The sequence below is a fragment of the Nonomuraea sp. NPDC003754 genome (assembly GCF_053605785.1).
In genome coordinates this window covers 110,106-164,997 of record NZ_JBSGJX010000004.1, presented here as the reverse complement: position 1 = coordinate 164,997, position 54,892 = coordinate 110,106, and the positions used below count along the sequence as shown (strand labels likewise).

The window sequence follows — 54,892 nt, the reverse complement described above, 5'->3', positions numbered from 1 at the left end:
ACCAACGCCTGGGGGCACTACCTGGGCGTCCTGATGTCGCTCGGTTCGTTCGTCGTCGCGGTGCTCGCCTTCATGGAGCTCGATGGTGGTCGTTACAGCGTCCACCTGTACGACTTCATTCCCGGAATGGCGGACATCAGCCTGCTGATCGACCCGCTGTCGATCAGTTTCTGTCTGCTGATCACGGGTGTGGGTTCGCTGATCCACATCTACTCGATCGGCTACATGTCGCACGATCCCGACCGGCGCAGGTTCTTCTCCTACCTGAACCTGTTCGTCGCGGCGATGCTGCTGCTGGTGCTGTCGGCCAACTACGTCGGCCTGTTCATCGGCTGGGAGGGCGTCGGTCTCGCCTCCTACCTGCTGATCGGCTTCTGGCAGTTCAAGCCGACGGCGGCGGTCGCGGCCAAGAAGGCGTTCATCGTCAACCGCGTCGGTGACTTCGGCCTGCTGATCGCGATGTTCACGATGTGGACGACGTTCGGCTCGCTGGCCTTCAGCGACATCTCCGCCAAGGTCGGCCAGGCCTCGGAGGGCACGCTCACCGCCATCGGCCTGCTGCTCCTGCTCGGCGCCTGCGGTAAGTCGGCCCAGCTGCCGCTGCAGTCCTGGCTTCTCGACGCGATGGAGGGCCCGACCCCGGTCTCGGCCCTCATCCACGCCGCGACCATGGTCACCGCCGGCGTCTACCTGGTGGTCCGCTCCGGCTTCGTCTTCGAGGCCGCGCCCACCGCGCAGCTGGTCGTCACCATCGTCGGCGTGGCCACGCTGCTGGCCGGTGCCATCATCGGTTGCGCGAAGGACGACATCAAGAAGGGCCTGGCCGGTTCGACGATGTCGCAGATCGGCTACATGATGCTCGGCGCGGGCCTCGGCCCGGCCGGCTACGCCTTCGCGATCGGCCACCTGATCACGCACGGCTTCTTCAAGGCCGACCTGTTCCTCGGCGCCGGATCGGTCATGCACGGCATGAACGACGAGGTCGACATGAGGAAGTACGGCGGCCTGCGCAAGTACATGCCGCTGACCTTCGCGACGTTCTTCGTCGGCTACCTGGCGATCATCGGTTTCCCGCTGCTGTCCGGCTACTTCACCAAGGACGGCATCATCGAGACCGCGATGGAGCACAACCAGATCCTCGGCTGGCTGGCCGTGATCGGCGCCGGCATCACCGGCTTCTACATGTCGCGGATGGTCTTCATGACCTTCTTCGGCGAGAAGCGCTGGGCCGACGACGCGCACCCGCACGAGTCGCCCAAGGTCATGACGATCCCGCTGGTCATCCTGTCGATCGGCTCGATCTTCCTCGGCGGCTACCTGGTGCTGAGCAACCGGCTGATGCTCTTCCTCGCCCCGGCCGTCGGCCGTCCGGAGGAGCTGCCCACCTTCCACTGGAACAGCGTCGCGGGTCTCGCCACGCTCGCCCTGGTGGCGGTCGGCGCCGGGTTCGCCTGGATGAAGTACGGCAAGGCGCCGGTCCCCGAGACGGCCCCGCGCGGCTCGTTCCTCACCACCTTCGCCAGGCGTGACCTCTACGGCGACGCCCTCAACGAGACACTGCTCATGCGTCCGGGACAGTGGCTCACCCGCATCGCGGTGTTCTTCGACAACCGCGGCATCGACGGCCTGGTCAACGGGCTGGCGGCGGCCGTCGGCGGCACCTCCGGCCGGATGCGCCGGCTCCAGACGGGCTTCGCGCGGACGTACGCGCTGTCCATCCTCTTCGGCGCCGCGGTCCTGGCCGGCGCTCTGCTCCTTGTAGGGAACCTGTGATGCCCTGGCTTACGATCCTGATGGCAGTGCCCGTGGTGGGCGCTGTCCTGGTGGCCCTCACGCCGAAGGGCAGCGGCAAGCTGGCCAAGCAGCTCGCGCTGGCCGTCTCCGTCGTCGTGCTGGGGCTCACCATCGCGATGGCGGCGCAGTTCAGCCCGAAGGGCCCGCGCTTCCAGTTCGTCGAGACCTACGACTGGATCCCGCGCTTCGGCGTGCACTACGGCGTCGGTGTCGACGGCATCGCGCTGGTGCTGATCGCGCTGTCGGCGGTGCTGGTGCCGATCGTGGTGCTGGCCTCCTGGAACGACGCCGACGCCCCGCACGCCAAGTACTCGGTGAAGACGTACTTCGCGCTCCTGCTGGTGCTCGAGGCCATGATGATCGGCGTCTTCGCGGCGACCGACATCTTCCTGTTCTACGTCTTCTTCGAAGCCATGCTGATCCCGATGTACTTCATGATCGGGTCGTACGGCGGCGCGCAGCGGTCCTACGCGGCCGTCAAGTTCCTGCTCTACTCGCTGTTCGGCGGCCTGCTCATGCTGGTCGCGGTCATCGGCCTCTACGTCATCGCGGGCAAGAACACCTTCCTGTTCCCCGAGCTGATCGGGGCCATCCAGGACCCGACCACGCAGAAGTGGCTGTTCGCCGGCTTCTTCTTCGCCTTCGCGGTGAAGGCGCCGCTGTGGCCGTTCCACACGTGGCTGCCCGACGCGGCGGCGCAGGCTCCGGCCGGCGCGGCGGTGCTCCTGGTCGGCGTCCTGGACAAGGTCGGCACGTACGGCATGCTCCGCTTCTGCCTGGAGCTGTTCCCGGACGCGTCGAAGTTCTTCACCCCGCTGGTGATCGTGCTGTCGGTGGTCGGCATCATCTACGGCGCCATCGTGGCCATCGGCCAGACGAACATGAAGCGCCTGATCGCCTACACCTCGATCTCGCACTTCGGCTTCATCGCCCTCGGCGTGTTCGCGATGACGGCGAACGCGGGCGCCGGCGCCACGCTCTACATGGTCAACCACGGCTTCTCGACCGGCGCGCTGTTCCTGATCGCCGGGTTCCTCATCGCGCGGCGGGGCTCGCCGTACATCGAGGACTACGGCGGCGTGCAGAAGGTCACGCCGAAGCTGGCCGGCGTGTTCCTGATCGCGGGCCTATCCGGTCTGTCGCTGCCCGGCCTGTCGTCCTTCGTCAGCGAGTTCATGGTGCTGATCGGCACCTACGAGCGCTACCTGGTCCCCGCGATCATCTCGGCGACCGGCGTCATCCTGGCGGCCATCTACATCCTGTGGATGTACCAGCGGGTCGCGGGCGGGCCGACGGCCGAGCCGGTCAAGGAGTTCAAGGACCTCAACGGCCGCGAGCTGTGGGTGGTCGCCCCGCTGATCGCTCTGATCATCGGACTGGGCTTCTTCCCCAAGCCGCTGCTTGACGTGATCAACCCGGCGGTGGACCACACCCTGTCCAACGTCCAGGTGGAGAAGTTCACCCCGGCGATTGCCGAGAAGGGGGCCGGACAGTGAACGGCACCATCCAAGCGCCGACGATCGAGTACGGCCTGCTGGCGCCGATGCTGGTGATCTTCGGCGCGGCGGTCATCGGCGTGCTGGTGGAGGCGTTCGCGCCTCGCTACCTGCGCAAGTCGATCCAAGTGCCGGTGACGCTGCTCAGCATGGCCGGGGCCTTCGTCCTGGTCGTCTTCCAGGTGATGAGCGGACTGCCGACCGCGCCCGCGGCCATGGGCGCCGTCGCGGTCGACGGTCCCGCCCTGTTCTTCTGGGGCGTCATCCTCGTCCTGGCCTTCGTCAGCACGCTGCTGGTGCTCGACGACGACACCTTCGTGGCCTCGGCCGCCGCCGTACCTGGTAGCGCGGCCGAGGAGGAGGCGGAGATCACCGGTGGCGCGCACACCGAGATCTACCCGCTGATCCTGTTCGCGGTGGGCGGCATGCTGCTGTTCTCGTCCGCGAACGACCTGCTGGTGATGTTCGTCGGCCTCGAGGTCATGTCGCTGCCGCTGTACCTGCTGTGTGGCCTGGCGCGCCGACGCCGCCTGCTGTCGCAGGAGGCGTCGATGAAGTACTTCCTGCTCGGCGCGTTCTCCTCGGCCTTCTTCCTGTACGGCATGGCCTTCGTGTACGGCTTCGCCGGCTCGGTCGACCTGGTCAAGATCAGCGAGGCGCTCGGCAAGGTGGGCGGCCTGGACACGGTGCTCCTCATCGGTCTGGCGCTTCTCGGCGTCGGCCTGATGTTCAAGATCGGCGCCGCGCCCTTCCAGGCGTGGAAGCCTGACGTCTACCAGGGCGCCCCGACCCCCGTCACCGCGCTCATGGCCTCCGGCACGCTCGTCGCGGCCTTCGGCGCGGTCCTGAGGGTCTTCTGGGTGGCTCTGGGCAACCTCGACTGGGACTGGCGTCCGGTCCTGTGGGGCGTGGCCATTCTCACGATGATCGTCGGCGCGATCCTCGCGATCACCCAGACGGACATCAAGCGCATGCTGGCCTACTCCTCGATCGCGCACGCGGGCTTCCTGCTCATCGGTGTGATCGCGACCAGCACGCAGGCGCAGGGCAACGCCGACACCCTGTCGGCGATCATGTTCTACCTGCTCGTCTACGGCATCACGACGGTCGGCGCGTTCGCCGTCGTCACGATGGTGCGCGACGCGGGCGGCGAGGCCAACCACCTGTCGCGCTGGGCGGGTCTGGGCAAGCGGTCGCCGATGCTGGCGGGCGTGTTCGCGTTCTTCCTGCTGGCCTTCGCCGGCATCCCGCTCACCAGCGGGTTCTTCGGTAAGTACGCGGTCTTCGCCGCCGCGGTGGCCAACGGCGCGACGCCGCTGGTCATCGTCGGTGTGGTCACCTCCGCGATCGCCGCGTTCTTCTACGTCCGCGTGATCGTGCTGATGTTCTTCAGCGAGCCCGCCGCCGACGGCCCGACCATCGCGGTGCCCTCTGCGGCCACCGCGGCTGTTATCACTCTCGCGGCAGCGGTTACGGTAGTGCTGGGGGTTTTCCCGCAGCCTGTCCTGGATCTCGCTGACAAGGCTGCATCTGCCTTGTTCATCCGCTAAGGGGAATATATGTCTGCGCCACCGGTTGTTGATCTTCCCATCGACGATGAGCGGTTGGCGCAAGACCTTGCCAGCGGTCTCGCCTCCGTCGAGAAACTGCTGCGCACGTCGGTCGAGAGCGAGGACGCCTTCGTCACGGAGGCGTCCAAGCACCTCATCGAGGCCGGCGGCAAGCGTTTCCGCACGATGATGGTGTTGCTGGCCGCGCAGTTCGGTGATCCCTCCGCGCCGGGCGTCGTGCCCGCCGCGGTGGTGATCGAACTCACCCACCTGGCCACGCTGTACCACGACGACGTCATGGACGAGGCCCCCGTCCGCCGTGGCTCTCCCTCCGCCAACGCCCGCTGGGACAACACGGTGGCCATCCTCACCGGCGACTACCTGTTCGCGCAGGCGTCGGAGATCCTCGCCGACCTCGGCGCCGAGGCGATCAAGATCCAGGCGCAGACGTTCTCCCGCCTGGTGCGCGGGCAGATCCGCGAGACGATCGGGCCCGCCGAGGGCGTCGACCCGATCCACCACTACATCAGGGTGCTGGCCGACAAGACCGGCTCCCTCATCGCCACCTCGGGACGCTTCGGCGGCCTGCTGTCCGGCGCCCCCACCGACGTGGTCGAACGGCTGTCCAGCGCGTGCGAGGCCATCGGCGTGGCCTGGCAGCTCGGCGACGACCTGCTGGACGTGGCGTCGGAGTCCGCCGAGTCCGGCAAGACGCCCGGCACGGACCTGCGCGAAGGGATCAGGACACTGCCCGTCCTCTACGCGCTGGAGTCGTCGCCGTCGGCCCGGTTGCGGGAACTGCTCCAGGGGCCGGTGGCCGAGGAGGACGTCGCCGAGGCCCTGCGGCTGCTGCGGGCCGACCAGGGGATGGCGCGGGCCCGGCAGGAGCTGGAGACGTGGGTGAACAGGGCGCGGGCCGACCTGGAGGCGCTGCCGGACATCCCGGCGCGGGCGGCGTTCCTGGCGCTGTGCGACTACGTGGTGGAGCGGTCGGGCTGACTGGCCGCTCGGGCCGTCCTGGAGGCGCTGCCGGACATCCCGGCGCGGGCGGCGTTCCTGGCGCTGCCGGGCTGAGGGTTCGCTCAGCCGTCCGTCGGAGGTCGGACGTCGGATGTCGGGCTGGCCGGCTCACGGCGTGGCGCTTGGCCGCCGCCTTGAGGAGGCGGCACCTCTCGCCCCTGCGACCGGCGCGCTCGGTCGGCGTGTGGCGGCCGAGGACGGCGTCGCCACTGCCGTCGCCCGCATCGTCGACCGTGCGGGATTCCCGCCTGACGGACTCATCCTGGGGTGATGCGTGGTCGGCGCACCGGTTCGTCCACCTGCCGGGCTTGCCTACGCGCTGGACTTCAGGGGGGGCCGTGACGGCGGGGGCCGAAGTCCTGCTGGGCGGGGTTTCAGGGGCGCCGTGACGCCGGGGGTCCTGCTGGGCGGGGTTCAGGGGCGCCGTGACGGCGGGGACCGAAGTCCTGCTGGGCGGGGCGCCTGCGGCGGGCGGTCAGCGGTGATCGGCGGGGGCGCCGGACCGGCTTGCCGTACCGGAGAGAACGGGTTCGGGTTCCGCGCGGCGGGACCGCCGCGCCGCCCTGAGGCTGTCGTAGGTGAAGATCACCAGCGCCAGCCACACGATCGCGAAGCCCGCCCACCGGCTGGCGGGCATCGTCTCCTTCGCGATGAGCACGCCCACCAGGAACTGCAGGATCGGCGCGATGTACTGCAGCAGCCCGATCGTGGTCAGCGGCACCCTGATCGCGCTGGCCGTGAAGAACAGCAGCGGCACCGCCGTCACCAGGCCGCCGCCGGCCAGCAGCAGCGCGTGCCACGGCCCGTGGTCACCGAACGTCGCGCCGCCCGACTGCTCCAGGTACACCAGGTAGGCCAGCGCCGGCCCCAGCAGCACCAGCGTCTCGACCGTGAGGCTCTCCGCGGCGCCGACGTTCGCCTTCTTCTTCACCAGGCCGTAGATGCCGAAGCTGACCGCGAGCGTGAGCGCGATCCACGGCAGCCGGCCGTAGTCCAGGGCCAGCACGAGGACCGCCAGCGCGCCGAACCCCACCGCCGCCCACTGCAGCGGCCGCAGCCGCTCCTTCAGCAGGATCACCCCGAACAGCACGCTCACCAGCGGGTTGATGAAGTAGCCGAGCGCCGACTCCACCACGTGGCCCGAGTTGACGCCGTAGATGTAGGTGCCCCAGTTGGCCGTGATGAGCAACGCCGCCAGCCCCAGCAGCCCGAACTGCCTCGGCTCCAGGTGCCTGAACCACGACCAGTGCCTGCGTACGGCCAGGATCGCCACCACCGCCACCAGCGACCACGCCATGCGGTGCGCCAGGATCTCGATCGGTCCGGACGGCTTCAGCAGCGGCCAGTAGAGCGGGAAGAGGCCCCACAGGGAGTAGGCGGCGACACCATAGAGCACACCACGGCGTTGGTCAGGCATGTAACCCATCTTCGCCCCTTACTTCATTAAATACAAATGCGTATTGCTATCTGGGATGATGTAGGGACTCTTAAGTGTTTCGACATAGGGTTGATGGAGGAGGAGGTACAAAGATGGGCTGGCTGTTCGGCTCGCACAAGACATCGATGGTGAACCCCTCGGACGCCCTACCCGGACGTTCGACACCGATACCCGTCCCCGCCCGCCACGCCGTCCTCGACGCTCCGCTCGTCGGCGCGCAGGGCGAGATCGCGGACTTCGGGCTCGGCTGCTTCTGGGGCGCCGAGCGGAAGTTCTGGCAGACCCCGGGCGTGATCTCCACGGCAGTCGGGTACCAGGGCGGCTACACGCCCAACCCCACGTACGAGGAGGTGTGTTCCGGCCTCACCGGACATGCCGAGGTCGTGAGGGTCTGGTACGACCCCGCGAAGGTGTCGTACGCCGACCTGCTCAAGGTGTTCTGGGAAGCGCACGACCCCACCCAGGGCATGCGCCAGGGCAACGACATGGGCACGCAGTACCGGTCGGCGGCGTACTTCCATTCGCCCGAGCAGGAGAAGGCGGCGCTGGCGTCCCGGGACGCCTACCAGCAGATGCTGAGGTCGGCGGGCTACGGCGACATCACGACCGAGATCGCCCCGGCCGGCGAGTTCTACTACGCCGAGGAGTATCACCAGCAGTACCTTCACCGCAACAAAAACGGCTACTGCGGGATTGGAGGGACCGGGGTCGCCTGCCCGGTGGGCGTCGCGCCTGCCGGCGAGTGAACCGGGAGATCTTCAACGAGGTCGCGGTCCTGTGGGCGGAGCACTCGGGGCTGCCGTTCCCCGATGATCTGCGAGGCGCTGTCGGGTTGCGGTCGCGGCCTGAGAGGGCGCGGGGCCATGGCCGTCTCCTGCAGGACTCCCACAAGGACGGCGCGGCCTTGGCGGCACGGGCGTCTCCTGCCCGATGGGCGTCGCTCCGCCGGAGTGTGGGACAGAAAGTGCCCACGCTCCGATCGCGGTTCTGTATAGAAAGCTGTACAGTTGATGTATGACTGTTCTGCATGACGCTACTGAGTTGAGCGTCACCGAGGCGGCCCAGCGAGGGGTTGCCCGCCTGGTGGCAGAGGCGGAGCAGGGGGCCGACCTGGTGGTTACCCGTCGACACCAACCGGTGGCGGCCGTGGTGAGCATTCGCCGACTCAACGAGTTGGAGGAGGCGGCGGCTGACCTGCGGGATCTGGCGCTTGTGCTCGCTCGGTCGGTCACGGACACGGGGGAGCGGGTCTCGCTCGATGAGGTGCTGGCCGCTTTCGGGCACACTCGCGAGTCGCTGACGGCCATCCCGGACGACGAGTAGACATGTCCGACGTCGTCTTTACGGCACCAGCGGTCGATGACCTCCGACGCATTGGCCCAGACGCGGTGCCCAAGGTGCTCAAGAAGATCCTTCTCCTGTTGGACAACCCTGAAGCTGGTTACCCGCTCGGTGGGGAACTGACCGGTTTTCGGAAGCTTGTGGTCGGTCGCAACACCTGGCGTGTCGTCTACCGCATCGCCGACGACAAGTCGGTGGAGATCTGCGAGGTGTGGGCTGTCGGTGAACGGGCCGACGCGGAAGTCTACGCAGAGGCGACGGTGAGGGTTCGCGAGGCGGGTACCGGCCGTCCGGAGATTGTCCAGCTCGGCCAGGTGATCGAGCGTCTTGGCGCGCTGGCCGATCACATTCGGGTGGAGAAAGCGCCCCCTCGGGAACCGGTTCCAGATTGGCTCGCGGACCGGTTGATCTACACGGTGGGGATGGCTCGCGAGGACGTTGCCGCTCTTGATCTTCAAGAGGCTGTCGACTTGTGGGCTGAGTACCGGTCGAAGGTCCGTTAGGTTATGCATCCATTGCCTGAGGCGAAGCACTGCCATCAGCAGCACCTGGAGAAGAAGCCCGGCGACTACTGCGGGATCGGTGGGACCGGGGTCTCCTGCCCTGTGGGCGTCGCGCCTGGGGCGAGTGAACCTGGAGATCTTCAACGAGGTCTCGGTGCTGTGGGCGCAGCACGTCGGTCGACCGTACCCGAGCATGGGAGAGGTCTTCCCGGACTTCGTGCTGGCCGAGTCTTCTATGGCAGGCATCGCGACCTCGTACGTCGGCTCCCGACGGGGTGAGATCGATGCGGAGCAGCGGCGCGTCCTGAGCTCGTGCGCCCGTGATCTGCGCTGGGTGCTGAAGCGCGTTCGTGGCCGCGAGGCCCGTGTATATGTGGCCCGGTCCGTCAGGATCACGGACCTGATCCTCGGCCGGGTTGCGCCGGCCGATCGTCACAGTCAGTAACACTTCTCTCCAGGGTCACGGCCGGCCGCCTGCGGTTGCTCGCCGTGCTGCGGATCTCCGGTCGGTCGCGGTCGGCACCGCCAACGTGCTCCTGGTGGTACGGCGGGCCGCTACGACGGAAGACGCAGGGTGAACGTGGTGCGGACACCTGGCACGCTGGCGACCGTGGCTGTGCCGCCGTGCGCCTCGGCCAGGTTGCGCACGATGGCGAGCCCGAGCCCGCTGCCGCCGGTCTGGCGGTTGCGGGACTTCTCCGCCCGCCAGAACCGGTCGAAGACGTGCGGGAGGTACTCGGCGCGGATCCCGATCCCCGTGTCGGTCACCTCGACGACGACCTGGTCGCCATCCTGGTGAGCGCCCAGCGTGATGTGCCCGCCGCGTGGCGTGTAGCGCAGGGAGTTGGTCACCAGGTTGCCGATGGCCTGGCGGAGCCGTACCGGATCCGCGGTCAGCGAGGGGTCGTCGGTGACCACGGTGGTCAGCGTGAGCCCTGCGGCTTCGGCGCGGCCTCGGTGAGCGATGCTTACCTGGTCGAGGAGGTCGCCGAGATGGACGGGTTCGACGTGCAGACGGAGCTTGCCCGCGTCGGCGAGGGCGAGCTCCTGAAGGTCGTCGACGATGTGCTGCAGCAGCAGGATCTCCTCGACCAGCGAGGCGATCAGCGCGGGGTCCAACTCGGCGACGCCGTCCTGGGCGGCCTCCAGCCAGCCCCTGAGGTTGCTCAGCGGTGTGCGCAGCTCGTGGGAGACGTCGCTGACCATGGCCTTGCGCTGCTCCTCCATGCGCTGGAGGTGTTCCGACATCTCGTTGAACGCCGTGGCGAGCTCGCTGATCTCGCCGGTGGTCCTGACCGTGACGCGGGCGGAGCTGTCCCCGTCGCGCATCCGCTGCGCGGCGTGGGTGAGCGCGTTGACGGGCCTGACCAGGCGCCTGGCCGCCATGACGCTCACGCCCACGGTCAGCACGAGCACGAGGAGAGCGGCGCCGGCGATCGAGGGCAGCGGTATGAGCTGGCCGGTGGCCTCGACGGGGGAGCCGATGTACAGGTACGCCGCGGGGGCGACGTAGGGATCGAGTTGTTCCTTGCGGCCCGTGACGATGCAGGAGGAGATCACCTGATCGGGTTCGGCGGCCGGCGGCATCGGCTGTCTTTCCTTGGACACCCAGGCGAAGTCGAGACCGACCGAGCCTCTTCCCGCGCCCTTGCCCTTGAGGCACCTGCTGACCAGGAGGTTGAGTTGTTTCAACGCGGCTTTCTCGGTGCGTGTCGGCGTGCTGAAGGTGGTGGCGTCGCAGCCGCTCATCACGACGGGGGCCGCAGTCGGCACCGGCATCGGCATCGGACTTTGCGCTGGTCTCGACTGCTGACCGACCCCCTGGTTGAGGGGCGTGACGAGGGGTCTGCCGGTGTTCGAGACGGTCACCTGTACGGCCTGCCCGGTGCGGGCCGTACAGGCGGCGTAGGCGTCGGCGGCCTTCCTCAACCGCGCGCGGTCGCGGGCGGACAGCAGGAAAGGGCCCACCGCGCGTGGATCGATACGGTCCCTGGCCGCTCCCGGCACCAGGGTCACGTCCACGGCCAGCGGGTCGACGACGGCCGACACCTTGGCGGGCAGTGGGGTCCCGGCGGTCGCCGAGTCCGCGATGAGGGTGCCGCTCTCGGTGGCCAGCGCGATGCGGCGGCTGTTCCGGGTTGCGAGGTCACGCAGGGTGGGGGCGACGTCCGACCAGTTCGAGTGGCGGGACGCGTAGCCGAGCAGGCTGTTGTTGATCCGGGCGTCGCTGGCCAGCGTCTGTCCCTGCTCGCGCTGGATGGCGCCGGAGGTGCTGCTGGCAGCCAGCCACGCGGTCGCCGAGATCGAGCAGACCGCCACGACAGCCGAACTCGTGAGCAACCTGACGAACAACGACCTCATGCGTGGGTCAGTTTGTAGCCGACGCCGTACACGGTCAGCAGCCGGACCGGGCGGCGCGGATCAGGCTCGATCTTCTTGCGCAGGTTCATCACGTGCACGTCGACCGTGCGTTCGGTGATGAACCTGTCGAACCCGTGGATGCGCTCCAGCAACTGCTTCCTGGTGAACACCCGCTCCGGCTCGGCGGCCAGCGTCTCGATGATCCGGAACTCCGCGAGCGTGCAGTCCACCACCGTGTCCGCCGCGGTGACGGTGTGCCTGACCGGGTCCACGAGGAGATCGCCCGCCTGGAACACCCGCCGATCGGTGCCCTGGGACTTCCCGGTACGGCGCAGCAGGGTCCGCACGCGGGCCATCAGCTCACGCGGGCTGTACGGCTTGGCGACGTAGTCGTCAGCACCGAGGTCGAGCCCCAACAGCAGGTCATCCTCGGTGGACCTGGCGGTCAGCATCAGGATCGGCAGGTCGGACTCGGCACGCAACGCCCGGCAGACGTCCAACCCGTCGACCTTCGGCATCATGACGTCGAGCACCATGAGGTCGGGGTCCGCTCGCCGCGCCTCGTCGATCGCGGAACGCCCGTCGTGCACGACGTGGACCTCATGGCCCTCCCGCTCCAGGTACCGCCTGAGCAGTTCGGCCTGCTTGGGGTCGTCCTCGGCGACCAGTACGTACGCGCACATGAGCCGAGGCTATGCCCATGTCAGGGATGCACATGGGATTCGCATGACAACCAAACAGGTTTCACACATTCTGTCGCCAGGCTGCGGCAGGTGAGAACCAACCTGCTTCGTACGGCTGCTGCGGCGACACTCGCCTTCCTGCTGACCGGCTGTGTGAGCAGCGCGGACAGCGCTGTACGGCGCGAGCCGGCGGCCGGCGCCGGTTCCGCGAGCAGCGCCGTACGGCCCGAGCCGGCGACCGGCGCCAGCTCGAAGATCGCGACCGTCAAGAGATCTCGGATCACGGTCTACAAGAACAAGGAGGGGGTGACCCAGAGGACGATCACGAGTCCCAACGACTACGGCGCGGCGCGTGTCTTCCTGGTGGAACGCGACGAGGGCGAATGGCTCCAGGTGCTGCTGCCGGTCCGGCCGAACGGCAGCAAGGGCTGGATCAAGGCCGCCGACGTGACGCTTGCGGAGACCTCCTACCGGGTGGAGATCGATCGCGGGGCGTTCAGGTTCACGGTCTATGACGGCGACAGGCCGGTCAGGACGGGCAGGGTCGCGACGGGCGAAGCGGGCACACCGACACCTCCAGGTCGTTACTTCTTCACCGAGCTGGTGAAGCCCGCCGACCCGGGCGGGGCGTACGGCGCCTACGCCTTCGGGCTGAGCGGCTTCTCGCCGGTGCTGAAGAGCTTCGCCGGCGGCCCAGGCCAGCTGGCGATCCACGGGACGAACAAGCCCTCCGCCATCGGCACGCGGGCCAGCCACGGCTGCGTCCGGATCAGCAACGACGACATCACCTGGATGGCGAACAACCTGGCGATCGGTACTCCGGTCGTCGTCCAGGGCTGAGGCCCAACGCGAATGAACAGGGGAATCCTATGAAGATCAAAGCCACGCTCATCGGCATCGGCGCGGTCCTGGCGGTGACCGCGGGCCTCGCAGGCTTCTCGGGCACGGCCACGGCCGATCCCACGAAGCCGGCTGCCTCGCCCGTCTCGCCCGCCCCGGCGCCGGCCGACCAGCGGCCAGTGGTCAAGACGACGGGGGGCCCGGAGCCCGTCGTCGCCAGGCCGGCCTACACCGGCTGATCGTGGTGCGACGCCGTAGCCCTCGGGTCTGCGGCGCTGCACCTTGGCACCCGCTCCTGCCCGCGGTCGCATCAGCGACCAGGCCATCGCGGGCGGGAGCAGGACCCGGTGCGTCAACACCGCGTGCCAGAACATGAAGAGACACCGCCTTCCCGGATCGACTAGTCGACGCCGGTGGGGAGCGAGAGGCCGGCGTAGACCTGGTTGAGGACGGTGGGCAGCAGGGCCTGGGCCGTGGTCCTGCCGCCGGGCGACAAAGTAAGGTTCGTCCAGATCACCAGCGTGACCTCGTTGTCCGTATCGTGGCCGATGAAGGAATTGAAGCCGGGCAGCTCACCGCCGTGGTAGTACATCGAGGCGTTCGGACCGAAGCGCTGGTAGGCGATGCCGTACCCGTACTTCTTCCCGTCGGGTGGCGCGGCCGGGTCCTCGGCTTGCGGGCTGTGGAGCCACTGCCGCTGGAACGCCGGGTTGAGGACCTTGCCCGTCACCAGGGCCTGGATCCAGGTGGCCAGGTCGTCCGCGGTGGAGATGACGCCTCCGGCGGCGGCCGCGTAGGAGGGGTTCTGATGGGTGTAGTCCACCGGCCGGAGCTTTCCTGACCGGGCCGCCGCCTGCACGTCGGCGGGGTAGGGCCGGTCGACCAGCGCGTAGGCCGTTCCGCCGTACATGTAGCCGTGCGAAGAGGGCATGGGGAGCGACAGGTCGTCGGCGGCGGGCAGCGAGGTTCCCGCCAGCCCGAGCGGGACGAACAGCCGGTCCAGGAACTGCTGGGCCAGCGGCCGGCCGCCCGCCTTCTCGGCGACGAGACCCAGCAGCACGTAGTTGGTGTTGTTGTACTCGAAGGACGTGCCGGGTGCGAAGGTCGGCGGGCGGCGGAACGCGATGTCCAGCATCGCCTGTGGCGTCTGGGCCTTGCCCGGGTCGGCGTCCATGGTCGCCGCCAGTTCGGGGGCGTTGGTGTAGTTGTAGAGTCCGCTGCGCATCTTCAGCAGCTCGGCGATGGTGATGTGCCCGCCGTTGGGCACTCCGGGAACGTAGGCGGACACCGGGTCGCTCAGCCGGAGCTTGCCGTCCTGGGCCAGGAGGATGATCAGCGCTGAGGTCATGGTTTTGGTGTTGGAGGCGATCCGGAAGTGGTCGCGCGTGGTGGGCGGTCTGGCGGTGCCCAGCTCGGTCGTGCCGACGGTTGCCCGGAAGGTTCCCTGTGGGGTGCGGAGCAGGACCACCGCGCCGGGAACCATGAGCTTCTTCGCCGCACGTTCGACGGCGGACTGGAACACGGCCGGATCGATCGGCTTCAGTGCCGGCTGAGTGGGGGCGCTCGCCGTGGCAGTAGGTGTGGGCGACGCGTTGGAGAAAGCCGGGAAACTCGCCGCTGCGGGAAGGGCGTAGCCGGCGATCAGCAGGGCAGCGCTCGGTGCCAGCAGAGCCAGGCGGGCGGTACGCGACAGCCCGGGAGCGGCTCCCCTGTGACGCGTACGGTTCGGCGCGCCGTCGTCAGCTCGGGAATTCCTCATGCCGGCATCACAGCCCCCGCGCTCGGCGGTTCAATACCGTGGCCAAGGTGATGCGAAAAGGGGCGCGGCATGACCGCAGAGGCCAAAAGGAATAAGGTCCGTAATTTTATCATCTTTTCGGCACGTCTAATCGGCTATTGACGTGCCGGCCAAAACGCTACCGCCGGCAGTACTTGGAGAAGAATCCCGGCTACTGCGGCATCGGCGACACTGGGGTCTCCTGCCCAGACTGAAAAGCATGGGCCTCAGCCTCACACCCCGCGTCTTGACCGCTTGGCTCTCCTGGGCCCTGCCTGGGCAGCGGTGTGGACTGTATGGGCTCGGCGGGCGTGTTCGGCGATGACGGCTCCGTATCAGCTTTTGATCAGCCGCATCGGTGGTCGATCGCTGACATCAGAACGTGTTCTGACATAAACTCGTCGAGTGAGCACCAGCCATGCCGACGCAGTGACCTTCTCTGATCTGTCGAGAAACCCGCGAGCGGTCGCCGAGCGCGCGGCACGCCTGGGACGTGTGCGCGTCACACATCGGGATGCTCCAGACTTCTACCTGACCGCGGCGGACCGTGAAGAGGAGCGCGAACGGACCCTGGCCACCGCGTCCCGGCTGTTCCTTGCCTTGATCAAGCACGATCCCACCGCGCGTGCGCTGGTCCTGGCCATGCCAGATGTCTTCCCTTGGGTTCGCCACCTGTCGTCGGACGAACTGCGTGCCTTCACTCTGGAACTGGTCGAAGCGCTCTCCGACGCGGCCGAGCTGGATGTCGATGCCACCACCCAGGAAGTCATCGCGGGGTGGCGGGCCACTGCCAGAATCAAGGCCGACCCCGCGCGCTACGCCGAGGCTCGCAAGCCCACGAGCGGCGACTTCGGGCCGGTGCAGGTTTCGGCGTGAGCCCGAAGCGGGGAGATCGAGTGACGGTGCCACCGCCGGATGACGAGTGGGATGTCCGCTTCGGTGCCAGTGACGCGGTCAGGGGCTGGGAGGAGCTGTGTCGTCATGCCCTGGCCAATACGCGCCGATGCCTCGAGGCGCTGCGGGCTGATCCCCGTTCAAGCTTCAGCCATGATCGGCAACATCGCCTACGCGGCGATCTCGCGACTCACCGTCACAACGGCAAGGATTTGGAGCAGTGGGAATTCGAGGTCACCAGTGGTGGGCGGGTGCGCTATGCGGTCGATGACGTCGCCCGTACCGTCTGGGTGATCTACGCGTCTCCTCGACACCCCAAGGACACCGAGTAGCCGAACGGCTACTGCGGCATCGGCGATACCAGCGCGCGTGCCCGGCGTCTGAGGCGCGAGGACCGTAGGCATGGGCCCGGCGGCCAATCTCTATCCGGCGAGCCGGTCTTCGTTCGCGCGTCCTTCGGATGGGTCACGTGTCTTCTGGAGGCGGTGTATTTGCGCGAGGCACTCCATCAGTTCGTGAACCTGCTGCCGGACGAGCAGGTCGCCCCTGTGCTTCGCCTTGCTGGGGAAGCAACGCTCGAGTTCGATCTCATCACTCAGGCCAGGACGGCGGCGGCCTGGTAAAAGCGTTCCCGGCCCCCGGCCTGCGCGGTCAGTCGCAGTACTTCCAGGTGCCTTCCGGGGTGCCTCCGTGGACGGCGGGCTGGGAGCCGATGCGGATCGTTCCGTGGAACTGGACGCACAGCTGGTCGGCGTAGGCGTAGACCGGGCCCGCGAACCACTTGTAGCGCGTGCTGCCGTCGGCCACCCCGATGTCAGGGCTGTCGTACTTCTTGTTCCTGTTCTTGTCCGCGAGGAGCACGACGTAGAGATAGCTCGTCCGTCCGACGTAGGGGCTCGCCACCCGGGCTATGGCGCACTTCCTGCGCGTGAGGCGGCTGTGGTAGAGCGAGACGGTGCCGTAGACCTCCCCGTCCTTCGCTCCTACCGTGATGGGATAGCTGGCTACCTTGCGGAACGAGTTCCCTCGGCAGGTGCCCTGGGGGTAGGCCTGCGCGGGAGTGGCGGACACCAGGGTGAGGGCGGCCGCGGCGGTCAGGGCCGTGCCGCTCGCGATCCAACGTGTGATCTTCAAGGGGCCCTCGCGTGACTGCGCAGAAGATGGCTGTCGACCATCTCTGACAAGGGGATGCGGAGAAGATCACGCTAGCACGACCATCTTGGGCCGCTCCTGTCAGAACTCCACTCTGAGATAGAGGGGCCTGTGGTCGGACATGGAGGTGGGCGGAGGGACGTGACACTGACGGGTGCCGCCTTTGGTGACGAACAGGTAGTCGAGCTTCTTGCGTCTCTCGCCGGCGCTGTGTGTCCAGCGCCCGGTACGGCTGCTCCCGCGCTGGTCGCACTCGCGGTAGGCCTGGTAGGCGGGCACGATGGCACGCCGGCCGGCGGCGCTGCCGTTCGTGCTGTCCGGAGGGGCGACGTTGAGGTCGCCGCCGAAGACGCTGTGGTAGCCGGGCTTGGCGGCGTAGGCCATCAGTTCCTTGATCTGCCTGGTGCGGTACGGCGCGCCGGGCTGCCGGTCATCGTAAGCCGTGCCCACTGACAGGTGCGTGCCGCACGCGTGGACGCGCTTGGCGGGGATGGTGGCGCAGAGCACCGCCCGCTTCACGTACCAAGGCGGTGTGGTCAGCGGAAGGCTCTGGAAGGTCGCCGTGTCGGCGGCGACGGCGACCGTGATGCTCTGGGTGCCTCGCGGGCGGCCGAGCTTGTCGGGGTGGCAGGCGTACGGGGCCCCGGTGCTCGAGGTGAGGGCGAACGAGCGGACGGTCCACTTGCGGCCGGTGCGCTGCCGCAGTCCCAGTTCCAGGGCACTGTCGGCCCCGGTGCAGAATTCCTGCAAGAAGATCACGTCGGGTCTGATGGGCTGGTTCACGGCATATTCGCCGATCGCCTGCACCAGCTGAGGGGCGTCGGCACGGTAGAGGCCGCAGGCGGGGTTCGTCCCCGTGCAGACGTTCCACGTCATCACGGCCAGCGCCGTCCGCGTTTCGGCCACGGCGGCAGGCGGCAGCAACGCCAGGACGGCGACTGCCGCCGCTATCGCCCGCGCCTTCATGATCGGCTATTGAACCAAAATCATGGTTGTCGCGCCCCACGAACCGGTATCTCCTCATGCGGGCTGTTCCAGGGGTACGTATGCCGGTTTCTCGTTCCGGGCGTCGTGGCAGGTGAGGTCTCCTGCGTGCTGGGCAAGATCGGCGGAGCAAGGGGAGACTGGTTACCTACGCGTCTCTGACGCCCGGGGTCTTCCACGATGGCTTTCCGCCCGGCGGGCCTCGCTTCTCCTGGAACCAGGCGGTCTTCAACGAGGTCTCGGTGCTGCCCCAGGGTTGGTCGCCGCAGCGGGTAGGGGCCGGCTGGTCGGCTGCGGCGCGGGCGTCGGTCAGGGGGCGAGGATGCGGATGCCGTCCCCGAGCAGCTTCACGCCGAGGACGGCGAACAGGACGGCCATGATGGCGGTGTTGTGCCGGGCGGCCCAGCCCCTCCAGTTGTCGAGCATGCTCTTGGCGCGTTCTCCCATGAGGAGGAAGACCGACAGGGGCGCCAGAAGTCCCAGGGAGGCGATGATCACGAACACGGCCAGTACCGTGATCTGCTGCCCGGGTGGAATCGCGGCCGCGCTGATCGAGGCGCCTGCGGCGATGGTGAGCGGGGCGTTCTTGAGGTTGGCCGCCGACAGCACGATGCCGAGCCCGAAGACCTTGGCCGGTGAGAAGCGGTCGATCGCGGACATCCATTTGGGGAGCTCCGCCTCCGCGCCCGCGGGAGGTCGCCGGTGCCACTGCCGCCCGCCGAGCACGACGAGCAGCACGCCCAGGGCGAGCTTGAGGTCGCCCACCCAGGCGGCGGGCTTCGACGGGGTCGCGCCGGCGGCCGGCCCGCCGATCGCCAGCATCACCGCGCCCAGGACGAAGAGCCCGATGACCCATCCCAGGGTGAACAGCAGCCCGTTGAGACGTCCCCTCGGCGTACCCAGGATGATGATGATGGCGATGATCGGGAGTGGGCTGATCGCGACCGCGGCGGCGAGCCCGAGCACATCACCGAGGGCTGTCCCCATGGCGTCCTCCAACGACGATCACAGATGATCTCGCTGACCAGGCGCTCGGGGTCAGGCTCGCACGCTCGGCGCGCGTCGCGCGGACGACCGAGGCGTCCGGGAGCCCTCCCGCACCCATCATCCCACCCGGTCGTGGGATCGTTGTGGCGGCCTTGGCGTGGTCACCCGCGTCCGCCGTCGGGTCGGAGCTCTTCGCGTCGCCGGATCTGTCCAGAGCTGGACGCCGTGGTCGCGGGGTCCAGAAGGGTCGAGGCGGTCCTGGCGCTTCCCCTGTGGAGCGGGCGGGCTGCTAGCGTTCCGATGATCGTCCGACCAGGGCGGAAGGGCAGGGATCTCAGGTGGACGCATCGCGGGGACCGCTCGTGTCGCCGCCCTCCGGTCGTCAGGGGACGCACCGGACGGCGCCTTCCGGGCCGGCCATGACTCGTGCCGCCGGGCGGCCCTGGTGGCTGCTTCCGGTGGGTGTCGTCGCCGTCGTGCTGCTTCTGCTGCCTGTGTTCGTGGCCGTGGTGAAGCTGGCCCGGGAGCCCGGCGTGGTCGTGGTCCCCGGCGGGCAGGGGCTCCGGCCAGGGGTGGTGCGGACGTGAAGCGGGCGATCGTCGCCGTCCTGGTGGTGGGCTGTGCCGCCGTCGCGGGTGCCTTCTGGATCCTGGAGGTCGTGGCGAATCGCTTTTTCTTTCCCTACAGGTGCACCGAGGAGGACAAGCGGGTCGCGTCGTCCCTCGTCAGGCTCGGCGTTCTCGATGTCCGCCCGGACGCCGCCGAGCCGTACGGCGGGCGTCGCGGTGGATGCGATGACGACGACCGGCTGGCGTATGCCGAGCAGGACTACCGTCTTCCGGGTTCGCGAGCGGGCGTGCTGCCCTTCTACCGGGAGGCCGCCGGCAAGGGCGGGTGGGAGAGGGTGGCAGGCGAGGAGGACGCGGCGGGGCTGTGTTTCAGGAAGTCCGTCCAGGGGCGGGTGGTCTATCTGTCGGTGTGGGTCGCCGACGGAGCGCCCGAGAAGGATGGAGCGGACTACGTGGTGCAGGTCAGTTCCGCGCCCAGTGGCGGCAGTCTCTGCTGACGTTCATCCCCGCTGGTGTCTGCGGGGTGGCGGAGCGAGTGCCGCCGCCGTCCGCGCTGCTTCTTGGGCGGTCGGCCGCGGGGCGGTGGGCGAGGGTGTTTCCGGGCGGTTGCTTGTAGGGCGGGTGGAGGTGTTTCCGGATGGATGTCCGCAGTGGCGGGCGAGGGCGGGCGGTTCCGGAGGGGCGTCCGCCAGGCCGGTGGGGTGAGGGTGGTTTCCGGGCCGTCGTCCACCGGGCCGGTGGGGCGAGCGTGGTTTTCGGAGGAGTGTCCGCCGGTGGGGCGAGTGCCGTTCCCGGAGGGGCGTCCGCCGGTGCGGTGAGTGGTTTCCGGAGGGGCGGTGGTGTGAGTGGTCTCCGGGGGGCGTCTTCCGGGGCGGTGGGGTGGGGTGGGTTCGTCAGCTGTTCGCGGGACGGTGGAACAGGGCGGTCAGGAGGAAGGGGACGCCGAAGGTGGGGGCGTCGGGTGACTGCTCGCGCATCTGGCGGATCTCCACCTCCTTGTAGTCGCTGAAGATCCAGCGCAGCTCGTCGGGGGTGTAGGCGAGCCCGCCGTGCAGGCGGCCGTCGCGGTAGAACTCCTCGTCCTGGAGTTCGGAGCCCATGGCGCCGGAGGCGAAGCAGGTGAGGGCGAGGTGGCCGCCGGGGGCCAGCAGCCTGTCCAGCAGGTTCAGGTAGCTCACCCGGCGGTGCGGCGGCAGGTGGTGCAGGCAGCCGGAGTCGTAGACCAGGTCGTACCGGCCGGGCCGGAGGTCGGCGGTGAAGGCGTCGCCGCAGTGGAAGCGGACGTCGGCGCCGGCCTTCCTGGCGCGCTCCTCCGCCCACGCCACAGCCGTCGGGGACAGGTCGATGGCGTCGACCTCGAAGCCGAGCGTGGCGAGGTGGATGGCGTTGCGGCCGGGGCCGCAGCCCAGGTCCAGCGCGCGTCCGGGGCGGAGCATGCCGCGTTCGAGGTAGGACACGAGGCTCTCGTCCGGCTTGTCGGCGAAGAAGGGGACCGGCTTGGAGCGGTCGGTGTAGAAGTCGTCCCACCAGGTCGACGCCTGCTCCGTCCATCGGTCGGCGTCCGACGCGAACAGCCGGTCGAGCAGGTTCATGACGTCGTCCATGGTGCGGATGCTGCGGTTCACTCGGGCTCCCTCGACGGTGGTGGGCGGTGCTTCTGATCCTATGGAGCGGACGGTTGATCCTATGGAGCGGACGGTGCGTCGGCGCAGGTCGGATGCCGTTCTCTCGTCGTACTGGCAGCCGGGAAGCGCGGCGACGCTGGGGGCGGGGGCAGGACCGCCGGGGCCGGCGCACCACAGGGGCCCCACCAGAAGGCCAGAAAGCCCCTCGCCAAAAGGCCCCACCAGAAGCCCCCGCCAAAAGGCCCCCGCCAAAAGGCCCCCGCCAAAAGGCCCCACCAGAAGGCCCCACCAGAAGGCCCCACCAGAAGGCCTCCCGGCGCAAGGCCCCCAGAAAGGCTCCGCCAAAAGGCCTCACCAGAAAGGCCCCACCAGAAAGCCTGATCAAAAGGCCCACCTCAAACGCCGGGGCAGGGGTGGGCCTTGAGGTGTGGTGGCGGGTGGGTGGATGGGGGCCGGAGGTCTGATGCGGGGGCGTGGTGACGGGTTACTGTGGGAAGTCACGGGGTGAGGTCGGGACATCGCCGCAGATAGGCGGCATGTTCGGAGGGATGAGGCAAGCGCCGCGGACGGGGTCGCCCCGGTGCGGGGAGAGACCGGTCCGCTGGGGGGATCACGCACCGCCCTGAAGGGGGCAGCCCATGTCGATCAAGGTCGAGACGCTCTCGGGCGAAACCGTCACACTGGACGACGACAAACTCGAAGAACTCCGGATGACCTTCCGGGGTTCGCTCATCACGCAGGAGGACGCCGACTACGACGCTGTCAGGGCGGTGCAGAACGGGCTGATCGATCGCCGTCCCGCCCTCGTCATCAGGTGCTCGGGCGCCGCGGACGTCATCGACGCGGTCAATCTCGCGCGCGAGTACGGCCTGCTGGCCGCGGTGCGCAGCGGCGGCCACAGCATCGCGGGGCACTCCGCGCGCGACGGCGCGCTGCTCATCGACCTGTCCGGGATGCGCGGCGTCTGGGTCGATCCCGACGCCCGTCTGGTGCGCGTCCAGGGCGGCGCCACGTGGGGCGACGTCGACAGGGAGGCCCAGGTGTTCAACCTCGCCGTTCCGGGCGGGGTGGTGTCGACGACCGGCGTCGCCGGGCTCACCCTGAGCGGCGGCATCGGGTGGCTGCACCGCAAGTACGGCCTGTCCTGCGACAACCTGCGCGCTGTCGAGATCGTCACGGCCGACGGACGGCTGCGGCGCGCCAGCGAGCTGGAGAACGATGACCTGTTCTGGGCGCTGCGGGGCGGCGGCGGCAACTTCGGCGTGGTCACCGCCTTCGAGTTCGCCGCCCAGCCCGTCGGCCCGATCGTGATGTGCGCGGTCCCGGTCTACGCCGACCACCAGGACGAGGTGTTCCGCGCCTGGAGCGACTGGGCCGGGACGGTGCCCGACGAGGTCACCACCAGGGCCATCTTCTGGACGATCCCGACGGATCCGCACATGCCACCGGAGATCCACGGCAGGGACGTGCTCATCACCGGCGCCCTGTACGCGGGGCCGCCCGACGAGGGGGAGAAGGTGCTGCGGCCGCTACGGCAGCTCGGCACCCCGCTCGCCGATCTGAGCGCCCCGATGCCGTACCGCATGTTCCAGGCGGCCTTCGACTTCTTCTTCGTCAAGGGCCAGCTGTCCAGCTACTGGAAGTCGCTGATGCTCAGCGGGCCTCCCAGCCAGGCGGCGGACGTGATCGTACGGCACGGGCTCGCGCGGACCTCGCCGGAGTCCATGGTGCACGTGCCGCTGCTCGGCGGAGCGATCAACCACGTGAACCCGCACGCGACGGCGTACGCCGCGCGCGACGCGAGCAGCATGCTGAGCGTGGACGCCAACTGGCGCGACCAGGACGCGGACGCTCACATCGCCTGGGTACGGCAGGTCATCGCCGATGCCGAGAAGTTCTCGACCGGCCGGCCGTACCTCAGCTTCGACAGCGCCGCGCCGGAAGAGACGCCAGAGGTGGTCCAGTCGGCCTTCGGCGACAACCTGGAGCGGCTGCGGGACGTCAAGCGGCGCTACGATCCGGACAACCTGTTCCGTCTCAATGCCAACGTCGTGCCCGTCTAGGACTGCGCTGGACATAGAGCGATCAAGGCGGGAAGGCCGTCTGTGCGAGAGCCGGCCGACCCGCTCGGCCAGGCCATCCTCCCAGTTGCGGGTGCCCGGGGTGGCGCCGTCGAGGGTGAGGTTCTGCCCGGCCCGGTAGGCGCGCCCGGCCTTGCCCGGCATCCTGACCGGCGTCATCAGCCGGTGCCTGCCGCACGCCCGCAGATGGCGCGCCAGGTCGGCCATGCCGTACACCTCGGGGCCGCCAGGTCGGGCATCAGGCATGCCAGGTCGGGCACCAGGCCTGCCAGGTCGGGCATCAGGCCTGCCAGGTCGGGCATCAGGCCTGCCAGATCAGGCATCAGGGCAGCCGGTTCGCCGGGGGCCGGCTCGGCGAGCCGCTCGGCCACGTCGCGGGCGTCGACCGGCTGGAAGCGGCTGAGCAGCCGGGTGGAAGGAATGTGACCGCCGAACCGGGGCTAAACGGTGATGACGACCTTGCCCGCCGCGCGTCCTTCGCGCAGGTAGCCGATCGCCTCGGCGGCCTGCGCGAGCGGGTAGGTGCGGTCGATCGCCGGGGTGAGCCGTCCCGCCTCGGCCAGCTCCGTCAGGGCCAGCAGGTCCGCCTGGCGGATGGTGGTGAACAGGGGCTGCAGTTTCTGGCCGACGAACCGGTCGAGGAGCATCATCCGCAGCTGGCGGTCGGTGCCGGTCAGCCATCGTCCGCCGTTCTCGCCGCCGACGACGACCAGCGTCCCCCTGGGGGTGAGGCAGCGGCGCAGGAGTGACAGCCGGCGGTTGCCTCCCGTGTCGACGATGAGGTCGTAGCGGTGGCCTGCGGCGGCGAAGTCGTCACGGGTGTGGTCGATGACCTCGTCCGCGCCGATCGACCGGACCAGCGCGGTCTTCGCGGTGCTGCACACGCCGGTGACGTGCGCGTCCGACACCTTGGCCAGCTGGACGGCGAACGTGCCCACGCCGCCGCCCGCGCCGATGACCAGGACCCGCTGCCCCGCCCGTACGGTGGCCAGGGCCTGGAAGGCGGTGCAGGCGGAGGTGGGGATCGCGGCCGCCTGCTCGAAGGTGAGGGCGGCGGGTTTGGCCACGAGCCGGTTCTGGTGGGTGCCGGCGTACTCGGCGAAGGCGCCCTCGCAGGTGCCGTACACCTCGTCGCCCGGCTGGAAGCGGGTCACGTCGCGGCCGACGGCGGCGACCCGGCCGGCCATGTCCTGTCCGGGGACGCGGACCCGCGGCCTGCGCACGCCCATGGCGAGGCGGGCCAGGTACGGCACGCCGGTGACGAGATGCCAGACGCCCTGGTCGAGGCCCGCCGCGACGACCTGGACGAGCACGTCGTCGTCGCCGACGGCCGGTTGGTCGATGTCGGCGAGGCGGAGCCGGTCGGGCGGGCCGTAGGTGTCGCGGACGATCGCTTTCATGGTCATCCTTCGGTGTCGGGGTACTGGAAGACCTCGTCGAGGGGGGCGCCGAACACGCGGGCGATCCGGAAGGCCATCTCCAACGACGGCGAGTACCGGCCCTGCTCGATGGCGATGACGGTCTGGCGGGTCACGCCGATGCGGTCGGCCAGCTCCGCCTGGGTCATCTCGCCGTGGGCGAAGCGGAGGGACCGGATCACGTTCGTGACCTTGGTGGGCTTGCCCATGGTCAGAATCCCCGGCGGTAGGCGACGATCTTGGCGATCGACGAGGCGACGGCCGAGAGGGCGAAGGCCAGGTAGAGGGCGTTGGCGATCCAGAAGTGCTCGATCCTCGCCAGCGCCAGGCCGAAGGCGGTCACGCCGCCGAGGACCAGGACGAGGTACTCGACGCGCTGGCCGTGGAGGTGGATGTCGACGTCGCGCTCGTCCCGCTTGCCGGCCTCTCTGGGGGAGGCGACCGCGGTCACGACGCTGCCGGCGATGTTCATGACGACGGCCACGGTGATGGCGGTGAGCAGCGGCCAGACGTAGGCGACGTGGGTGACGTCCGTGGTCGAGAGCTGCCGGAGGATGACGACGAAGTAGACGATGGGCACGCCGGTCGCGATCGCGGCGTAGATCCAGACGCGTTTCTCCTCGATGGACACGCATACCCCTCATGTAAAAGAAAGTAGACATCGAGGAATGTAAAACATCACGGACGTGAGGTCAAGAATTCTTGACATCACGCCGGCTGTTGACGGTGCGCGGCGGTCGACTCTAGCCTGAGTCATCTACCTATCAGTTGGTAGGTTTTGGATGTGAGGAGCGAGATGGACGACAAGCCCGGCGTGGGGGAGAAGCTCGCCTTCTTCTCGGGAGTGCTCGGCGGCGTGCTCATGGGCGCCGGCTCCGGCTTCCTGCTGCTGTACCTCACCGACGTCGTGGGCATGGGCGCGGCGGCCGTCGGCACGCTGATGCTGGTCGCCAGGATCGCCGACGGCGCCAGTGACCCGCTCATGGGCTACCTCGTCGACCACCTCCCGCCCACCCGGTGGGGCAGGTTCCGCCCGTACGTCCTCCTGGGCGCCGTGCTGTGCGTCTTCTGCGTCGTCGCGCTGTTCGTCGTGCCAGCGATGCTGCCGAACGCGCTCGTCGCGGTCTGGATCACCTACCTGCTGTGGGGCCTGCTGCTGGACCTCTTCCAGATCCCGATGACCTCGCTGGTGCCCGCGATCAGCGGCGACCCCCGCACCCGCGGCCAGCTGGCCGCGATCGTCGGCGTCACCGGGCTGTTCGCGGCGGCGCTGGCCACAGGGCTGACCCTGCCGGTGGTGAACGCTCTGGGCGGCGGGACCACCGGCTGGCTCACCTACGTCATCGGCTCGGCGGTCGCCGGGCTCTGCCTCGTGACCGTCATGGTGGCGCGGGTGCGCGAGCGGGTAGTGCCGCTCTCGCCGGAGCGGTACCGGCTGTCGGACGTGCGCAAGGTGTTCTTCTCCGGCAGTGCGGTGCCGATCCTGCTGCTGTCGAAGGTGTCGGTGCAGGCGGCCAGCGGGGCGCTGACGGCGGCGATGCCGTACTTCTTCCTCTACTACATCGGCGACCAGAAGTACCTGTCGGCCGCGGCGTTCGTGATGGCGATCCCGATGGTCGGCGGCGCCGTGGTGGTGCCGGCGCTGGCGCGGCGGGCAGGAGCGAAGCCGCTGTACGTGGCGAGCCTCGGGGTGTCGATCACCGGGCTGGCGCTGCTGATGGTCGTGCCGACGGATCCGCTGCCCGTGCTGGCCTGCTTCGCCCTGACGGGGATCGGGTTCGGCGGCGCGGTGGCGCTCAGCCTGGTGCTGCTGGCCGAGCTCACCGACTACACCGAGTGGAAGCACGGGTTCAGGACGGAGGCGTCGCTGGCGGCGATGACGTCCTTCGCGGCCAAGGCGGGCGGCGGGATCGGCGGCGGCCTGCTGGCCTACACGCTCGCGCTGACCGGCTACCGCAGCGGCGGCGTGGCGCAGAGCGCGGAGACTCTGAACGGGATCCTCCTGGCGCAGAGCCTCGTGCCCGCGGGGATCGGGCTGGTGGGTGCGCTGGCGTTCATGGCCTACCCGATCAGCAGGGCTGTGGCGCGGGAGGCGGCCGAGCGGCTGGCCGAACGGCGCACGGCCGTGGTGGAGCCGGCGTGACCGGCGCGGCGACGGCACGGGACCGGCGGCCGGACAGGGGAGGACATGTGATCGTCAAGACCGGGCAGGGTGCCGTGCGGGGACACGTCGAAGGGGGGATCGCCGCGTTCCTGGGGGTGCCCTATGCCGCCGCGCCGTACGGGGAGGACCGGTTCAGGGCGCCGCGGCCGCACGACCGCTGGGACGGCGTGCGCGACGCGACCCGCATGGGCCCGACGCCGCCGCAGCTGCCGTACACGGGAGGGCTGGAGAAGGTCCTGCCCAGCGTGATCATCGACGGCGACGAGATCCTCAACGTGAACATCTGGGCGCCCGCGGAGGGCGCCGGCCACCCCGTCATGGTCTGGCTGCCGGGGGGCGCGCTCACCAGGGGGAGCAACGCGCTCGGCACCTACGACGGGCGCGCCTTCGCCCGTGACGGCGTGGTGCTGGTGTCGGTCAACTACCGGCTGGGCGCCGAGGGCTTCTCGGTGCTCGACGACGCGCCCCCGCACCTGGGGCTCGCCGACCAGGTGGCGGCACTGCGCTGGGTGCGGGACAACATCGCGGCCTTCGGCGGCGACCCCGGCAGGGTCACGGTCGCGGGCCAGTCGGCGGGCGGCGGATCGGTGGCCGCGCTCCTCGCCCATCCGTCGGCGAAGGAGCTGATGGCCGGGGCGGTCATCCAGAGCGGTCCGGTCGGGCCGGGCCCCGCGGGGTCCTCACGGCGGATCACCGACCTGATGGCCAAGGACCTCGGCATCCCCGCCACGCGGGAGGCGTTCGCCGCCGTGTCTCCGGCGGACCTGCTGGCCAGCCAGGCGCGGACGCAGCGCAGGAATGCGGGCTTCGGGCCCGTGCCGGGAAACGAGCCGGTGGTGTCCGATCCGGGCGCCGCGCTGCTCGACGGCGCGGGGGCGGACATCCCGCTCCTGATGGGGTACACGGCCGAGGAGTACCGGCTGTGGTACGCGCCCACCGGGATGCTCGACAAGGTCACCTGGCTGCACCTGCTGGCCGCGCGGTTGAAGTTCAGGGTGCCGCGGAGGGAGCTCGCCGCGCTCCGGCGGGCGCACCCCGGGGCGAGCAGCGGCGAGATCCTCGGCGACCTGACCACGGAGCTGCTGCTGCGCCGGCCGATGCACGCGCTGGCCGAGGCCCGCGGGGCGCGCACGTGGATGTACGAGTTCGGGTGGCGCTCGCCGGTCCACGGCCTCGGCGCGGCGCACGCGGTGGAGCTCAACTACGTCTTCGACACGCTCGGCACCCCGGAGGCCGAGGCGATCTGCGGGCCGGGCGGTCCGCAGGAGCTCGCCGACCGGATGCACGCCGCCTGGGTGCGCTTCGTCACGTACGGCGAGCCCGGCTGGCCGGCGTGGGAGGAGGGCCGCCCGGTGATGGTGTTCGACTCGCCGGGCGGCGGCGTGGTCAGGCTGCCAGGCTCGCCCTGATGGCCTCGAGCAGGGTCGTCCGCCACTCGCGGGCGACGGGCAGGAGCGCGGTGAGCCCGTGCGAGCCGTGCACCTGCCCCTCGAACTCCCTGTAGGTCACCGGCACCCCGGCGGCCGCCAGCCGTTCGGCGTAGCGGCTGCCGTCGTCGGCGAGCGGGTCGTACTGGGCCGTCAGGATGACGGCGGGGGGAAGGCCGGTCAGGTCGTCGGCGTGCAGCGGGGAGACCAGCGGGTCGGTGGGGTCGTGGTCGCCGAGGTAGTTCTCGACGCACCAGCGGATCTCCTTGCTGGTCAGCACGTATCCCTCGGCGTACCTGTCGACCGAGGGGGACGACAGCGTCAGGTCGAGCGCGGGGATCTCCATGATCTGCAGGTTCAGCGCAGGCCCGCCGCGCGCCTTGGCCTGCAGCGCCATGGCGGCGGCGAGGTTGCCGCCCGCGCTCTCGCCCGCGACGCCGAGCCAGCCGGGGCCGAAGTCCTGCGCGGCCGCCCACTCCAGCGCGTGGTAGCAGTCGTCGACGTGCGCGGGGAAGCGGTGCTCGGGCGCCAGCCGGTAGTCGACGCTGACCACGGTGACGCCGGTCCCCGCGGCGATGGTCCTGCACCGCGTGTCGGTGTCGTCGGGGTGTCCCGACCACCAGCCGCCGCCGTGGTAGAAGACCAGCGTGCCCGTGCTGTCCCCGCCCGCGCGGTAGACCCGCGCGCCGATGCCGTCGGGCGGGACGGTCACGTCGTAGACCTCCGCCACGCTGGGCGCGGGCTCGACGTAACGCGTGTACGGGCGTTCCTCGGCGGACCGCGCGCGCTGTGCCCGGCGGCGTTCGGCGACGTCGTCGTGCTCCGGCGCGGGCAGGGACGAGTAGAGCTCGAGCAGGGGAACGAGGAGGGGATCGAGTGCCATGGCAAAAACCTACCAACTGATAGGTGGTTTTGTTAGCCTTGACTTCATGGCCGCACGCAAGCTCTCCACCGTGGGCGCCGCCCGCCGGGAGCAGATCCTCGACGCCGCCCGCGAGCTGTTCAGCATCAAGGGCTACCGGGGCGCCTCCCTGCGCGACGTGGCCGCCCAGGTGGGCCTCACGCCGGCGGGCGTCCTGCACTACTTCCCTTCCAAGGAGGCTCTCCTGGCCGCCGTACTGCAGCAGCGAGACGACACCGACATCCCCTGGTTCGAGACGACATGGGCGCAAGCGGGCAGCTTCCGCGAGGCGACCCGCGAGCTGATGACCCGCAACATGGCCGCGGCAGGCGTCATGCGGCTGTTCGTGACCCTGTCCGCCGAGGCCGTCGATCCACGACACCCCGCCCACGAGTTCTTCCGGCAGCGCTACCGCACCAGCCGGGAGCTGTTCTCCAGCACCCTCGACAAGGCCAAGAGCAGGGGCGAGGTGAGCGACACGGCCATGGGGCCCGTGCTCATCGCCGTGCTCGACGGCCTCCAGACCCAGTGGCTGCTCGAACCCGACTTCGACCTGCTCGCCTCCCTCGACGACTACCTGGACACGATCGCCCCGTGAACGACCTGACCATCGCCGAAAAGGCGTCGCTGACCTCCGGCGCCTCCCTCTGGACCACCAAGCCCGTCGACCGCGCCGCAGTCCCCTCGATCACCCTGAGCGACGGCCCGCACGGCGTGCGCCGCCAGATCGTCGGCGGAGACCATCTCGGCATCGGGCACAGCATCCCCGCCACCTGCATGCCGCCCGCCGTCGCCCTCGGCTCGTCATGGGACGCCGACCTGCTGCGCAGGGTCGGCGCCGCCCTGGGCACCGAGGCTCGCTCGCTGGGCGTGCAGGTGCTGCTCGGCCCCGGCATCAACATCAAGCGCTCGCCGCTGTGCGGGCGCAACTTCGAGTACCTGTCGGAGGACCCGCTGGTCAGCGGCGTGCTCGGCGCGGCGCTCGTGGAGGGCCTGCAGTCGCGCGGCGTCGGCGCGGCGCTCAAGCACTTCGCCGCCAACAACCAGGAGACCAACCGGCTGCGCGTCAGCGCCGAGGTCGACGAGCGCACCCTGCGCGAGATCTACCTCGCCGGGTTCGAGCACGTGATCAAGCAGGCCCGCCCGTGGACCGTGATGTGCGCCTACAACAAGGTCAACGGCGAGTACGCCTCGCAGAACCGCTGGCTGCTCACCCAGGTCCTGCGCGAGGAATGGGGCTTCGACGGCCTGGTCATGTCCGACTGGGGCGCGGTCGACGACCGGGTGGCGGGCGTGCGGGCAGGGCTCGACCTGGAGATGCCCACCTCGGGCGGCGTCACCGACGCGCAGATCGTCGAGGCCGTCCGCGACGGGCGGCTCGACCCCGAGCTGCTGGATCTCGCGGCCCAGCGGGTGCTCGCGCTGGTCGCGCGGGCGCAGGCCGCCCAGCCCGAGGCGGTACGGGTCGCCCGCGCCGGCGCCGCCCCTGGCGCCTTCCCGCACGCCGGCACGCCGGACTTCACCCGCGCCTACGAGGCGGCCCAGGCCGGCGGCGCGGTCGCGATCGCCGTGGCGGGCGCCGAGGAGCACCACCGGCTGGCCCGCGAGGTCGCCGGGCAGTGCGCGGTGCTGCTGAAGAACGACGGCGTGCTCCCGCTCGACCCCACCGCCTCCGTCGCCGTCGTGGGCGAGCTCGCCCGCACCCCCCGCTACCAGGGCGCGGGAAGCTCGCAGATCATTCCGACCAGGCTCGACGACGCGCTGAGCGAGATGCGCGCCGCCGCCGGCGCCGACCTGCCCTTCGCGCCCGGCTACCGGCTCGACTCGAGCGAGCCCGACGACGAGCTGGTCGCCCAGGCCCGCGCCGTCGCGGCGGCGGCCGACGTCACCGTGGTCTTCCTCGGCCTGCCCGAGGGCGAGGAGTCGGAGGGCTACGACCGCACCCACCTCGACCTGCCCGCCGGCCAGCGCGCGCTGCTCGACGCGGTGACCGCGACGGCCGCCAGGACCGTGGTGGTGCTGTCCAACGGCGGCGTGGTGACGGTGTCGGAGTGGGACGCGAAGGTCGCCGCGATCCTGGAGGGCTGGCTGCTCGGACAGGCCGGCGGCGGCGCCGTCGCCGACATCCTGTTCGGCGTGGTCAACCCGTCAGGACGGCTGGCCGAGACGATCCCGCTGCGCCTGGAGGACACCCCCAGCTACCTCAACTTCCCCGGTGACCCCGACGAGGTGCGCTACGGCGAAGGCGTCTTCGTCGGCTACCGCTACCACGACGCCGTCGACGGCGAGGTCAGCTACCCCTTCGGCCACGGCCTGTCCTACACGAGCTTCGCCTACTCCGACCTGACCGTGTCGGTGACGGGAACCGACGAGGAGATCGCGGTCGAGGTGGCGGCACGCGTCACCAACACCGGCGGCAGGCACGGGCGCGAGGTGGTCCAGCTCTACGTGTCGGCGCCGAGCGCCACGGTCAGGCGTCCGGTCAGGGAGCTGCGCGGCTTCACGAAGCTCGCGCTGGAGCCCGGCGAGAGCGCCGAGGTCCGCTTCACGCTCGGCTACCGCGACTTCGCCTACTTCGACGTGGCCGGCGGCCGGTGGCAGGCGGAGTCCGGCACGGCGCGCGTCCACGTGGGCGCCTCCTCCCGGGACCTGCGCCTGTCCGCCGATGTCGGCCTCGACGTGGCCGGCAGGCGTCCCGTGCTCACGCCGGACTCGCCGCTCGGCGACTGGTTCGCCGACTCGGCCGGCCGTACGGCGCTGCTCGACGTGGTGCGGGAGCCCTCCCGCTTCCTGACCGACGACTACGTCAAGACGATCGGTTCGATCCCGCTGAGCCGTCTGGCGCGGTTCCCCGGCTCGAAGATCGACCCAGAGAGCCTCGAGGAGCTGGCGGCGAGGATGCGCGATGATCGACCGTGAGCGGCTGGTGCGCGGCCACAACGTGGTGGTGACCACGTGGCATCCTTCGTCCACGCTCAGCGTGGGCAACGGTGACTTCGCCGTCAACGTGGACGTCACGGGGCTGCAGACCTTCCCGCACGCGCACGAGCTGCTGCCGAGGCCGGTCCTGGTGACCGACGAGCACGGCGTCAGGCGGCTGCCGGCGCGGGAGTTCGACCTCGACGACTTCCCCGTGCCGCTGCGCGTCCAGTCGACGTGGGGCTGGTACGCCACGGCGCCCGGCCGGCCGCACACGCTGGACGAGGCCGCCACCGGCTACCGGACCAGGCGCGGCGAGGTGCGCTACCCCGACGGCCTGGGCCCGGTGCCGGAGGCGGCGGCGTGGCTGTACGCCAACCCGCGCCGGCTCGACCTCGGCAGGCTGGGGCTCGACTTCGCCGGCCGGCAGGTGGGCCTCGGCGACCTGACGGCCACGCGCGTGGAGCTCGACCTGTGGACCGGGTGCGTGCACGCGCGCTTCACGGTGTTCGGCCGCCCCGTCGAGGTGTGGACGGTCGTCCACCCGGACCGCGACCTGGTGGCCACCCGGGTGCGGTCCCCGCTGCTGGCGGACGGGCGGTTGCGGCTCAGGCTGTCCTTCCCCGATCAGGCCGACCCGCTGCTGGAGGGCGAGAAGCTGCTCCAGGAGACCGTGTACGGCGAGGCGTGGGCCGAGCGGCGGGTCGGCGACGCCCGGTACGTGGTGGAGGTGGCGACGGACGGCGTGCTCGGCCCTGAGCTGCTGATCGGGACCGCGGCGGACGAGCTCACCGCCACCGCCGCCTTCGCCGCAACCCGCGCCGCAACCCGCGCCGGCGACCGGCCCGCCTCCGAGCCGACCGACGGAACCCGCGCCGGCGACCTGCCCGCCTTCGAGGAGGTGCGGCAGGTGGCCGCCGCGCACTGGCGCGACTTCTGGACCCGCGGCGCCGCCATCAGCTTCGAGGGCAGTTCCGACCCCCGCGCCCGCGAGCTGGAGCGCAGGGTCGTCCTGTCGCGCTACCTCACCGCCGTCCACTGCGCGGGCACCATGCCGCCCCAGGAGTCCGGGCTGGTCCACAACTCGTGGGGCGGCAAGTTCCACCTGGAGATGCACTGGTGGCACGCCGCCCACTTCGCCGTGTGGGGGCGGCCCGACCTGCTCGAACGGAGCCTCGGCTGGTACCGGGACATCCTCGGCGCGGCCGGGGAGACCGCCCGGCGGCAGGGCTACGCGGGAGCCAGGTGGCCCAAGCAGGTCGGCCCCGACGGGCGCGAGTCGCCGAGCGACATCGGCGCGTTCATCATCTGGCAGCAGCCGCACCCGATCTACTACGCCGAGCTGCTCCGGCTGAACGGCGGCGGCGACGCCGTTCTGGAACGCTACCGGGAGATCGTCCTCGAGACCGCCGCGTTCATGGCCGACTTCGCCGAGGAGGACGGCGGCACCTACCATCTCGGCCCTCCGGTCGTGCCCGCCCAGGAGACCTACTACCCGGACCGGGCCCGCACGGCCGACCCGACGTTCGAGCTGGCCTACTGGGCGTGGGCGCTCGGCGTCGCGCAGGACTGGCGGGAACGGCTGGGCATGGGCAGGTGCGCCGCCTGGGACGCCGTCATCGGCGGCCTGGCCAGGCCGCCGGTCCGTGACGGGGTCTACGCGGCGGTGGCGGTCGAGCCGTACACGGTCACCGACGACCACCCCTCGATGCTGATGGCGCTCGGGTTCGTGCCGGAGACCCCGATGATCGATCGGGACACGATGGCCGCGACCTACGACGACGTGCTGGCCCGCTGGGACTTCTCCAGCACCTGGGGATGGGACTACCCGGTGCTCGCCATGTGCGCCACCAAGCTGGGCCGGCCCGAGGCGGCGGTCGACGCGCTGCTCATGGACACACCCAAGAACCGCACACTGGCCGGCGGGCACGTGCCGCAGTTCCGCGGCGGGCTGAGCGTCTACCTGCCCGCCAACGGCGGACTGCTCGCGGCGGTGGCGATGATGGCGAAGGAGGGCGGCTTCCCGCGCGACGGCACCTGGAGGGTCAGGCAGGAGGGGTTCGGCGCCTTCCCGACCGGCACGGTGAGCTGTGCACCCGCACAGTAGGCTCCCCGCCATGGCCTACCCGTCGTTGGCGCGGCTCGCCACCGAGCTGCTGCGGGACGTGCCCGAGCTGACCGAGAAGATCTTCGCGGCGATCGTGGCCGAGGACGAGACCTACGCCGCTCTCGACCGGGACCTGCTGGCCGAGGTCAAGGAGCACAACCGGCGCAACCTGGTGGCCCAGCTCACCGACCTGGCCGAGCAGCGCGCGCCGTGCACGGGGGCGTCGAGGGAGACGGCGCGGCTGCGGGCGGCGCAGGGCTTCCCGCTCGGCGCGCTGCTCCACGCCTACCGGATCGGGTTCAGGGTGCTGTGGGAGAGCCTGGTGGAGCGGGCCACCGCCCACCCGGGCTATCCCGTCGACACGCTGGCCACCTCCATGACCGCGATCTGGACTCTCGTCGACGCCTACTCGGTGGCGGTGACCGAGAGCTACAGAGAGACCATGGTCGAGCTGACCAGGCACGACGAGCGGCAGCGGCTGGTGCTGCTGGACGTGCTCATCGAGGGCAGGGTGAACGACTGGACGGCGCTCGACGGCAGCGCGCAGGCGCTCGGCCTGCCCGCGAAGGGGCCCTACGTGTGCGTGGTGGCCGACCCCGGCACGGCGATGCCGGGAGGGTGCGCGTGGCGGCTGCGCGCCGACGACCAGGTGGGCGTGATGCCGGCCCGCTCGGTGGCGGGGATGCGGGGCAGGGTGGGGGTCAGCCCGCCGTACGAGCGGCTGACCGAGACGGCGGCGGCGCTGCGTCTGGCCACGCTGGCGCGCGCCAGCCTGCCCGAGGGGGTCACGGGCGTGGCGACGGTGGACGCGCGGCCGGTCGGCGCGCTGCTGGCCGCCAGTCCCGACCTGGCCGAACGGCTGGCGGGCGCGATCCTGGGCCCGCTGCTGGGCCGGCGCGACACCACGCGGCTGCTGGAGGCGCTCGAGGCGTGGCTGTGGACCGGCGACTCGACCGCCGACCTGGCCAGACGCCTGTACTGCCACCGCAACACCGTCCGCAACCGGCTGGACCGGGTCGAGCAGCTCACCGGAAGGTCGCTGGAGCGTCCCGAGGACGTGACGGCGCTGTACACGGGGGTGCTCGCGCTGCGGCTGACGAATTGTGCGGCGGCACAAGAGAGTGACAGGAAGCGGCGGCCGGCGCCTAGTGACTCGGGGACACCGCTTCACCAGGATCTGGACATACCCGTCCACCTACCGAGGCACGCGCATGATCGTTGACACCACGTACGGCAAGCTGCGGGGACGGATGGAGGACGGCGTCGCGGTCTTCCGCGGCGTGCCGTACGCCGCGCCGCCCTTCGGCGACCTGCGCTTCCGCGCGCCCGAGCCGCCAGCCTCGTGGGAGGGGGTGCGTGACGCGCTGGAGTACGGCCCGACCGCCCCCAAACGCCCCTACGCGCCGCCGCTCGACACGATCCTCCCCGAGATCCACATCGACGGCGACGACTGCCTCAACCTCAACGTCTGGACCCCCGGCCTGTCGGGCCGCAGACCCGTCATGGTGTGGGTGCACGGCGGGTCCAACCGCAACGGGTCCAACTCCGTGCCCGTCTACGACGGCGGCGCGTTCGCCCGCAGCGGCGTCGTGCTGGTGTCGATCAACTACCGGCTGGGCGTGGAGGGGTTCGGCAGCTTCCCCGACGCGCCGGAGAACCGCGGCCTGCTCGACCAGGTGGCGGCGCTGGAGTGGGTGCGCGACAACATCGAGGCGTTCGGCGGCGACCCCGGCAACGTGACGCTGTTCGGCGAGTCGGCGGGGGCCATCGACATCGCCGCGCTGCTGACCGTGCCGTCCGTCGCGGGGCTGTTCAGCCGGGCGATCGTGCAGAGCGGCCCGCCCGCGGTGGGCCCGCCCGCGGCCGCCAGGAAGACCACCGCGATGATCGCCAAGCTGCTCGGCGTGCCGCCCACGGCCGCGGCCTTCGCCGCGGTCGACCGCGAACGCCTGCTGGACGCGCAGGTGGCGGTCTCCCGCAAGGGCTCGCTGATGGGCGGGCCGGGCTTCGGCCCGGTGCTCGACGGGGAACTGCTGACCGGGCGCGACCTCGACCCCGGCAAGCCCGTGATCTTCGGGCAGACCAGCGAGGAGTACCGGCTCTGGTTCGTGCCGACGGGCCTGGCGGCACGGCTCAAGCCCGTCATGGTGCGCCTGGCGCTGCTGAAGCTGCGGGTGCCCGGCCGGGTGTTCAGGGGGTACCGGGTGCTGCACCCCCGGCTGTCGCCCGGCGAGGCGTTCGGCCTGCTGATCACCGACCACCTGCTGCGCGTCCCGCTCAGGAAGCTGGCCGACGCCCGGCCCGCCGGGCGCACCTGGCTCTACGAGTTCGCCTGGCGGTCGCCGTCGCACGAGCTCGGGGCCGCGCACGCGATGGAGATCCCCTTCGTGTTCGCCACGACGGCGACGGCGGAGGCACAACTAATGACCGGGCCCGACACGCCGGCCGCGCTGACGCGCGCCATGCACGAGGCATGGGTGCGCTTCGCCGAGACGGGCGACCCCGGATGGCCCGCCTGGTCCGCCGCGACCAGGCCGACGCAGGTTTTCGACGAGAACAGCCGCGTGGTCGCCGACCACGCGGCCGAGGTGCACGAGCTGTGGAGCAGATGATGCGTTATCGCGACCCCGCCCTGTCCGTCGAGGATCGGGTATCCGACCTCCTGCCCAGGATGACCCTGGAGGAGAAGGCCGGGCTGATGTTCCACACGCTCGCGGTCATCGGCGACTATCCCGACGGCGCCGACTTCCCCTCGCTGGAGGAGATGGTCGGCGAGCGGCACATGTCCCACTTCAACCTGTACGGCACGCACGCCGCGGGCACCATCGCCAGATGGCAGAACGAGCTGCAGCAGCGGGCCAGGGAGACCAGGCTCGGCATCCCCGTGACGCTGTCGACCGACCCCAGGCACGCCTTCATCCAGAGCGTGGCCGCCTCGATGAGCGCCGGCGCGTTCTCGCAGTGGCCCGAGCCGCTCGGCCTGGCCGCGATCGGCGACCCCGCCCTGGTGCGCCGGTACGCCGACATCGTGCGCAGGGAGTACTGCGCGGTGGGCATCAGGGTCGCCCTGCACCCGCAGATCGACCTGGCCACCGAGCCGCGCTGGTCGCGGATCTCCGGCACGTTCGGCGAGGACGCCGCGCTCACCTCCAGGCTGGTCACCGCCTACCTGGAGGGCCTGCGCGGCGGGCCCGAGGTCGGTCCGCGCAGCGTGGCCGCCATGGTCAAGCACTTCCCCGGCGGCGGCCCGCAGAAGGACGGCCTCGACCCGCACTACGCCAACGGCCGCGAGCAGGTCTATCCGGGTGGGAGGTTCGACCATCACCTGGAGCCGTTCCGCGCCGCCCTGGCGGCGGGCGCCACGCAGATCATGCCCTACTACGGCATGCCGGTCGGCACGCCGTACGAGGAGGTGGGGTTCGGCTTCAACCGCGGGGTCGTCACCAGGCTGCTCAGGGAGGAGCTCGGGTTCGACGGGATCGTCTGCACCGACTGGACGCTGGTCACCGACCGGGTGGTCTTCGGCGAGCCGATCCCCGCGCGGGCGTGGGGTGTGGAGCACCTGAGCCCGCCGGAACGCGTCCTGAAGATCATCGAGGCGGGTGCCGACCAGCTCGGCGGCGAGCACTGCACCGAGCTGGTGATCGAGCTGGTCAGGAGCGGCAGGGTCGCCGAGGACAGGATCGACGCCTCGGTGCGCAGGCTGCTGCGCGAGAAGTTCGTCCTCGGCCTGTTCGACCATCCCTTCGTGGATCCCGACGCGGCCGAGGAGATCGTCGGCAACGCCGTCTACCGGGCGGAGGGCGCCGCCGCGCAACGCGCCGCCGCGACGCTGCTCAAGGGGCCGCTGCCGGCGCTCGGGGACGGCGCGGCCCCGAAGGTGTACGCCGAGGGGTTCACCACCGGCCTCGCGGCCTGGAGAGTGGAGACGGCCGAGCACCCGGGCGCCGCCGACCTGGCGGTGCTGCGGATCGACGCGCCCTACGAGAAGCGCTCCACCTGGTACGAGTCGATGTTCCGCGGCGGCCGGCTGGACTTCCCCGCCGAGCGGCTGGCCGAGATCCTGGCCCTGCTCGACACGGTCCCGACCGTGGTCGTGATCAACCTGGACCGGCCCGCGGTCATCTCGGAGATCGCCGAGCGGGCCGCCGCGCTGGTGGCCGTCTACGGCGCGAGCGACGAGGCGGTGCTCGACGTCGTGTTCGGACGTGCCACGCCGAAGGGGCGCCTGCCCTTCCAGCTGCCCCGCTCGATGGCGGAGGTGGAGGCGGGCCGTCCTGACGTGCCGCAGGAGAGCGCCGACCCGCTGTTCCCGTTCGGCGCGGGGCTGTAGCCGGGGAGGGACGGCCGGCCGTCCCTCCCCTGCCGCCGGTCTAGCCGGACACGGGGGCGATCAGCGTGCCCGCGAACGCCCGTCTGAGCAGCCCCGCCCGCATCTCGTGCACCAGCGTGAACGTCACGGTGCCGGGCGCGATCCAGCCGCCGTGCGGATGGGCGAGCACCCGTACGGCCGCCGCCGCCACGCCCGCCTCGTGCAGCCTGGCCAGGTAGCGCTCGCCGTGCGCCCGCAGGGGGTCGTGCTCGGAGATCACCAGGGCGGCGGGCGGGAGCCCGGACAGGTCGGGCGCGTGCAGCGGCGAGACGTAGGGGTCGCGCGGATCGCCGTCGGCCCCCAGGTAGTAGGCGGCGTACCGGAGCACCTCGGCGCTCGTCAGGCCGCCGAGCCCGCCGTCCGCGTCGTTGCCCTCGGGCGTGAGGTCGAGCGCGGGCGCGTCGAGCTGCTGGAAGATCGGCAACGGCAGCCCCCTGTCCCTGAGCAGGAGGCAGAGCGCGGCCGTCAGGTTGGCGCCCGCCGAGGCGCCGCCGAGCGCGACCCTGCGCGGGTCGATCCCGAGCTCGTCCGCGTGGTCGAGCAGCCACAGGTAGGCGGCCAGGCAGTCCTCCAGCGGCAGGGGGTAGGGGTGCTCGGGCGCCAGCCGGTAGTCCACCGACGCCACCACGCACGGCACCAGGCTCGCCAGGGGGCCGCACTCGACCTCGCCGGCGTCGAGGTCGCCCTTGTACCAGCCGCCGCCGTGCAGGAACACCAGCAGCGGAGCCGGCTCGGCGAGACCCTTCGGCCTGGTCAGCCGCACCGTGATCGCCCCGCCCTCGACCGGCACCCGGTGTTCCTCCACCAGGAGCGAGGGGTCATGAGGTGGCGCGATGAGCAGCATCGTCGCGTTGGACCTGCGGCGCTCCTCGTCGAGGTCGCCGGGCGTGGCGGGCGGCAGCTCGGCCGCGTGCGCGGCGAGCCTGCCGTAGAGGCGGACAAGCGGGGGGTCGAGGTGCATGAACGCTCCCGTCGTTCTCACTGGCCGAGGGCGGATCCCACGGCCGCCAGGTCGCGCTCCAGCGACCTGGCGTAGGACTCGATGGCGTCGACGAGGTCGACCTCGTCGGGGTCGAGCAGCCACTGGGTGGCCAGACCGTCGAGGGTGGCCAGGATCTCCGCCGCCTTGCGGGCGGGCACGACGTCGGCCCTGATCTCGCCGCGCTCCTGGCCGACCGCCAGCGCGTCGGCGAGAAGCGCGCGCATTTCCCGGTAGCGGTCGCGGAAGAACGCGTGCGCGGGATCACCCTCGTCCAGGTTCTCGGCGAGCAGCACGGCGAAGAGTTTGGTCAGGCCGCGTTCGGCGCTGTTCCGGTGGGCGTAGGCGGGCATCTCGCGGACGGTGGCGAGGCCGCCGAGCGCGGTCACCTGGCGCGCGTAGTCCATGCTGCGCGAGTCGCGCCACTCGATGACCGCTCTGAGCAGGCCTTCCTTGTTGCGGAAGTGGTAGAGGAGGCCGGGTTCGGTGATACCGACGCGGGCCGCGATCTCGGTCATGCCGGTGCCTCTGAAGCCTCTTCTCGCGAACATCTCCGCGGCGATTCCGGCGATTTCCTCGCGTCGCCCCGATGCCCTTCTCTGTGCCATGCCCGGCATTCTAGATTATTACTTACTTAGTTGTAAGTAAGGAGCTTGGATGAGGATTTCCCGGGTGCGTGTCGAGCAGTTGAGCGAGCCGTTCCTCGGCATCGGCGTCGCCGACCCCCGGCTGTCGTGGACGACCGAGGCCGACGGGCCGTGGCGGCAGACCGCCTACGAGGTCGAGGCGCGTGGCCGGCGGGTGGTGGTCGAGTCGGACGCGTCGGTGCTGGTGCCCTGGCCGTTCGAGCCGCTGGCGTCGAGGGAACGGGTGACCGTACGGGTACGGGTGCGCGGCGCGGGCGGCTGGTCGGCGTGGAGCGCTCCGGTGCCCGTGGAGGCGGGCCTGCTGTCCGCCCACGACTGGTCGGCCCGCTTCGTCAGCCCGGGAGAGGGCCGCGACCTGCTGCGCGCCGAGTTCGACGCGCGGCCCGGCCTCACCCGCGCCCGCCTCTACGTCACCGCGCTCGGCGTCTACGAGGTGGAGCTCAACGGGCAGCGGGTCGGCGCCGACGTGCTCGCGCCCGGCTGGACCAGCTACGGTCACCGGCTGCGCTACCAGACCTTCGACGTCACCGGCCTGGTCAGACCGGGCCGCAACGCGATCGGCGCGATGCTCGGCGAGGGCTGGTACAGCGGCCGCATCGGCTTCGCCGACGCCGGCGTCCCCTACGGCGACGGCGTGGCGCTGCTGGCCCAGCTCGAGCTCGTCCACTCCGGCGACGAGGTCGAGCGCGTGGTGACCGGCACCCACTGGCTTGCCGCGAGCGGGCCGATCGTCTCCAGCGGCATCTACGACGGCGAGTGCTACGACGCGGGACGGGAGCGCCGCGGCTGGTCGCGGCCCGGCCACGACACCGAGGACTGGACGCCCGCCCTGGCCGTCGAGCGTGACCTCGCCACGCTGACCGCGCCCACGGGGCCGGCCGTCCGCCGCGTCGAGACGCTGAGCGGCCGGAGCGACGGCGCCGTCGTGGACTTCGGCCAGAACCTCGTCGGCCGCCTCAGGATCACGGCCGAAGGGCGCGCGGGCGAGCAGGTCGTCCTCAGGCACGCCGAGGTGCTGGAGGACGGCGAGCTGTGCACCCGCCCGCTGCGCACCGCCGCCGCCGTCGACACCTACACCCTGCGCGGCGGCGGGGAGGAGACGTGGGAGCCGCGCTTCACCTTCCACGGCTTCCGCTACGCCGCGATCGAGGGCCCGGTCACCGGGGCGCACGCGGTCGTCTGCCACACCGACATGGCGCGCACCGGCTGGTTCGAGTGCTCCGACCCGCTGCTCAACCGCCTGCACGAGAACGTCGTGTGGAGCATGCGCGGCAACTTCCTCGACCTGCCCACCGACTGCCCGCAGCGCGACGAGCGGCTCGGCTGGACCGGCGACCTGCAGGTCTTCGCCCCCACCGCGGCCTTCCTCTACGACTGCGCGGGACCGCTCACCTCCTGGCTCGCCGACCTGGCCGCCGAGCAGGGCGAGGACGGCTCGCTGCCGGTCGTCGTGCCCAACCCGCTCGGCCCCGAGGCGGTCTTCGCGGCCGCCGGATGGTGCGACGCCGCGGTCATCGTGCCCTGGACGCTGTACGAGAGGTACGGCGACGCGGGCATCCTCCAGGACCAGTTCGACAGCATGCGCCGCTGGGTCGACCACGTGGCGGCGCTCGGCGAGGAGTACCTCACCGGCCGCCAGTTCGGCGACTGGCTGGACCCGTCGGCGCCCCCCGACCGGCCCGGCGAGGGCAGGACGCCGAAGCGGCTGGTGGCCGCCGCCTACCACGTCCGCTCGGCGGACCTGGTCGCCATGGCCGCCGACGTGCTCGACCGCCAGGCCGAGCACGACCGCTACACCGCGCTCGCCGCCGCGGCGCGCGCCGCCTTCGCCGAGGAGTTCGTCACCGCCGACGGGCAGGTCCTCGGCGACTCGGCCACCGGTTACGCGCTGGCCATCCGCTTCGGCCTGCTGCCCACCGGGGCGCAGCGCGTCCGGGCGGGCGCCCGGCTGGCCGCCCTCGTCGAGCGGGACGGCCACCGGATCCCCACCGGGTTCCTCGGCACGCCGCTGGTGTGCGACGCGCTCGCCGACACGGGCCACCTGGAGACCGCCTACCGGCTGCTGACCCAGCGCGCGTGCCCGTCGTGGCTGTATCCGGTGACCATGGGGGCCACCACCGTCTGGGAGCGCTGGGACAGCATGCTGCCCGACGGGTCGGTCAACCCGGGAGAGATGACCTCCTTCAACCACTACGCGCTCGGCGCGGTCGCCGACTGGATGCACAGGACCGTCGCGGGGCTGGCGCCCGCCGCGCCCGGCTACCGCAGGCTGCTGGTGGCGCCGCGGCCGGGTGGCGGGCTGACGTGGGCGAAGGCGGAGCTGCGCACGCCGTACGGCATGGCGGAGACGCGCTGGTCGCTGGACGGCGGGCGGCTGGCCGTGGCGGCCGTGGTGCCGCCGAACACGACGGCGGTGGTCAGCCTGCCCGGCCGGGCGCCCTTCGAGGTCGGCTCGGGACACCACCACTGGTGACCGGAGCCCTGCCGGTCAGCAGGCGCGCCTGTCCTCGATGTGGGCGATCGCGAGCTCGTGGCCGTCCTGGCCACGCTTGCCCCGTCCGAACAGGCCGACGGTGAGGTCGTCGCGGGCTTCGAGCTCGTCCTCCGCGACGTAGGTGAGGATGTCGGGGTGGTGGCCCGTCACGGCCCAGCCGGGGGCGTCGTCCAGGTCGACGGTGATGAAGTCGCCCGCCGGCGTCCCCGGCCGCACGGGACCGTACTCGCGCAGCAGTTCCTTGGCCTGTTCGGCGAGGTCGTCGGCCGGTTCCGTCAGGATCACGCAGGTGCCGTTGGCGAACAGCACCCACGACGTGGCGGGGTGCAGCAGCCGCCGCCAGATCGCGATCACGCTCTCGTGGGTCATGGCGGCCACGGTAGTGATCGGCTACGACAGATCCGATCTACGCGATCCCGGTGCTGAGCTGCTGCTCCTCGGCCGCGACCCGGGCGTCGTAGGCCGAGCGCGCGGCCGCGACGTGCTGCTGGTGCTCCTCCGTCCAGACCACCAGCGTCTTGATCGCCTCGTGCAGCGTGGCGCCGAGCGGTGTGAGCGTGTAGTCGACGCGCGGCGGCACCACGGGGTGGACGGTCCGCTGGACCAGGCCGTCGCGCTCCAGCTGCCGCAGCGTCACCGTCAGCATGCGCTGGCTCACGCCGTCGATCTGGCGGCGCAGCTCGGTGAAGCGCATGGTGCGGCGCTCCAGGAGCGCGATCACCAGCAGCGACCACTTGTCGGCGATCCGGTCGAGGATCTGGCGGACCTCGCAGTCGGCCCGCGTGTCCCACTGGATCACCTCGTCATCCATGGTTTCGCAGGAGTAACTCGGTGCCTTTGAAGTGCCGTCTTCCACAGTTCCTCATGGTGACGCAGGATGCTCTCGGTTACAAGAAAGAACCGACATACCTTTCGATACCGAGGGATCACTGTGTCTGCCACCGTCTCATCACCGCCGCTCGACCGGATGACACCGCGTGCCTGGGGAATGCTCCTCGTCCTGTGCGGCGCGATCTTCCTCGAGGGCATCAACGTCGCCATGCTCAACGTGGCCCTCCCCGCGATCAGGACCGATCTCGGCCTGTCCACCGGCGAGCTGCAGTGGGTGATGAGCGCCTACGTGCTCGGCTACGGCGGTTTCATGCTGCTCGGCGGGCGGGCCGCCGACCTGTTCGGCCGGCGCGCGATGTTCCTGTCGTGGCTCGCGGTCTTCCTCGTGGTCTCCGCGCTCGGCGGGATGGCGAGCGAGGGCTGGATGCTGATCGCGGCGAGGTTCGTGGCGGGAGTCGCCGCGGCGGTCATGACACCCGCCGGCCTGTCGATCATCACGACCAGCTTCGAGGAGGGCAGGCAGCGCAACCAGGCGCTGCTGGTCTACTCGGGCACCGCGGCCGGCGGTTTCTCGCTCGGCCTGGTGCTCGGCGGCCTGCTCGCCGAGGCCGAGTGGCGCTGGGTGCTGTTCGCGCCCGCCGTACTCGCCCTGATCATCCTGGTGGCGGCGGTGCCGCTGATCCCGAAGGCCGACCAGCGGCGGCGGAAGGGGCAGCGCGTCGACCTGGCGGGCGCGGTCATGGTCACCGGCGCCATCATGCTGCTGGTCGTCGGCATCGAGCGCGCCACCCACGTGGGCCCCGGCGTCACGGCGGCCACGATCGCCGCAGGGCTGGCGCTGTTCGCGCTCTTCGTCGTGGTCGAGCGCCGCTCGCCCGCCCCTCTGGTACGGCTCGGCATCTTCCGCTCCGGACCGCTGGTGCGCGCCAACCTCGCGGGACTGCTGTTCTCAGCCTCGTTCTTCGGCTTCCAGTTCGTCGTCGTGCTCTACCTCCAGGAGCTGCGCGGCTGGTCGTCGCTCGAGACGAGCCTGGCCATGCTGGCGATCGGCGCCGACGCCATCCTCGCGCCGACGTTGACGCCCAGGCTGGTCGACCGCTTCGGCAACGCCAAGGTCATCCTGTACGGCCTGCTCCTCGCGGCGCTGTCGTACGCGCTGTTCCTGCCGGTCGGCATGGACTGGACCTACGCCGCCATGTTCCCCACGATGATCATCCTCGGTGTGGCGTTCGCGCTCGCCTACGGCCCGCTGACGATCGTCGCCACCGACGGCGTCGACGAGAGCGAGCAGGGCCTGGCGGGCGGGCTGCTCTACACCTCCTTCCAGTTCGGCGCCGCGCTCGGTCTGGCCGCCACCACCGCCGTCATCGTCACCTCGCAGAACCTCGCGGACTCCTACCGGTCCGCCCTCGTCGTGCCGCTCGTCGCGGCCGGCCTGGCCGCCGCGGTCAGCGCCTTCGGACTCAAGAAGGGAAGCGCCCGATGACCATCGCCTTCAGCGACATCGAGCAGGAGTTCAACGCCTACGTCGGCTCGATCGTGTACTCCACCATGGTCACGGTCGACGCCGCCAACCGGCCACGCACCCGCGTGCTCATCCCCGTCTGGGAGAACGTCGACGGCCAGCCCGTCGGCTGGCTGGCCACCTACCGGACCCCCGTGAAGGCCGCCCACCTGGCAGGCAACCCCCACACGAGCTTCTCCTACTGGTCGCGCGGCAACAACTCGGTCGCCATCGACGCCGTCGCGGCCTGGGTCGACGACGGCGAGACCAGACGTCATGTCTGGGAGCTGTATCGCCGGACCAGCCCGCGGGGAGCGGGCTACGACGTCGGGAACTTCTGGACCTCGCCGGCCGACCCGAAGCTGCACGTCCTGCGGCTGGAGCCGTACCGGATCCAGGTCATCCGCGGCATGGACCTGCGGAGCAGGATCTGGCGGAAGGCACCCGCGCTCACCTGAGCCGCGCGGGGGCGAACCCGCCTCAGAAGCGGCGCGCTAGTCGTCCAGGCCGCGGGCGCTCAGGGCCTCGCCCAAGGCGTCCGCGTGGCGGAGGGCGCTGACCACCAGCGGCACCGCGAACGCCCGCACGCTCCACGAGACGCCGCGCGCCCGCTGCGCGTCCCGCACCCTGGTCGCGAGCGCCGAGATGACCGGCACGCTGCGGACGGTCAGCGACAGCAGCAGCGACACGCGGAACGGGTCGATCCCGAACGCGCGCAGCGGCGCGAAGCAGCGCTCGAAGCAGGCGGTCATGTCGGCGAACCTGGTGGTGAGCGTGACCAGTCCGGCCAGCGCCACCGCGAGCACGATCCGCAGCGTGGACGAGACCGCGCCGTAGAGGTCCACCAGCGCGAACTGCATGACGAAGAGCACCACGGCGAACCAGCGCAGCGGCCTGACCTGCGCCCACGCCGCGGCCGGCCCCACGCCCGAGACCGCGTAGAGCAGCACGACCAGCACCGTGAAGCCGCCGAGCCACAGCGGCGAGCCGAGCAGCAGCAGCGTCGTGCACAGCAGCGCGAGACCCAGCAGCTTCGCCCCCGCGGGCAGCCGGTGCAGGAACGAGTCGCCGGGCAGGTAGATCCCGGTCATGACATGAGGTCCCGGTAGTGGTCGATCGCCGCCTTCGGCGTGGAGTCGGCCACCACCCGGCCCTGGTCGAGCACGAGGACGCGGTCGAAGGAGTCGAGCAGGCCGAGATCGTGGGTGACGACGACCACCTGCTGGGGCAGCCGGCCCATCAGGTCGGCGACCTGGCGGGAGTGACGTAGGTCCAGCAGCGTGGTCGGCTCGTCCATGATCAGGATCTGCGGGTCGAGCACCAGCACCGAGCACAGGGCCAGCAGCTGCTTCTGCCCGCCCGACAGCTGGTGGGCGGGATGGTCGGCGTGGTCGGCCAGGCCGTACCTGGACAGGACGGCGCGCACCCGCTCGGCCACCTCGTCGCGGGACAGGCCCTTGCGCCGCAGCGAGAACGCGACGTCCTCGGCGACGGTCGGCATCACGATCTGCGCGTCGGGGTCGGTGAACAGGAACCCCACGTCCCGCCTGATGCGGGCGGCGTGGCGGCGCGTGTCGAGGCCGAGGACGGTGACGTCACCGGAGGTGGGCAGGGCCAGCCCGTTGATCAGGCGGGCGAGCGTGCTCTTGCCGGAACCGTTCGCGCCCACGACGCCGATCCTGCGCTCCGGCAGGGACAGCGTCAGGTCGGACAGCACCTCACGCTCGCCGAGCGTGACGTTGACGCCGCTGAACTCGATCATTCACACCACCTCGAACAGGGCCGCCACGCCCATGCCGCCGCCGACCGCGGCGGTCGCCAGCCCCAGCGTCCCCGAGGGCGCGCCGGAACGCACGAGCCTGCTGAACAGCCTGGTCACCACCACCGCGCCGGTCGCGCCCCACGGATGTCCGAGGGCGAGCGCGCCGCCGTCGGCGCAGACGCGATCCAGGTCGGCCTCCAGCGCGTCCGTCACCGCGAGCACCTGCGCGGCGAACGCCTCCACGATCTCCACCGCCGCGACGTCCGCCATGCTCACGCCGGTACGGCCCAGCACCCGCCGGACGGCCGGCACGGGACCCCAGCCGGGCAGCGCGGGATCGCATCCGGTGACCGCGCCGGCCACCAGCCGCAGACCCGGCAGCCCCGCGCGCAGCCGCTCGGGCACGACGGCGACCGCCGCCGCGCCGTCGCTGATCGGCGAGGAGTTGCCCGCGCTGACCGTGCCGCCGGGCACGAAGGCGGCGGGCAGCCGCGCCAGGGTCTCCCTGCGCAGCACGCGGGGCCGCTGGTCGGCGCGCCTGCCGTCGATCTCCACCAGCTCGTCGTCGAAGCGGGCGGCGACCGCTCTGGCGTGGCTGCGGAAGGCGTAGTCGTCCTGGCGCTCCCGGGAGATGCCGCGCGCGGCGGCTAGGGCCTCCGCGGCGGGTCCCATGTCGGGATCGGGATGGCCTGAGGGCGCGAAGGGCGCCCTCCGGTACGGCTCGGCGGCCCCGCGCATGGTCCGCAGCGGCGCCGTCGACGCGCTCTCCACGCCGCCGGCGATGACCAGGCCGGCGTCTCCCGCGCGGACCGCCTGGCCCGCCAGCAGGATCGCGGCCAGGCCGCTGCCGCACTGGCGGTCCACGGTGAGGCCGGGCACGTCGTGTCCCAGGCCGGCGGCGAGCACCGAGACGCGGGCCAGGTTGCCGCCGGGGCCCATGCAGTTGCCGAGCACGACGTCGTCGACCGCGAGGTGCGGGACCTCCCCGGCGACCGCCGCGATCACGGGCGCGGCCAGCCGGTCGGCCGGCAGCGACTTGTAGGCGTGGCCCGCCGTCCCGATGGGGGTACGGCGCGCGGCCACGACGACAGGCTGCTCGCTCATGTCAGACGAGCCGCCTCAGCTCGGGATCGCCACCGGCCAGCCGGGCGGCGACCACGCCTCGGGCCGGCTTGCCCGTGGGGGTGCGCGGCAGGTCGCCCATGGCGTACCAGCGCCTCGGCCGCTGGGCGGCGTCGAGGCCGCCGCGCGCGATCGCGTCGAGCGCCGCCCGCGAGGGCGGCGAGCCCTCCAGCACCGCGGTCACGACCGAGCCGAGCCGGGGGTGCGGCGAGCCGACGACGACCAGGTCGGTGACGCCCGGCACGCCGCGCAGCACGGCTTCGACGTCCTCCGGCACCACGGTCGCGCCGCCGGTCTGGATCGCGCCGTCGCCGCGCCCGCGCAGCCGCAGCGGTTCTCCCCGCCGGTACGGCTCGGCGAGGTCGCCGACGCTCATCCAGCCCTCCCTGTCGGTCTTCAGCGGTCCTCGCGCCCCGGCGAGGTAGCCCTGCGACAGCCACGGCGAGCGCGCCCACACCTCGCCGGCGCGCACCTGGATCTCGACCTCGGGGAAGGGGCGCAGGCCCGTTCCGTCGACGTCGACGGCGATGAACGACGTTTCGCTCGAGCCGTAGTACGACACGACCCCCACCCCGGCCCGGGAGGCGACCTCCCACGCCTGCGGGGACAGCGCGGCGCCGCCGACCACCGCGGTGCGCAGCGGGCCGCCGACCTCCTCCAGCACGTCGAGGACGGCCGGCAGGCGGTGCGGCACCACGTGGACGACGGTGGCCTTCCTGAGCTGGACGGTCAGCGAGCCGGGCGACCAGCGTCCGGGGACGATCACCGTCGCGCCGCTCGCCAGGGCGTGGACGGCCGCGAAGCCGTACAGGGAGGAGACCAGCGGTCCCGGCACCAGCACGACGTCGTCGGGGCCGATGCCGGCCAGCGCGCCGAGGTGCGGGATGGAGCCGGCCCAGGACGCGCGGGTGCGGACCACGGCGCGCGGCCTGCCGGTGCTGCCGGAGGTCAGGCACGCCCACGCCAGGTCGTCGGCGGCCGGCGCGGCCGGGACCCGCACACTCGCGGTGACCGGGAGGGGCGCGTCGACGTGCAGGTCGACGGGGACCGTATCGGCCACCCGCGCGCGCTGCTCCTCGTCGCACAGCAGCGGCGTGGCGCCCGCCAGGTCGGCGGCCAGCACGGCGACGAGCTGGTCGATCGGGTCGGACAGGGTGATCGCCACCAGCCCCTTGCCGTCAAGGGGCCTGGAGATCACCTCCTGCCACAGCTGGGCGTAGGTCAGGGAGCCTCGGGGACCGTACAGCGCCGGCTGGTGAGGACGCTCGACGGCGTGGCGCTGGACCTGTGCGGCGACGGGCATGCGCTGATCAACCGGCCTTGACCCGCTCGCGGTGGACGGCGGGGACGGCGTCGGGATAGGCCCGCTGCGTGCCCCGCGCCACGAGCGTCGCGAGCACCGCCTTGGCCACGTCGCCGGGGACGAAGGCCAGGCTTCCCAGGGCCGCGGCGCCGAGCGGCAGCCCCGTGATGGCCGCCTGGACGGGGACGCCGAACAGGTAGATCACGCCGACGCCGCCCGCGAGGCAGGCGACGAGCAGGCGGAAGGTGCCGGGGTTCTTGCCGCCGCGCTCGACGATCCAGCCGGTGAGGGCCGCACCGGGGATCCAGCCGAGCAGGAAGCCCACCGAGGGCCCGGTGAACACGCCGAGACCGCCGCGCCCGCCCGCGAGCAGCGGCAGGCCCGCGGCCACCAGCACGACCAGGACGGTCACCGCGAGCGCGCCGCGCCACGAGCCGAGGATCGCGCCGGCCAGCATCACGCCGAACGTCTGCAGGGTGATGGGGACGGCGTTGCCGAAGAGGTTGAGCGCCCCCGGCAGGCCGAGGACGGCGATCAGCGCGGCGAACACGCTGATCCTGGCGATGTCCCCGGTAGGGAACCTGCGACGGCTGGGGGAATCATTCATCATGCGTCTGATCACACACCAGGATGTGCGGGATCGAGCATGGAGACTTCCCACAACATTCCGGCTGGTCGTCTGAGCGGCTGGGACGTGACAACGGTACCCGGCCCTCTGACATGCGTGGATCCGCCCGAGGCGGGTAGCGCTCCGGGTGGAGGTGCCGAAATGTCTGACACGAACGGGGTCGTCGAGTACCTCAGGACACGCTTCGGCAAGGAGGCGGACTCCCAGGCGCACCGGGCCGCGCGGAACATCCGGCAGTGGTCCGACGAGCTGGCGTCCGCGGCCGACACCGGCGAGCCGGGCTCGCCCGTGGACGCGGCGATGCAGGAGATCGCGGGCGTGGGGCTGCGCGCGGCCGACTACCTGGACCAGCGGGGATTCGCCGGGATCGTCGAGGACGTCAAGGACCTGGCCAGGAGGCGGCCCCTGCTCTTCGCCGCCGGGGCCGTGGCCCTCGGCATCGTCATCGGACGCGTGCTCGCCTCGGCCCGCGACGTCTCCCCAGGCGACGCCTCCTCCTCCGAGGTCTCGCGGGAGGCGTCCTCGCGCGATGCCTCCTCGCGCGAGGCGTCCCTGCGGGAGGGCCGCACCCCTCCTCTTCCCCCGGCGTGAGGACGGTGCGACGATCCCACCGTGATCGACGCTGAGACCGGCTGGTACTTCATGCACGCCTCGATCAAGGGTGTCGTGCTGCACGGCGACCGGGTGCTGCTGTGCAGGAACCCCCGCGGCAGGTGGGAACTGCCCGGCGGCTGGCCCGCGAAGGAGGACACCACGCTGGCCGAGGTCGTCGCGAGGGAGGTGCGCGAGGAGAGCGGCCTCGAGGTGACGGTCGGGCCCGTGGTCGGCGCCGAAATCCTGACCATCGGGAAGGCCGGCAAGGTGGTGATCGTCGCCCTCCTGGCCACCGTTCGGGGCTGCCCGCCGTCCGCGCTGACGCCGAGCGACGAGCACAGCGACCTCAGGTTCTTCCCCGCCGCCGACCTGCCCGACGACCTCGAGGACGGCTACGCCCCCCTGATCAGGTCAGCGGTCGAACCAGCCCCTGACGTCGCTCAGGCTGAGTAGCGCGATCACGGCGACGGCGCCGATCAGGTGGACGTTGAGCAGGTCGGTGGGCCGCAGCAGGCCGTAGACCAGAAGGGGGACGGTCTGCACGACGGCCGTCAGCGCCTCGACGACCAGCGCGGTGATCCACACCCAACGGCGCCGGGACCGCCACCTGACCATGATCAGGAGCAGTGCGACGGGGATGACGATCGCCGGCAGGAAGACGGTCAGATCGAAGGGGGACCGGCCGAGAAGCCCCGCCACGACCAGCAGGCCGAGGTAGCCGAAGGCGGTTTGGACGATCAGGATCACCCGTGCCACGGTCACGAGGGCGGGCGTCCCGGAGGCTAACTGGTCGCTCATCTCGCTAGCCAACCACGGAACGGGTGCTGCGCAGGAGGAGGACGCCGGTGAGGGCGACGAGCGCGGCGGTGCCGCCGTGCATGAAGTACGCCAGGGCGGGCACGCCGTGCTGGCTGAGGACCACGACGGCGTCGCCGAGCGGGATGGCGGCGATCGCGAGCATCGTCCAGCCCAGGGCGCGGCGCTGGCCGACGATCAGCAGGGTGAAGATGATGAGCCCGGTGGCCACGTCGCGCACGCCCTTCACCAGCAGGAACGAGCTGTCGGACGGGACCGTGCGGAAGCCGAAGCCCGCCGCGACCGCCTGCGGGTCGATGAGGTAGTTGAGGCCGACGTAGGAGATGAACAGGCCACCGATGACGGCGAGGGCGAGGGCGACACGAGACATGGGGGGCTCCTTTATTAGTTATTCCTTACTAAGTTTCGCGGGCACGAAAAACGCCGTCAGGGGGCGGCGAAGTTCGACCAGACGCGGTGGTCGGGAGGGAAGCCGAGCGACACGAGCGTGTTGATCAGCATGCCGTACGACATGAAGAACGTGGTCTCGTGGGCGTCGGCGCCGAGCAGCAGGTGGATGGCGTCCCACCAGTCCTCCCACACCTTGCGGATCTCCGCGCCGAACTCGTCCTCCATGGCGGCGACGGCCACGTAGACCTGCATCTGCATGAGCAGCATGTCGCGGTCCTGGATGAGCCGCTTGTAGGCGGCGGCCATCGACATGTGGGGGTCGCCGGGGTCCATGCCGTCCTCCAGGGCCTTCCGTGTCTCCGCCAGGCAGCGGGTGGCGGCGGCCAGGAAGATGGCCTGCTTGCCGGGGAAGAGCCGGAAGAGGTACGGCTGGCTGACCCCCACGCGGCGGGCGATCGCCTCGGTGGAGGTGCCGTGGTAGCCACCGCGCGCGAACTCCGTGATCGCGGCGCGGATGACGCTCTCTCGCCGTTCCTCGGCGCTCATCCTGACCATGCGCATAAGTTAGTGGCCAATCACTAACAGGGTCAAGTTCGGCGCAGTGACCGGCGTCCAATAGTGTCCGGAGCATGAGCACTCACTTCGACGTTGTCGTCCTCGGCGCGGGGCCCGGGGGATACACGGCGGCGGTCCGCGCCGCCCAGCTCGGCCTTCGAACGGCCGTCATCGAGGAGAAGTACTGGGGCGGCGTCTGCCTGAACGTGGGCTGCATCCCCTCCAAGGCGCTGCTGCGCAACGCGGAGTTGGCGCACATCTTCACCAAGGAGGCCAAGACCTTCGGCATCAACGGTGAGGTGACCTTCGACTACGGCGCCGCCTTCGAGCGCAGCCGCAAGGTCGCCGACGGCCGGGTCAAGGGCGTCCACTTCCTGATGAAGAAGAACGCGATCACCGAGTTCGACGGGCGCGGCACCTTCATCGACGCCAACACCATCGAGGTGAACGGTGACACCGTCACCTTCGACCACTGCATCATCGCCGCGGGCACCACGACGAAGCTGATCCCCGGCACCACGCTCTCCGAGCGCGTGGTCACCTACGAGGAGCAGATCCTCACCGAGGAACTGCCCGGCAGCATCATCATCGCGGGCGCCGGCGCCATCGGCGTCGAGTTCGCCTACGTGCTGCACAACTACGGCGTCAAGGTGACGATCGTCGAGTTCCTCGACCGCATGGTCCCGCTGGAGGACGAGGAGGTGTCGAAGGAGCTGGCCAAGCGCTACCGCAAGCTCGGCATCGACGTCCTCACCTCCACCAGGGTCGACTCCATCGAGGACACCGGCGCCTCGGTCAAGGTGACCGTCACCAAGGACGGCCAGCAGCAGGTCCTCGAGGCCGACAAGGTGCTGCAGGCGATCGGCTTCCAGCCGCGCGTCGAGGGCTACGGCCTGGAGAAGACCGGCGTCAAGCTGACCGACCGCGGCGCCATCGCCGTCGACGGCCGCGGCCGCACCAACGTGCCGCACATCTTCGCCATCGGCGACGTCACCGCCAAGCTGATGCTGGCGCACGCCGCCGAGGCCATGGCCATCATCGCCGCCGAGACGATCGGCGGCGCGGAGACCATGGAGGTCGACTTCGCGATGATCCCGCGCGCGACGTACTGCCAGCCGCAGATCGCCAGCTTCGGCTTCACCGAGGCGCAGGCGCGCGACCTGGGCTACGACGTGAAGGTCGTCAAGTTCCCCTTCACCGCGAACGGCAAGGCCCACGGCCTCGGCGACGCCCAGGGCTTCGTGAAGATCATCTCCGACACCACGCACGGCGAGCTGCTCGGCGCCCACCTGATCGGCCCCGAGGTCACCGAGCTGCTGCCCGAGCTGACCCTGGCCCAGCAGTGGGACCTGACCGTCCACGAGGTCGCCCGCAACGTCCACGCCCACCCGACGCTCGGTGAGGCGGTCAAGGAAGCGATCCACGGTCTCGCCGGCCACATGATCAACATGTGACGACTCCGGCCCCGGAAGAGGGCAGGCCGCCCGGGCTCGCCGGGCCGCCTGCCCTCTTCCGTTCGTCGCCGGTTTCCGGGGACCCGCCCGAACTGTCGGTGCGGTTTGGTTACATCGTGGTCATGGGAGTGAGCGTCGAGGAGTTCCTGCGGATCGTCATGCGGCTGCCGGAGGTGTCGCAGCACGAGAGCGCCGGCTACGTCGGTTTCAAGGTGACGGGCAAGGGGTTCGGCTACCTGTGGGAGGAGACCGAGACGGTCGGGCTCAAGGCCACGATCGAGGAGCAGCTCGCGATGGTCGCCGAACGGCCCGAGGTGTTCGAGGCCCAGTTCACGGCGGGCAGGTTCGGCTGGGTCGTGGTGCACCTCGACGGCATCGAGGCCGACGAGCTGAGCGAGATGGTCCTCGAGGCGTGGTCCCTGTCGGCGCCCAAACGGCTGCTGAGCGCCGTGTGATGCCCCAATGGGGCGCGCCTCGCGCGTGACGGGCTCGGGTCGGGAGGCCGGGCCGGCCCTGTGGCGTGGTCAGCGGGGATCGACGATGCGGCCGTGCCTGATCGCGACGGCCAACAGCAGGACGGAGGCCGCGACCGCCACCCCTCCAAGCCCCACCGCCACCCAGCGCGATATCTCGATGAGCGGGGTCTCGTCGTCGAACAGGGCCCCCGACAGGGGGAAGGCCGCGAGCGAGGCGATCAGGGTGCAGCCGCCCAGGATGCCGTACACCTTGCCTTGGGCGAGTGTGGTGGCCGCCTGGAAGGACAGGACGAACCCGGTCGTCATCAAGGCGAGGAAGGCGATCGCCGCGACGACGTTCGCCGTGGTGAAGGACACCGCGGGCCCTTCGGGCGTCAGTGACCTCAGGAGCAGGGTCACGCCGACGTAGGCCAGAGCGCCCGTGGCCAGCCCCCCCTACCGTCTTCTGGAGGGCCGTGGGCTTGCCGGACCGCGTGTCGAGCTGCGCGGTGATCGTCGCCGCGTACTCCTTCGGGGTGCCGAACGCCGTCGTGGGGTCCTCGCCCGTCTCCGCGACGTGCGCCTCGACCTCCGCCAGCACCTCGCCGACCCGGGCCCCCGAGATGTCGCGCAGGCGCAGCGCCAGCGTCAGGTCCTCGCGGTACTTCCTGTCGAGAGCGGTCATGCCTTCGCTCCTCGCTCGATCACGGTGATCGCGGTCTTCGCGAATGCCGCCCATTCGGGCCCCTGCGTCGCGAGCGCCGCCCGGCCTTCGTCGGTCAGCCTGAAGAACTTCCGGCCCGGCCCGCCCTCTCCGGCCCGCCACTCGGCCCGCAGCAGGCCGTCGGTGGTCAACCGGTTGAGCAGCGGGTAGAGCGTGCCCGCCTTCATGTCGGGCATCCCGGCCCGGTCCAGGCGCTGGAGCAGGGCGTAGCCGTAGTCCTCGCCGGTCTCG

Annotated in this window: 56 protein-coding genes and 1 pseudogene (2 of these 57 only partly in view); 29 read left to right on the top strand and 28 right to left on the bottom strand. The window is 70.9% G+C overall.

Annotation, left to right across the window (positions count from 1 at the left end; translation table 11 throughout):
* The 4 genes in view from nuoL to ACWEVS_RS07110 are tightly spaced (at most 20 nt apart) and all read left to right on the top strand, a layout consistent with a single transcriptional unit that may run on beyond the window.
* On the top strand, nt 1-1,773 hold the 3' portion of the coding sequence (nuoL, locus tag ACWEVS_RS07125; protein WP_354907953.1) for an NADH-quinone oxidoreductase subunit L. The gene continues 54 nt to the left of window position 1, outside the view; 1,773 of the gene's 1,827 nt are visible here — the last part of the coding sequence; its start codon lies off the left edge, out of view; it ends in the stop codon at nt 1,771-1,773.
* Nucleotides 1,774-1,793: 20 nt separating this feature from the next.
* Nucleotides 1,794-3,290, top strand: coding sequence for an NADH-quinone oxidoreductase subunit M (locus ACWEVS_RS07120; protein ID WP_452416356.1), 1,497 nt, complete (start codon nt 1,794-1,796; stop codon nt 3,288-3,290).
* The gene (gene nuoN / locus ACWEVS_RS07115; RefSeq protein ID WP_354907752.1) at nt 3,287-4,840 is read left to right on the top strand and encodes an NADH-quinone oxidoreductase subunit NuoN; all 1,554 of its coding nucleotides are present in this window, start codon (nt 3,287-3,289) and stop codon (nt 4,838-4,840) included. The genes ACWEVS_RS07120 and nuoN overlap by 4 nt, the downstream gene beginning before the upstream one ends.
* Nucleotides 4,841-4,849: 9 nt before the next feature.
* Complete coding sequence (locus tag ACWEVS_RS07110; RefSeq protein WP_354907750.1) at nt 4,850-5,839, top strand: polyprenyl synthetase family protein; 990 nt, start codon at nt 4,850-4,852, stop codon at nt 5,837-5,839.
* A gap of 496 nt (nt 5,840-6,335) precedes the next feature.
* Here the strand turns inward: ACWEVS_RS07110 and rarD are convergent, their stop codons facing one another.
* A complete protein-coding gene (gene rarD, locus ACWEVS_RS07105) occupies nt 6,336-7,277 on the bottom strand; it encodes an EamA family transporter RarD (RefSeq protein WP_354907749.1) in 942 nt (313 codons plus the stop codon).
* A 113-nt stretch (nt 7,278-7,390) separates the two neighbouring features.
* On the opposite strand from rarD, the gene msrA reads away from it, so the two are divergent.
* The 4 genes from msrA to ACWEVS_RS07085 all read left to right on the top strand — a co-directional run bounded on the left by msrA (nt 7,391) and on the right by ACWEVS_RS07085 (nt 9,587).
* The gene (gene msrA / locus ACWEVS_RS07100; RefSeq protein WP_449915198.1) at nt 7,391-8,044 is read left to right on the top strand and encodes a peptide-methionine (S)-S-oxide reductase MsrA; all 654 of its coding nucleotides are present in this window, start codon (nt 7,391-7,393) and stop codon (nt 8,042-8,044) included.
* A gap of 268 nt (nt 8,045-8,312) precedes the next feature.
* The gene (locus tag ACWEVS_RS07095; protein ID WP_449915192.1) at nt 8,313-8,621 is read left to right on the top strand and encodes a type II toxin-antitoxin system prevent-host-death family antitoxin; all 309 of its coding nucleotides are present in this window, start codon (nt 8,313-8,315) and stop codon (nt 8,619-8,621) included.
* A gap of 2 nt (nt 8,622-8,623) precedes the next feature.
* A complete protein-coding gene (locus ACWEVS_RS07090; protein ID WP_449915190.1) occupies nt 8,624-9,142 on the top strand; it encodes a type II toxin-antitoxin system RelE family toxin in 519 nt (172 codons plus the stop codon).
* Nucleotides 9,143-9,266: 124 nt separating this feature from the next.
* On the top strand, nt 9,267-9,587 hold the full coding sequence (locus ACWEVS_RS07085; RefSeq protein WP_452416360.1) for a hypothetical protein: 321 nt from the start codon (nt 9,267-9,269) through the stop codon (nt 9,585-9,587).
* Nucleotides 9,588-9,697: 110 nt separating this feature from the next.
* Here the strand turns inward: ACWEVS_RS07085 and ACWEVS_RS07080 are convergent, their stop codons facing one another.
* Nucleotides 9,698-11,503 carry a sensor histidine kinase gene (locus ACWEVS_RS07080; RefSeq protein WP_452550378.1) on the bottom strand — a complete coding sequence of 602 codons (1,806 nt, stop codon included), beginning with the start codon at nt 11,501-11,503 and terminating at the stop codon, nt 9,698-9,700.
* Entirely contained in the window at nt 11,500-12,186 is a 687-nt protein-coding gene (locus tag ACWEVS_RS07075; RefSeq protein WP_449915183.1) for a response regulator transcription factor, read from the bottom strand. The genes ACWEVS_RS07080 and ACWEVS_RS07075 overlap by 4 nt, the downstream gene beginning before the upstream one ends.
* 90 nt (nt 12,187-12,276) lie before the next feature.
* Here ACWEVS_RS07075 and ACWEVS_RS07070 point away from each other — a divergent pair, with 90 nt between their 5' ends.
* Together ACWEVS_RS07070 and ACWEVS_RS07065 are read left to right on the top strand one after the other, a co-directional pair.
* A complete protein-coding gene (locus tag ACWEVS_RS07070; protein ID WP_452416365.1) occupies nt 12,277-13,026 on the top strand; it encodes a L,D-transpeptidase in 750 nt (249 codons plus the stop codon).
* Between the two features lie 29 nt (nt 13,027-13,055).
* A complete protein-coding gene (locus ACWEVS_RS07065; protein WP_449915178.1) occupies nt 13,056-13,265 on the top strand; it encodes a hypothetical protein in 210 nt (69 codons plus the stop codon).
* Between the two features lie 161 nt (nt 13,266-13,426).
* Here the strand turns inward: ACWEVS_RS07065 and ACWEVS_RS07060 are convergent, their stop codons facing one another.
* Complete coding sequence (locus ACWEVS_RS07060) at nt 13,427-14,785, bottom strand: serine hydrolase domain-containing protein (protein ID WP_452550376.1); 1,359 nt, start codon at nt 14,783-14,785, stop codon at nt 13,427-13,429.
* Nucleotides 14,786-15,208: 423 nt separating this feature from the next.
* Here ACWEVS_RS07060 and ACWEVS_RS07055 point away from each other — a divergent pair, with 423 nt between their 5' ends.
* Nucleotides 15,209-15,679, top strand: a complete 471-nt coding sequence (locus ACWEVS_RS07055) for a hypothetical protein (protein WP_449915173.1) — start codon at nt 15,209-15,211, stop codon at nt 15,677-15,679.
* A 20-nt stretch (nt 15,680-15,699) separates the two neighbouring features.
* On the top strand, nt 15,700-16,029 hold the full coding sequence (locus tag ACWEVS_RS07050; RefSeq protein ID WP_449915170.1) for a hypothetical protein: 330 nt from the start codon (nt 15,700-15,702) through the stop codon (nt 16,027-16,029).
* Between the two features lie 319 nt (nt 16,030-16,348).
* On the opposite strand, the gene ACWEVS_RS07045 is transcribed toward ACWEVS_RS07050, so the two are convergent.
* The 3 genes from ACWEVS_RS07045 to ACWEVS_RS07035 form a co-directional block, all read right to left on the bottom strand.
* A complete protein-coding gene (locus ACWEVS_RS07045; RefSeq protein ID WP_452550375.1) occupies nt 16,349-16,831 on the bottom strand; it encodes a hypothetical protein in 483 nt (160 codons plus the stop codon).
* Between the two features lie 99 nt (nt 16,832-16,930).
* Nucleotides 16,931-17,815 (bottom strand): endonuclease/exonuclease/phosphatase family protein, encoded by an 885-nt coding sequence (locus ACWEVS_RS07040; RefSeq protein WP_452550374.1) that lies wholly within the window; start codon nt 17,813-17,815, stop codon nt 16,931-16,933.
* A 327-nt stretch (nt 17,816-18,142) separates the two neighbouring features.
* Nucleotides 18,143-18,820: a GAP family protein gene (locus ACWEVS_RS07035; protein WP_452550372.1), complete on the bottom strand. Its 678-nt coding sequence runs from the start codon at nt 18,818-18,820 to the stop codon at nt 18,143-18,145.
* Nucleotides 18,821-19,403: 583 nt separating this feature from the next.
* Between ACWEVS_RS07035 and ACWEVS_RS07030 the strand changes: the two genes are divergently transcribed.
* Nucleotides 19,404-19,886: a hypothetical protein gene (locus tag ACWEVS_RS07030; RefSeq protein WP_452550371.1), complete on the top strand. Its 483-nt coding sequence runs from the start codon at nt 19,404-19,406 to the stop codon at nt 19,884-19,886.
* A 396-nt stretch (nt 19,887-20,282) separates the two neighbouring features.
* On the opposite strand, the gene ACWEVS_RS07025 is transcribed toward ACWEVS_RS07030, so the two are convergent.
* On the bottom strand, nt 20,283-21,014 hold the full coding sequence (locus ACWEVS_RS07025) for a class I SAM-dependent methyltransferase (protein ID WP_449915154.1): 732 nt from the start codon (nt 21,012-21,014) through the stop codon (nt 20,283-20,285).
* Between the two features lie 638 nt (nt 21,015-21,652).
* On the opposite strand from ACWEVS_RS07025, the gene ACWEVS_RS07020 reads away from it, so the two are divergent.
* Entirely contained in the window at nt 21,653-23,077 is a 1,425-nt protein-coding gene (locus ACWEVS_RS07020) for an FAD-binding oxidoreductase (RefSeq protein ID WP_449915152.1), read from the top strand.
* Nucleotides 23,078-23,253: 176 nt separating this feature from the next.
* Here ACWEVS_RS07020 and ACWEVS_RS07015 read toward each other — a convergent pair whose 3' ends face one another.
* The 4 genes from ACWEVS_RS07015 to ACWEVS_RS07000 all read right to left on the bottom strand — a co-directional run bounded on the left by ACWEVS_RS07015 (nt 23,254) and on the right by ACWEVS_RS07000 (nt 25,144).
* On the bottom strand, nt 23,254-23,466 hold the full coding sequence (locus tag ACWEVS_RS07015) for a hypothetical protein (RefSeq protein WP_452550369.1): 213 nt from the start codon (nt 23,464-23,466) through the stop codon (nt 23,254-23,256).
* Between the two features lie 69 nt (nt 23,467-23,535).
* Nucleotides 23,536-24,495, bottom strand: coding sequence for an NAD(P)-dependent alcohol dehydrogenase (locus ACWEVS_RS07010; protein ID WP_452416376.1), 960 nt, complete (start codon nt 24,493-24,495; stop codon nt 23,536-23,538).
* A gap of 2 nt (nt 24,496-24,497) precedes the next feature.
* Nucleotides 24,498-24,722, bottom strand: coding sequence for a helix-turn-helix transcriptional regulator (locus tag ACWEVS_RS07005; RefSeq protein ID WP_354907718.1), 225 nt, complete (start codon nt 24,720-24,722; stop codon nt 24,498-24,500).
* A gap of 2 nt (nt 24,723-24,724) precedes the next feature.
* Complete coding sequence (locus ACWEVS_RS07000; RefSeq protein WP_452550368.1) at nt 24,725-25,144, bottom strand: hypothetical protein; 420 nt, start codon at nt 25,142-25,144, stop codon at nt 24,725-24,727.
* Nucleotides 25,145-25,297: 153 nt separating this feature from the next.
* Between ACWEVS_RS07000 and ACWEVS_RS06995 the strand changes: the two genes are divergently transcribed.
* On the top strand, nt 25,298-26,656 hold the full coding sequence (locus ACWEVS_RS06995) for an MFS transporter (RefSeq protein WP_452550366.1): 1,359 nt from the start codon (nt 25,298-25,300) through the stop codon (nt 26,654-26,656).
* Between the two features lie 47 nt (nt 26,657-26,703).
* Nucleotides 26,704-28,086, top strand: a complete 1,383-nt coding sequence (locus ACWEVS_RS06990; protein ID WP_452550365.1) for a carboxylesterase/lipase family protein — start codon at nt 26,704-26,706, stop codon at nt 28,084-28,086.
* Here ACWEVS_RS06990 and ACWEVS_RS06985 read toward each other — a convergent pair.
* The gene (locus tag ACWEVS_RS06985) at nt 28,064-28,987 is read right to left on the bottom strand and encodes an alpha/beta hydrolase (protein WP_452550363.1); all 924 of its coding nucleotides are present in this window, start codon (nt 28,985-28,987) and stop codon (nt 28,064-28,066) included. The two genes, ACWEVS_RS06990 and ACWEVS_RS06985, sit on opposite strands and share 23 nt — an antisense overlap.
* Nucleotides 28,988-29,033: 46 nt before the next feature.
* Between ACWEVS_RS06985 and ACWEVS_RS06980 the strand changes: the two genes are divergently transcribed.
* The 6 genes from ACWEVS_RS06980 to ACWEVS_RS06955 are packed head-to-tail and all read left to right on the top strand — an operon-like array spanning nt 29,034 to nt 38,364.
* Nucleotides 29,034-29,603 (top strand): TetR/AcrR family transcriptional regulator, encoded by a 570-nt coding sequence (locus tag ACWEVS_RS06980; protein WP_449915134.1) that lies wholly within the window; start codon nt 29,034-29,036, stop codon nt 29,601-29,603.
* Nucleotides 29,600-31,924, top strand: coding sequence for a glycoside hydrolase family 3 C-terminal domain-containing protein (locus ACWEVS_RS06975; RefSeq protein ID WP_452550362.1), 2,325 nt, complete (start codon nt 29,600-29,602; stop codon nt 31,922-31,924). Before ACWEVS_RS06980 ends, ACWEVS_RS06975 begins: the two co-directional genes overlap by 4 nt.
* On the top strand, nt 31,911-34,031 hold the full coding sequence (locus tag ACWEVS_RS06970) for a hypothetical protein (RefSeq protein WP_452550360.1): 2,121 nt from the start codon (nt 31,911-31,913) through the stop codon (nt 34,029-34,031). The genes ACWEVS_RS06975 and ACWEVS_RS06970 overlap by 14 nt, the downstream gene beginning before the upstream one ends.
* 10 nt (nt 34,032-34,041) lie before the next feature.
* Nucleotides 34,042-35,253, top strand: coding sequence for a PucR family transcriptional regulator (locus ACWEVS_RS06965; RefSeq protein WP_452550358.1), 1,212 nt, complete (start codon nt 34,042-34,044; stop codon nt 35,251-35,253).
* A complete protein-coding gene (locus ACWEVS_RS06960; protein ID WP_449915124.1) occupies nt 35,243-36,643 on the top strand; it encodes a carboxylesterase/lipase family protein in 1,401 nt (466 codons plus the stop codon). The genes ACWEVS_RS06965 and ACWEVS_RS06960 overlap by 11 nt, the downstream gene beginning before the upstream one ends.
* Nucleotides 36,640-38,364, top strand: a complete 1,725-nt coding sequence (locus ACWEVS_RS06955; RefSeq protein WP_452550493.1) for a glycoside hydrolase family 3 N-terminal domain-containing protein — start codon at nt 36,640-36,642, stop codon at nt 38,362-38,364. Before ACWEVS_RS06960 ends, ACWEVS_RS06955 begins: the two co-directional genes overlap by 4 nt.
* Before the next feature lie 40 nt (nt 38,365-38,404).
* Here ACWEVS_RS06955 and ACWEVS_RS06950 read toward each other — a convergent pair whose 3' ends face one another.
* Nucleotides 38,405-39,364: an alpha/beta hydrolase fold domain-containing protein gene (locus ACWEVS_RS06950; RefSeq protein ID WP_452550355.1), complete on the bottom strand. Its 960-nt coding sequence runs from the start codon at nt 39,362-39,364 to the stop codon at nt 38,405-38,407.
* Nucleotides 39,365-39,381: 17 nt separating this feature from the next.
* The gene (locus ACWEVS_RS06945; protein ID WP_452550353.1) at nt 39,382-39,990 is read right to left on the bottom strand and encodes a TetR/AcrR family transcriptional regulator; all 609 of its coding nucleotides are present in this window, start codon (nt 39,988-39,990) and stop codon (nt 39,382-39,384) included.
* A 49-nt stretch (nt 39,991-40,039) separates the two neighbouring features.
* Between ACWEVS_RS06945 and ACWEVS_RS06940 the strand changes: the two genes are divergently transcribed.
* The gene (locus ACWEVS_RS06940) at nt 40,040-42,502 is read left to right on the top strand and encodes a family 78 glycoside hydrolase catalytic domain (protein WP_452550351.1); all 2,463 of its coding nucleotides are present in this window, start codon (nt 40,040-40,042) and stop codon (nt 42,500-42,502) included.
* Between the two features lie 15 nt (nt 42,503-42,517).
* Here ACWEVS_RS06940 and ACWEVS_RS06935 read toward each other — a convergent pair whose 3' ends face one another.
* Both ACWEVS_RS06935 and ACWEVS_RS06930 read right to left on the bottom strand, forming a co-directional pair.
* Nucleotides 42,518-42,892 carry a hypothetical protein gene (locus ACWEVS_RS06935; RefSeq protein WP_449915112.1) on the bottom strand — a complete coding sequence of 125 codons (375 nt, stop codon included), beginning with the start codon at nt 42,890-42,892 and terminating at the stop codon, nt 42,518-42,520.
* 37 nt (nt 42,893-42,929) lie between these two features.
* Complete coding sequence (locus ACWEVS_RS06930) at nt 42,930-43,334, bottom strand: winged helix-turn-helix transcriptional regulator (protein WP_449915110.1); 405 nt, start codon at nt 43,332-43,334, stop codon at nt 42,930-42,932.
* 120 nt (nt 43,335-43,454) lie between these two features.
* Between ACWEVS_RS06930 and ACWEVS_RS06925 the strand changes: the two genes are divergently transcribed.
* Together ACWEVS_RS06925 and ACWEVS_RS06920 are read left to right on the top strand one after the other, a co-directional pair.
* Nucleotides 43,455-44,840: an MFS transporter gene (locus ACWEVS_RS06925; RefSeq protein WP_452550349.1), complete on the top strand. Its 1,386-nt coding sequence runs from the start codon at nt 43,455-43,457 to the stop codon at nt 44,838-44,840.
* Nucleotides 44,837-45,316 carry a pyridoxamine 5'-phosphate oxidase family protein gene (locus ACWEVS_RS06920; RefSeq protein ID WP_452550347.1) on the top strand — a complete coding sequence of 160 codons (480 nt, stop codon included), beginning with the start codon at nt 44,837-44,839 and terminating at the stop codon, nt 45,314-45,316. The genes ACWEVS_RS06925 and ACWEVS_RS06920 overlap by 4 nt, the downstream gene beginning before the upstream one ends.
* A gap of 36 nt (nt 45,317-45,352) precedes the next feature.
* Here the strand turns inward: ACWEVS_RS06920 and ACWEVS_RS06915 are convergent, their stop codons facing one another.
* Genes ACWEVS_RS06915 through ACWEVS_RS06895 form a run of 5 tightly spaced genes read right to left on the bottom strand, consistent with a single transcriptional unit; the run spans nt 45,353 to nt 49,655 of the window.
* Nucleotides 45,353-45,949 (bottom strand): energy-coupling factor transporter transmembrane component T family protein, encoded by a 597-nt coding sequence (locus tag ACWEVS_RS06915; RefSeq protein ID WP_354907697.1) that lies wholly within the window; start codon nt 45,947-45,949, stop codon nt 45,353-45,355.
* Entirely contained in the window at nt 45,946-46,620 is a 675-nt protein-coding gene (locus ACWEVS_RS06910; RefSeq protein WP_354907695.1) for an energy-coupling factor ABC transporter ATP-binding protein, read from the bottom strand. The genes ACWEVS_RS06915 and ACWEVS_RS06910 overlap by 4 nt, the downstream gene beginning before the upstream one ends.
* Complete coding sequence (locus tag ACWEVS_RS06905; RefSeq protein WP_452416395.1) at nt 46,621-47,724, bottom strand: thiolase family protein; 1,104 nt, start codon at nt 47,722-47,724, stop codon at nt 46,621-46,623.
* A 1-nt stretch (nt 47,725) separates the two neighbouring features.
* Nucleotides 47,726-49,045: a class I adenylate-forming enzyme family protein gene (locus tag ACWEVS_RS06900; RefSeq protein ID WP_452550345.1), complete on the bottom strand. Its 1,320-nt coding sequence runs from the start codon at nt 49,043-49,045 to the stop codon at nt 47,726-47,728.
* A 7-nt stretch (nt 49,046-49,052) separates the two neighbouring features.
* Nucleotides 49,053-49,655 (bottom strand): biotin transporter BioY, encoded by a 603-nt coding sequence (locus tag ACWEVS_RS06895; protein WP_452550343.1) that lies wholly within the window; start codon nt 49,653-49,655, stop codon nt 49,053-49,055.
* Between the two features lie 159 nt (nt 49,656-49,814).
* Here ACWEVS_RS06895 and ACWEVS_RS06890 point away from each other — a divergent pair, with 159 nt between their 5' ends.
* Together ACWEVS_RS06890 and ACWEVS_RS06885 are read left to right on the top strand one after the other, a co-directional pair.
* Nucleotides 49,815-50,264 (top strand): hypothetical protein, encoded by a 450-nt coding sequence (locus tag ACWEVS_RS06890; protein ID WP_452550341.1) that lies wholly within the window; start codon nt 49,815-49,817, stop codon nt 50,262-50,264.
* 21 nt (nt 50,265-50,285) lie between these two features.
* A complete protein-coding gene (locus ACWEVS_RS06885) occupies nt 50,286-50,720 on the top strand; it encodes an NUDIX domain-containing protein (protein ID WP_452416400.1) in 435 nt (144 codons plus the stop codon).
* Here ACWEVS_RS06885 and ACWEVS_RS06880 read toward each other — a convergent pair.
* From ACWEVS_RS06880 to ACWEVS_RS06870, 3 genes are read right to left on the bottom strand one after another with little or no spacing between them, the layout of a single operon-like run.
* Nucleotides 50,679-51,065, bottom strand: coding sequence for a hypothetical protein (locus tag ACWEVS_RS06880; RefSeq protein ID WP_449915087.1), 387 nt, complete (start codon nt 51,063-51,065; stop codon nt 50,679-50,681). The genes ACWEVS_RS06885 and ACWEVS_RS06880 overlap by 42 nt on opposite strands.
* Nucleotides 51,066-51,069: 4 nt before the next feature.
* Complete coding sequence (locus ACWEVS_RS06875) at nt 51,070-51,453, bottom strand: DUF4267 domain-containing protein (RefSeq protein ID WP_449915084.1); 384 nt, start codon at nt 51,451-51,453, stop codon at nt 51,070-51,072.
* A 56-nt stretch (nt 51,454-51,509) separates the two neighbouring features.
* Nucleotides 51,510-52,028 carry a TetR/AcrR family transcriptional regulator gene (locus ACWEVS_RS06870; RefSeq protein ID WP_449915081.1) on the bottom strand — a complete coding sequence of 173 codons (519 nt, stop codon included), beginning with the start codon at nt 52,026-52,028 and terminating at the stop codon, nt 51,510-51,512.
* Between the two features lie 74 nt (nt 52,029-52,102).
* On the opposite strand from ACWEVS_RS06870, the gene lpdA reads away from it, so the two are divergent.
* Nucleotides 52,103-53,482 (top strand): dihydrolipoyl dehydrogenase, encoded by a 1,380-nt coding sequence (lpdA, locus tag ACWEVS_RS06865; RefSeq protein ID WP_354907685.1) that lies wholly within the window; start codon nt 52,103-52,105, stop codon nt 53,480-53,482.
* A gap of 122 nt (nt 53,483-53,604) precedes the next feature.
* Entirely contained in the window at nt 53,605-53,937 is a 333-nt protein-coding gene (locus ACWEVS_RS06860; protein ID WP_354907684.1) for an MmcQ/YjbR family DNA-binding protein, read from the top strand.
* A 69-nt stretch (nt 53,938-54,006) separates the two neighbouring features.
* Here ACWEVS_RS06860 and ACWEVS_RS06855 read toward each other — a convergent pair whose 3' ends face one another.
* From ACWEVS_RS06855 to ACWEVS_RS06845, 3 genes and pseudogenes are all read right to left on the bottom strand, one after another.
* On the bottom strand, nt 54,007-54,357 hold the full coding sequence (locus tag ACWEVS_RS06855) for a hypothetical protein (RefSeq protein ID WP_452550338.1): 351 nt from the start codon (nt 54,355-54,357) through the stop codon (nt 54,007-54,009).
* A 109-nt stretch (nt 54,358-54,466) separates the two neighbouring features.
* Nucleotides 54,467-54,622 (bottom strand): annotated as a pseudogene (locus ACWEVS_RS06850) (hypothetical protein); the annotation flags it as partial.
* Nucleotides 54,619-54,892: the 3' portion of a PadR family transcriptional regulator gene (locus ACWEVS_RS06845; protein WP_452550336.1), read on the bottom strand. 74 nt of this gene lie beyond the right edge of the window; only the last 274 of its 348 coding nucleotides appear in the window; its start codon lies off the right edge, out of view; its stop codon occupies nt 54,619-54,621. The gene ACWEVS_RS06845 and the pseudogene ACWEVS_RS06850, both read right to left, overlap by 4 nt.

Coding starts and splice junctions, on each gene's coding strand:
- lpdA (WP_354907685.1), top strand. CDS start 52,103: ATGAGCACTCACTTCGACGTTGTCGTCCTCGGCGCGGGGCCCGGGGGA.
- ACWEVS_RS06955 (WP_452550493.1), top strand. CDS start 36,640: ATGATGCGTTATCGCGACCCCGCCCTGTCCGTCGAGGATCGGGTATCC.
- ACWEVS_RS06940 (WP_452550351.1), top strand. CDS start 40,040: ATGAGGATTTCCCGGGTGCGTGTCGAGCAGTTGAGCGAGCCGTTCCTC.
- ACWEVS_RS07060 (WP_452550376.1), bottom strand. CDS start 14,785: ATGAGGAATTCCCGAGCTGACGACGGCGCGCCGAACCGTACGCGTCAC.
- ACWEVS_RS07110 (WP_354907750.1), top strand. CDS start 4,850: ATGTCTGCGCCACCGGTTGTTGATCTTCCCATCGACGATGAGCGGTTG.
- rarD (WP_354907749.1), bottom strand. CDS start 7,277: ATGCCTGACCAACGCCGTGGTGTGCTCTATGGTGTCGCCGCCTACTCC.
- ACWEVS_RS06905 (WP_452416395.1), bottom strand. CDS start 47,724: ATGAGCGAGCAGCCTGTCGTCGTGGCCGCGCGCCGTACCCCCATCGGG.
- ACWEVS_RS06985 (WP_452550363.1), bottom strand. CDS start 28,987: ATGGCACTCGATCCCCTCCTCGTTCCCCTGCTCGAGCTCTACTCGTCC.
- ACWEVS_RS06920 (WP_452550347.1), top strand. CDS start 44,837: ATGACCATCGCCTTCAGCGACATCGAGCAGGAGTTCAACGCCTACGTC.
- ACWEVS_RS07095 (WP_449915192.1), top strand. CDS start 8,313: ATGACTGTTCTGCATGACGCTACTGAGTTGAGCGTCACCGAGGCGGCC.
- ACWEVS_RS06950 (WP_452550355.1), bottom strand. CDS start 39,364: ATGCACCTCGACCCCCCGCTTGTCCGCCTCTACGGCAGGCTCGCCGCG.
- ACWEVS_RS06910 (WP_354907695.1), bottom strand. CDS start 46,620: ATGATCGAGTTCAGCGGCGTCAACGTCACGCTCGGCGAGCGTGAGGTG.
- ACWEVS_RS06980 (WP_449915134.1), top strand. CDS start 29,034: ATGGCCGCACGCAAGCTCTCCACCGTGGGCGCCGCCCGCCGGGAGCAG.
- ACWEVS_RS07010 (WP_452416376.1), bottom strand. CDS start 24,495: ATGAAAGCGATCGTCCGCGACACCTACGGCCCGCCCGACCGGCTCCGC.
- ACWEVS_RS06945 (WP_452550353.1), bottom strand. CDS start 39,990: ATGGCACAGAGAAGGGCATCGGGGCGACGCGAGGAAATCGCCGGAATC.
- ACWEVS_RS06860 (WP_354907684.1), top strand. CDS start 53,605: ATGGGAGTGAGCGTCGAGGAGTTCCTGCGGATCGTCATGCGGCTGCCG.
- ACWEVS_RS07090 (WP_449915190.1), top strand. CDS start 8,624: ATGTCCGACGTCGTCTTTACGGCACCAGCGGTCGATGACCTCCGACGC.
- ACWEVS_RS07120 (WP_452416356.1), top strand. CDS start 1,794: ATGGCAGTGCCCGTGGTGGGCGCTGTCCTGGTGGCCCTCACGCCGAAG.
- ACWEVS_RS06880 (WP_449915087.1), bottom strand. CDS start 51,065: ATGAGCGACCAGTTAGCCTCCGGGACGCCCGCCCTCGTGACCGTGGCA.
- ACWEVS_RS06965 (WP_452550358.1), top strand. CDS start 34,042: ATGGCCTACCCGTCGTTGGCGCGGCTCGCCACCGAGCTGCTGCGGGAC.
- ACWEVS_RS06915 (WP_354907697.1), bottom strand. CDS start 45,949: ATGACCGGGATCTACCTGCCCGGCGACTCGTTCCTGCACCGGCTGCCC.
- ACWEVS_RS07005 (WP_354907718.1), bottom strand. CDS start 24,722: ATGGGCAAGCCCACCAAGGTCACGAACGTGATCCGGTCCCTCCGCTTC.
- ACWEVS_RS06870 (WP_449915081.1), bottom strand. CDS start 52,028: ATGGTCAGGATGAGCGCCGAGGAACGGCGAGAGAGCGTCATCCGCGCC.
- ACWEVS_RS06930 (WP_449915110.1), bottom strand. CDS start 43,334: ATGGATGACGAGGTGATCCAGTGGGACACGCGGGCCGACTGCGAGGTC.
- ACWEVS_RS07020 (WP_449915152.1), top strand. CDS start 21,653: ATGTCGATCAAGGTCGAGACGCTCTCGGGCGAAACCGTCACACTGGAC.
- ACWEVS_RS06970 (WP_452550360.1), top strand. CDS start 31,911: ATGATCGACCGTGAGCGGCTGGTGCGCGGCCACAACGTGGTGGTGACC.
- msrA (WP_449915198.1), top strand. CDS start 7,391: ATGGGCTGGCTGTTCGGCTCGCACAAGACATCGATGGTGAACCCCTCG.
- ACWEVS_RS07035 (WP_452550372.1), bottom strand. CDS start 18,820: ATGGGGACAGCCCTCGGTGATGTGCTCGGGCTCGCCGCCGCGGTCGCG.
- ACWEVS_RS06935 (WP_449915112.1), bottom strand. CDS start 42,892: ATGACCCACGAGAGCGTGATCGCGATCTGGCGGCGGCTGCTGCACCCC.
- ACWEVS_RS07065 (WP_449915178.1), top strand. CDS start 13,056: ATGAAGATCAAAGCCACGCTCATCGGCATCGGCGCGGTCCTGGCGGTG.
- ACWEVS_RS06900 (WP_452550345.1), bottom strand. CDS start 49,045: ATGCCCGTCGCCGCACAGGTCCAGCGCCACGCCGTCGAGCGTCCTCAC.
- ACWEVS_RS07080 (WP_452550378.1), bottom strand. CDS start 11,503: ATGAGGTCGTTGTTCGTCAGGTTGCTCACGAGTTCGGCTGTCGTGGCG.
- ACWEVS_RS07040 (WP_452550374.1), bottom strand. CDS start 17,815: ATGAAGGCGCGGGCGATAGCGGCGGCAGTCGCCGTCCTGGCGTTGCTG.
- ACWEVS_RS06890 (WP_452550341.1), top strand. CDS start 49,815: ATGTCTGACACGAACGGGGTCGTCGAGTACCTCAGGACACGCTTCGGC.
- ACWEVS_RS07075 (WP_449915183.1), bottom strand. CDS start 12,186: ATGTGCGCGTACGTACTGGTCGCCGAGGACGACCCCAAGCAGGCCGAA.
- ACWEVS_RS06895 (WP_452550343.1), bottom strand. CDS start 49,655: ATGATGAATGATTCCCCCAGCCGTCGCAGGTTCCCTACCGGGGACATC.
- ACWEVS_RS06875 (WP_449915084.1), bottom strand. CDS start 51,453: ATGTCTCGTGTCGCCCTCGCCCTCGCCGTCATCGGTGGCCTGTTCATC.
- ACWEVS_RS06960 (WP_449915124.1), top strand. CDS start 35,243: ATGATCGTTGACACCACGTACGGCAAGCTGCGGGGACGGATGGAGGAC.